The sequence below is a fragment of the Dyella sp. NPDC103356 genome (assembly GCF_055584465.1).
The window spans coordinates 1-57,671 of sequence record NZ_JBVJLZ010000007.1; the positions used below are offsets into that span (position 1 = coordinate 1).

General features: G+C 63.0%; 49 protein-coding genes and 1 tRNA gene (1 of these 50 running past the window's edge). 19 read left to right on the forward strand and 31 right to left on the reverse strand.

The annotated features are described in order from the left end of the window. Positions 1-64: 64 nt before the first annotated feature. The 5 genes from ACZ6WW_RS16530 to serS all read right to left on the reverse strand — a co-directional run bounded on the left by ACZ6WW_RS16530 (position 65) and on the right by serS (position 4,219). Complete coding sequence (locus tag ACZ6WW_RS16530; RefSeq protein WP_465275177.1) at positions 65-1,492, reverse strand: DUF6538 domain-containing protein; 1,428 nt, start codon at positions 1,490-1,492, stop codon at positions 65-67. Positions 1,493-1,580: 88 nt separating this feature from the next. Continuing rightward, positions 1,581-1,670 (reverse strand) — tRNA-Ser (locus tag ACZ6WW_RS16535). A gap of 56 nt (positions 1,671-1,726) precedes the next feature. Then, on the reverse strand, positions 1,727-2,188 hold the full coding sequence (locus ACZ6WW_RS16540) for a GNAT family N-acetyltransferase (protein WP_465275178.1): 462 nt from the start codon (positions 2,186-2,188) through the stop codon (positions 1,727-1,729). A gap of 368 nt (positions 2,189-2,556) precedes the next feature. After that, complete coding sequence (locus ACZ6WW_RS16545) at positions 2,557-2,928, reverse strand: LrgA (RefSeq protein WP_465275179.1); 372 nt, start codon at positions 2,926-2,928, stop codon at positions 2,557-2,559. 10 nt (positions 2,929-2,938) lie between these two features. After that, entirely contained in the window at positions 2,939-4,219 is a 1,281-nt protein-coding gene (gene serS / locus ACZ6WW_RS16550; protein ID WP_465275180.1) for a serine--tRNA ligase, read from the reverse strand. Between the two features lie 460 nt (positions 4,220-4,679). Between serS and ACZ6WW_RS16555 the strand changes: the two genes are divergently transcribed. After that, positions 4,680-6,179, forward strand: coding sequence for an FAD-dependent monooxygenase (locus ACZ6WW_RS16555; protein ID WP_465275181.1), 1,500 nt, complete (start codon positions 4,680-4,682; stop codon positions 6,177-6,179). Positions 6,180-6,324: 145 nt separating this feature from the next. Here the strand turns inward: ACZ6WW_RS16555 and ACZ6WW_RS16560 are convergent, their stop codons facing one another. Then, the gene (locus tag ACZ6WW_RS16560; RefSeq protein WP_465275182.1) at positions 6,325-6,891 is read right to left on the reverse strand and encodes a hypothetical protein; all 567 of its coding nucleotides are present in this window, start codon (positions 6,889-6,891) and stop codon (positions 6,325-6,327) included. A 153-nt stretch (positions 6,892-7,044) separates the two neighbouring features. Between ACZ6WW_RS16560 and bla the strand changes: the two genes are divergently transcribed. Genes bla through ACZ6WW_RS16575 form a run of 3 tightly spaced genes read left to right on the forward strand, consistent with a single transcriptional unit; the run spans position 7,045 to position 9,743 of the window. Further along, the gene (gene bla / locus ACZ6WW_RS16565; protein ID WP_465275183.1) at positions 7,045-7,959 is read left to right on the forward strand and encodes a class A beta-lactamase; all 915 of its coding nucleotides are present in this window, start codon (positions 7,045-7,047) and stop codon (positions 7,957-7,959) included. A 52-nt stretch (positions 7,960-8,011) separates the two neighbouring features. Then, a complete protein-coding gene (locus ACZ6WW_RS16570) occupies positions 8,012-8,857 on the forward strand; it encodes a PP2C family protein-serine/threonine phosphatase (RefSeq protein ID WP_465275184.1) in 846 nt (281 codons plus the stop codon). Between the two features lie 25 nt (positions 8,858-8,882). Then, positions 8,883-9,743 (forward strand): LysM peptidoglycan-binding domain-containing protein, encoded by an 861-nt coding sequence (locus ACZ6WW_RS16575; protein WP_465275185.1) that lies wholly within the window; start codon positions 8,883-8,885, stop codon positions 9,741-9,743. 167 nt (positions 9,744-9,910) lie between these two features. Here ACZ6WW_RS16575 and ACZ6WW_RS16580 read toward each other — a convergent pair whose 3' ends face one another. From ACZ6WW_RS16580 to ald, 8 genes are all read right to left on the reverse strand, one after another. After that, positions 9,911-11,599 carry a protein kinase domain-containing protein gene (locus ACZ6WW_RS16580; protein ID WP_465275186.1) on the reverse strand — a complete coding sequence of 563 codons (1,689 nt, stop codon included), beginning with the start codon at positions 11,597-11,599 and terminating at the stop codon, positions 9,911-9,913. A 7-nt stretch (positions 11,600-11,606) separates the two neighbouring features. Then, positions 11,607-12,134: an FHA domain-containing protein gene (locus ACZ6WW_RS16585; RefSeq protein WP_465275187.1), complete on the reverse strand. Its 528-nt coding sequence runs from the start codon at positions 12,132-12,134 to the stop codon at positions 11,607-11,609. A gap of 157 nt (positions 12,135-12,291) precedes the next feature. After that, a complete protein-coding gene (locus ACZ6WW_RS16590) occupies positions 12,292-13,623 on the reverse strand; it encodes a replication-associated recombination protein A (RefSeq protein ID WP_465275188.1) in 1,332 nt (443 codons plus the stop codon). 7 nt (positions 13,624-13,630) lie between these two features. Further along, on the reverse strand, positions 13,631-15,007 hold the full coding sequence (locus tag ACZ6WW_RS16595) for a DUF3999 family protein (RefSeq protein WP_465275189.1): 1,377 nt from the start codon (positions 15,005-15,007) through the stop codon (positions 13,631-13,633). Then, the gene (locus ACZ6WW_RS16600; protein WP_465275190.1) at positions 14,997-17,708 is read right to left on the reverse strand and encodes a DUF2339 domain-containing protein; all 2,712 of its coding nucleotides are present in this window, start codon (positions 17,706-17,708) and stop codon (positions 14,997-14,999) included. Before ACZ6WW_RS16600 ends, ACZ6WW_RS16595 begins: the two co-directional genes overlap by 11 nt. Positions 17,709-17,939: 231 nt before the next feature. Continuing rightward, positions 17,940-18,593 carry an outer membrane lipoprotein periplasmic chaperone LolA gene (gene lolA / locus ACZ6WW_RS16605; protein ID WP_465275191.1) on the reverse strand — a complete coding sequence of 218 codons (654 nt, stop codon included), beginning with the start codon at positions 18,591-18,593 and terminating at the stop codon, positions 17,940-17,942. Positions 18,594-18,731: 138 nt separating this feature from the next. Beyond that, on the reverse strand, positions 18,732-21,083 hold the full coding sequence (locus ACZ6WW_RS16610; RefSeq protein WP_465275192.1) for a DNA translocase FtsK: 2,352 nt from the start codon (positions 21,081-21,083) through the stop codon (positions 18,732-18,734). A gap of 204 nt (positions 21,084-21,287) precedes the next feature. Continuing rightward, positions 21,288-22,346 (reverse strand): alanine dehydrogenase, encoded by a 1,059-nt coding sequence (gene ald / locus ACZ6WW_RS16615; RefSeq protein WP_281849369.1) that lies wholly within the window; start codon positions 22,344-22,346, stop codon positions 21,288-21,290. A gap of 218 nt (positions 22,347-22,564) precedes the next feature. Here ald and trxB point away from each other — a divergent pair, with 218 nt between their 5' ends. From trxB to aat, 4 genes are all read left to right on the forward strand, one after another. After that, the gene (gene trxB, locus ACZ6WW_RS16620) at positions 22,565-23,527 is read left to right on the forward strand and encodes a thioredoxin-disulfide reductase (protein ID WP_465275193.1); all 963 of its coding nucleotides are present in this window, start codon (positions 22,565-22,567) and stop codon (positions 23,525-23,527) included. Positions 23,528-23,688: 161 nt separating this feature from the next. Further along, complete coding sequence (locus ACZ6WW_RS16625) at positions 23,689-24,822, forward strand: GNAT family N-acetyltransferase (protein WP_465275194.1); 1,134 nt, start codon at positions 23,689-23,691, stop codon at positions 24,820-24,822. 9 nt (positions 24,823-24,831) lie between these two features. Beyond that, entirely contained in the window at positions 24,832-25,890 is a 1,059-nt protein-coding gene (locus ACZ6WW_RS16630; protein ID WP_465275195.1) for an alpha/beta hydrolase, read from the forward strand. Positions 25,891-25,900: 10 nt separating this feature from the next. Further along, entirely contained in the window at positions 25,901-26,662 is a 762-nt protein-coding gene (gene aat, locus ACZ6WW_RS16635) for a leucyl/phenylalanyl-tRNA--protein transferase (protein ID WP_465275196.1), read from the forward strand. Here aat and ACZ6WW_RS16640 read toward each other — a convergent pair whose 3' ends face one another. From ACZ6WW_RS16640 to ACZ6WW_RS16655, 4 genes are all read right to left on the reverse strand, one after another. Further along, positions 26,663-27,493, reverse strand: a complete 831-nt coding sequence (locus ACZ6WW_RS16640; RefSeq protein WP_465275197.1) for an HD-GYP domain-containing protein — start codon at positions 27,491-27,493, stop codon at positions 26,663-26,665. Positions 27,494-27,626: 133 nt separating this feature from the next. Then, a complete protein-coding gene (locus tag ACZ6WW_RS16645; RefSeq protein WP_465275198.1) occupies positions 27,627-28,316 on the reverse strand; it encodes a class I SAM-dependent methyltransferase in 690 nt (229 codons plus the stop codon). Then, positions 28,317-29,585, reverse strand: a complete 1,269-nt coding sequence (ispG, locus tag ACZ6WW_RS16650) for a flavodoxin-dependent (E)-4-hydroxy-3-methylbut-2-enyl-diphosphate synthase (RefSeq protein ID WP_465275199.1) — start codon at positions 29,583-29,585, stop codon at positions 28,317-28,319. Positions 29,586-29,831: 246 nt separating this feature from the next. Then, positions 29,832-31,838, reverse strand: a complete 2,007-nt coding sequence (locus tag ACZ6WW_RS16655) for an acetyl-CoA hydrolase/transferase C-terminal domain-containing protein (RefSeq protein WP_465275200.1) — start codon at positions 31,836-31,838, stop codon at positions 29,832-29,834. A gap of 63 nt (positions 31,839-31,901) precedes the next feature. Here ACZ6WW_RS16655 and ACZ6WW_RS16660 point away from each other — a divergent pair, with 63 nt between their 5' ends. The 4 genes from ACZ6WW_RS16660 to ACZ6WW_RS16675 all read left to right on the forward strand — a co-directional run bounded on the left by ACZ6WW_RS16660 (position 31,902) and on the right by ACZ6WW_RS16675 (position 38,013). After that, positions 31,902-33,383 (forward strand): phospholipase D-like domain-containing protein, encoded by a 1,482-nt coding sequence (locus ACZ6WW_RS16660; protein ID WP_465275348.1) that lies wholly within the window; start codon positions 31,902-31,904, stop codon positions 33,381-33,383. Between the two features lie 93 nt (positions 33,384-33,476). Continuing rightward, on the forward strand, positions 33,477-34,862 hold the full coding sequence (gene xseA / locus ACZ6WW_RS16665) for an exodeoxyribonuclease VII large subunit (protein WP_465275201.1): 1,386 nt from the start codon (positions 33,477-33,479) through the stop codon (positions 34,860-34,862). A 63-nt stretch (positions 34,863-34,925) separates the two neighbouring features. Next, a complete protein-coding gene (locus tag ACZ6WW_RS16670) occupies positions 34,926-36,569 on the forward strand; it encodes an acetolactate synthase large subunit (RefSeq protein WP_465275202.1) in 1,644 nt (547 codons plus the stop codon). Positions 36,570-36,582: 13 nt separating this feature from the next. Continuing rightward, on the forward strand, positions 36,583-38,013 hold the full coding sequence (locus ACZ6WW_RS16675; RefSeq protein ID WP_465275203.1) for an aldehyde dehydrogenase family protein: 1,431 nt from the start codon (positions 36,583-36,585) through the stop codon (positions 38,011-38,013). Between the two features lie 660 nt (positions 38,014-38,673). Here the strand turns inward: ACZ6WW_RS16675 and ACZ6WW_RS16680 are convergent. Beyond that, the gene (locus tag ACZ6WW_RS16680) at positions 38,674-39,420 is read right to left on the reverse strand and encodes a YdcF family protein (RefSeq protein ID WP_465275204.1); all 747 of its coding nucleotides are present in this window, start codon (positions 39,418-39,420) and stop codon (positions 38,674-38,676) included. A gap of 106 nt (positions 39,421-39,526) precedes the next feature. Between ACZ6WW_RS16680 and ACZ6WW_RS16685 the strand changes: the two genes are divergently transcribed. The 6 genes from ACZ6WW_RS16685 to ACZ6WW_RS16710 all read left to right on the forward strand — a co-directional run bounded on the left by ACZ6WW_RS16685 (position 39,527) and on the right by ACZ6WW_RS16710 (position 46,182). Then, a complete protein-coding gene (locus ACZ6WW_RS16685) occupies positions 39,527-40,951 on the forward strand; it encodes a lipase family protein (protein WP_465275205.1) in 1,425 nt (474 codons plus the stop codon). A 51-nt stretch (positions 40,952-41,002) separates the two neighbouring features. Beyond that, positions 41,003-41,557, forward strand: a complete 555-nt coding sequence (locus ACZ6WW_RS16690; RefSeq protein ID WP_465275206.1) for an RNA polymerase sigma factor — start codon at positions 41,003-41,005, stop codon at positions 41,555-41,557. Next, positions 41,554-42,492, forward strand: coding sequence for a hypothetical protein (locus tag ACZ6WW_RS16695; RefSeq protein ID WP_465275207.1), 939 nt, complete (start codon positions 41,554-41,556; stop codon positions 42,490-42,492). The genes ACZ6WW_RS16690 and ACZ6WW_RS16695 overlap by 4 nt, the downstream gene beginning before the upstream one ends. After that, positions 42,489-43,085: an IMPACT family protein gene (locus ACZ6WW_RS16700; protein ID WP_465275208.1), complete on the forward strand. Its 597-nt coding sequence runs from the start codon at positions 42,489-42,491 to the stop codon at positions 43,083-43,085. The genes ACZ6WW_RS16695 and ACZ6WW_RS16700 overlap by 4 nt, the downstream gene beginning before the upstream one ends. A gap of 101 nt (positions 43,086-43,186) precedes the next feature. Beyond that, the gene (locus ACZ6WW_RS16705; RefSeq protein WP_465275209.1) at positions 43,187-44,335 is read left to right on the forward strand and encodes an acyltransferase family protein; all 1,149 of its coding nucleotides are present in this window, start codon (positions 43,187-43,189) and stop codon (positions 44,333-44,335) included. A 74-nt stretch (positions 44,336-44,409) separates the two neighbouring features. Beyond that, positions 44,410-46,182 (forward strand): ABC transporter transmembrane domain-containing protein, encoded by a 1,773-nt coding sequence (locus ACZ6WW_RS16710; RefSeq protein WP_465275210.1) that lies wholly within the window; start codon positions 44,410-44,412, stop codon positions 46,180-46,182. 138 nt (positions 46,183-46,320) lie between these two features. Here the strand turns inward: ACZ6WW_RS16710 and ACZ6WW_RS16715 are convergent, their stop codons facing one another. The 10 genes from ACZ6WW_RS16715 to ACZ6WW_RS16760 all read right to left on the reverse strand — a co-directional run bounded on the left by ACZ6WW_RS16715 (position 46,321) and on the right by ACZ6WW_RS16760 (position 55,521). Then, positions 46,321-47,070 carry a copper homeostasis protein CutC gene (locus ACZ6WW_RS16715; RefSeq protein ID WP_465275211.1) on the reverse strand — a complete coding sequence of 250 codons (750 nt, stop codon included), beginning with the start codon at positions 47,068-47,070 and terminating at the stop codon, positions 46,321-46,323. Then, positions 47,067-48,107 (reverse strand): N(4)-(beta-N-acetylglucosaminyl)-L-asparaginase, encoded by a 1,041-nt coding sequence (locus ACZ6WW_RS16720; protein WP_465275212.1) that lies wholly within the window; start codon positions 48,105-48,107, stop codon positions 47,067-47,069. The genes ACZ6WW_RS16715 and ACZ6WW_RS16720 overlap by 4 nt, the downstream gene beginning before the upstream one ends. A gap of 100 nt (positions 48,108-48,207) precedes the next feature. Further along, on the reverse strand, positions 48,208-48,414 hold the full coding sequence (locus ACZ6WW_RS16725) for a cold-shock protein (protein ID WP_281849389.1): 207 nt from the start codon (positions 48,412-48,414) through the stop codon (positions 48,208-48,210). A 173-nt stretch (positions 48,415-48,587) separates the two neighbouring features. Then, entirely contained in the window at positions 48,588-49,337 is a 750-nt protein-coding gene (locus ACZ6WW_RS16730; protein WP_465275213.1) for an S-methyl-5'-thioinosine phosphorylase, read from the reverse strand. Positions 49,338-49,384: 47 nt separating this feature from the next. Continuing rightward, positions 49,385-49,936, reverse strand: coding sequence for a hypoxanthine-guanine phosphoribosyltransferase (locus ACZ6WW_RS16735; protein WP_465275214.1), 552 nt, complete (start codon positions 49,934-49,936; stop codon positions 49,385-49,387). Continuing rightward, the gene (gene nagZ, locus ACZ6WW_RS16740; protein WP_465275215.1) at positions 49,933-50,949 is read right to left on the reverse strand and encodes a beta-N-acetylhexosaminidase; all 1,017 of its coding nucleotides are present in this window, start codon (positions 50,947-50,949) and stop codon (positions 49,933-49,935) included. The genes ACZ6WW_RS16735 and nagZ overlap by 4 nt, the downstream gene beginning before the upstream one ends. Continuing rightward, positions 50,943-51,464, reverse strand: a complete 522-nt coding sequence (locus tag ACZ6WW_RS16745; protein ID WP_465275216.1) for a CYTH domain-containing protein — start codon at positions 51,462-51,464, stop codon at positions 50,943-50,945. Before ACZ6WW_RS16745 ends, nagZ begins: the two co-directional genes overlap by 7 nt. Then, positions 51,464-52,780, reverse strand: a complete 1,317-nt coding sequence (gene rlmD / locus ACZ6WW_RS16750) for a 23S rRNA (uracil(1939)-C(5))-methyltransferase RlmD (RefSeq protein ID WP_465275217.1) — start codon at positions 52,778-52,780, stop codon at positions 51,464-51,466. Before rlmD ends, ACZ6WW_RS16745 begins: the two co-directional genes overlap by 1 nt. A 78-nt stretch (positions 52,781-52,858) precedes the next feature. Next, the gene (locus ACZ6WW_RS16755; RefSeq protein ID WP_465275218.1) at positions 52,859-53,464 is read right to left on the reverse strand and encodes a YdbL family probable chaperone protein; all 606 of its coding nucleotides are present in this window, start codon (positions 53,462-53,464) and stop codon (positions 52,859-52,861) included. A gap of 32 nt (positions 53,465-53,496) precedes the next feature. After that, entirely contained in the window at positions 53,497-55,521 is a 2,025-nt protein-coding gene (locus ACZ6WW_RS16760; protein WP_465275219.1) for a hypothetical protein, read from the reverse strand. 44 nt (positions 55,522-55,565) lie between these two features. Between ACZ6WW_RS16760 and ACZ6WW_RS16765 the strand changes: the two genes are divergently transcribed. Next, complete coding sequence (locus tag ACZ6WW_RS16765) at positions 55,566-56,297, forward strand: response regulator (RefSeq protein WP_465275220.1); 732 nt, start codon at positions 55,566-55,568, stop codon at positions 56,295-56,297. A gap of 7 nt (positions 56,298-56,304) precedes the next feature. On the opposite strand, the gene recO is transcribed toward ACZ6WW_RS16765, so the two are convergent. After that, positions 56,305-57,030 (reverse strand): DNA repair protein RecO, encoded by a 726-nt coding sequence (gene recO, locus ACZ6WW_RS16770; RefSeq protein ID WP_281849398.1) that lies wholly within the window; start codon positions 57,028-57,030, stop codon positions 56,305-56,307. Between the two features lie 208 nt (positions 57,031-57,238). After that, positions 57,239-57,671, reverse strand: partial view of a GTPase Era gene (gene era / locus ACZ6WW_RS16775; protein ID WP_281849399.1) — the end only. It continues 509 nt past the right edge of the window; only the last 433 of its 942 coding nucleotides appear in the window; its start codon lies off the right edge, out of view; it ends in the stop codon at positions 57,239-57,241.

Here is a 57,671-nt window from a genome sequence, read left to right on the forward strand (position 1 = left end):
GCTTGCACAGCAGTCTTGACTATCAATCGCCGGACAGTTTTGAGCGTATGCTCACGGTGACGATTTAAACCGTCCGAGAAATCGGGGGTAGTCCATTCCGACCCCTTTTATGCAACAGCTCCTTCATGGTTGGAGCCCTGCTGTAGGCAGCATGGTGTTCATCATCAAGTTCGTGTCCGACATACGCAGCTCGGATCTCAGAAGGCACGCCCAAAGTCTGTAGCCCCTGAATGAAAGACTTTCGAAGGGAGTGGAAACCGAACTTCCCCTTCTCGGGCTTCCCGGATATTGCCAAGACATGACGACTGAAAGCCTTCGATAGCCAATTTCCCATCCCGTTGACGCCATCGGTCTTCACACTCGGAAACAGACGTGTTTCTCCTGCTTTCCGCAGTGACTCGACACGCTTAAGAAGGCCAAGCTTGATGAGCTTTGGATGGATGGGAACCGTTCGGATGCTGATGTCCGATTTGACGGACTGACCTTCCGATTCATCACAGATACGGATGCATGGAATGCCCTCGACTTCGACAAAGTCAGCCAAGGTCAGCTGGCCAACTTCCGCAACCCGAGCACCCGTATAGAGTCCAATCCATGCCCCCCAACGGGCAGACTCATTCAGACCTTGTTCCATCGCCTTGGCGTCATACAAGGCTTGGATTTGCTCCTTGGAAAAAGGCTTAAAACCCAACACGCGGCGTTGCCTCTTTTCCCGCACACCGTAGATAACTTGACCCGCTGCGGGGTTCTCATCGCGAGAAAATGATGGGTAATACCCGCGAGCCTTCGACCAATCGAAGAAGCCCCTGAGATAGCTGAGTTTGTTGACGATGGTTGGGGTTTCGAGCTTGCTTGCCCGAAGTGCCATGACCCAGTTGCCCACATCGATGCGACCCGCATCGTTCAAAGGATTCTTCTCGCCATAGTGTTTGGCGAACCCCTCGACGGCGGTGGTTTTTATTTTAAAGGTCTTGGTTTTGGTCGAAGGCTTGATCTCGGTCAGCCATTGAGTAACCAATTTTCCAATCGGTACGGCGGGAATCTTCGATGCTGGGTCGGATGCTAGAGACCGTTGAGACTCAGCGGCCCGAGCGGCTCGCATGAGTTCCTGATAGTAGGGCTCCTGGTCTAATGGACCGATGCGCTCTAGCGCATCCATGGCAAAGGCATGGTCTGCCTTACCGTTGGCTTCAATTTCTACCGTGCCATCTGGGTGACGGATGACCTTATAACGCTCAGGCGTCTTCCCTTGAGCGACCTCAGAAACCGTTGGAATGCCATCCTTAGCCACACTCAGCCCCCTGAACGTGAAGGGTTGAGCATACCCCTCAACGAGACTCAGCGCACGTTTCTGCGCTGTCAGAAGGTCACGGGTACCAAGGCTTTTGGTGAGTTCAGTCTTGCCCGTGAGACGGGCCTGGTTAGAGGACAATCTTTGGCGAAAATGCCAGATGCCTGAGGGCGCCAACCTGAGATAGTTGGGAATACGCATATCGGCTCACTTGTGGAGCGATATGTGGAGTGACGGACCTTTTCTCAGTCCACAAAAAAGCCCACAAAAATGGGCTTATCTGCAAAACTGGCGGAGAGAGTGGGATTCGAACCCACGGTAGGCTTACACCTACGGCAGTTTTCAAGACTGCTGCCTTAAACCGCTCGGCCATCTCTCCATGGAACTGTTCGCTTTGCGCGAGGGCGGGATTCTAACAGGAATAGATGGCTTGCCCTACCCATGGGGAGGCTTGTTGTGGGCTATGAGCTTGCGGTGGGTGGCTGTTGTTGATTCTGGTGTGGGGGCGTAGCCGAGGGCTAGGTAGAACTGGGAGGCGGCTTCGGAGTCGGTGCGTAGGACCAGTGAGGTGAATGTCCTGGCTGCCTGCTGTTGGATGGCTTTGACTAGTTGGGTGCCTATGCCGTGGCCGCGGTTGCTGGGGTGGATGTAGAGGTGCCGGATGCGGCCGATTTGAGGGTCGTTGCTGTAGGGGTCTTGGGTTAGGCCGCAGATGCCTACGAGGTCGCCTTGTTCGTAGGCGCCTAGCAATGTTTCGCCTGGGGCGTTGAAGCATTTTTGGGCGGTGAGGTATTCCTCTCTCAGTCGCATGAGGAATCGGAATCCCTCCGCTGTACTGGCTTCGATAAGTGGGGTCAGTTGCTGCCAGGGTGGTGGGAGGAGGGTTTGGATTTCCATGTGTGGGGCTTGGAGCTCTGGACTCTCTCCGAAGGGTTATTCCGAAGGATGACGGGGATCATGAGTTGCGCCTTGTCGTGTAGAGGCGCTGGGCCCCGGCGTTCGCCGGGGCGACGGTGAGGTGGTGATGGAGGGTAGGTTATCCGAGGGAGTGAACTGTCAGCGGTGGACTCCCAGAGGCTCCCGGATCAGGAGTGGCCGGTGGTTGGCTTTGCCGGTCCCGTTTTTGGCAGGAGGAGCTTTTTCAGTGCTCGCCTGTCAGGGCGGCATGTGGAACACATCCACCTTGAGGAATGGATTCCGGCCTTCGCCGGAATGACGAGTAGGAAGGGTTTCTAGGGGTTTCCTGATTCGCCCGCTTTTCGCGGTCAGGAATGGCCGGTCGAGGCCCTTGCCTGGCCCTTTTTCGACAGCGCAATCAACGCCCATACGATGATTCCCACCGGAATCGCCGCGCCCACGATCGGCAACAGAAGTACCGGCTCGCGGATGACCATGGGAATCAGTTGGGTAGCGGCACCGTAACCGATGACCCATAGCCGCACCGGCCGGCTTTTGCGGCCAAACCAGAACGCCGCCGTTACCGCGACGAAGGCGATCCAGCTGAGCACCAGATCAAGCGTGGGCAGAACCCAGACGCTGGCGAAGCCCAGCCGGATGATAAGCACGGTAAAGAGAACCGCCAGCAAGAAGTAGCTGGCGGTCCATTCGACTTTGTTCCAGTTGCCCTGCCCGCTCATTCGTTTGCCTTCAGGCGATGGTGTCGAGGTTGCGCATGTAGGGGCGCAGCGCTTCGGGGACGGTGATGGAGCCGTCGGCGTTCTGGTAGTTCTCCATGACCGCGATTAGCGTGCGGCCCACCGCGAGACCCGAGCCGTTCAAGGTGTGGACGAGTTCGGGCTTGTTGGTTTCCGGGTTGCGGACGCGTGCCTGCATGCGCCGCGCCTGGAAGTCTTCGCAGTTGGAGCAGCTGGAGATTTCGCGATAGGTGTTCTGGCTGGGTAGCCATACTTCCAGGTCGTAGGTCTTGGCGGCGGAGAAGCCCATGTCGCCGGTGCACAACAGCTGCTTGCGGTACGGCAGGCCGAGGGCTTGCAGCACTTTTTCGGCGTGGCCGACCATTTCTTCGAGCTGTGCGTAGGAGTCGCCTGCACGGGCGATCTGCACCATTTCGACTTTCTCGAACTGATGCTGGCGGATCATGCCGCGCACGTCACGGCCGTAGCTGCCGGCTTCGGCGCGGAAGCACAACGAGTACGCCGTCATGCGCAGCGGCAGCGTGTCGGCGTCGACGATGCTGTCGGCGACCAGGTTGGTCAACGAGACTTCGGCGGTGGGAATCAGGTAACGCTTCGATTCGCCGACCTGGGTGGAGAACAGGTCTTCTTCGAACTTCGGCAGCTGGCCGGTGCCGTGCAGCGCGTGCTCGTTGACGATCACCGGCACGTTGCATTCGAGGTAGCCGTGCTCGCCGGTGTGCAGGTCGATCATGAACTGGGCGAGTGCACGATGCAGGTGTGCGAGCTGGCCGCGCAGCACGGTGAAGCGTGCGCCGGAAAGCTTGGCGCCGGCTTCGCCGTCGAGCCAGCCGTGGCGTTCGCCGAGCACGACATGGTCTTTCACGTCGAAGTCGAAGTTGCGCGGCGTGCCCCAGCGGGTGACTTCAAAGTTGTCGTTTTCGTCTTTGCCGACCGGAACGGATTCATGCGGGATGTTGGGTACGCCCAGCGTGATGGCGGCGAGCTTGGCCTGCACGTCGGCCAGCGCGGTTTCGTTGGCCTTGAGCTTGTCGCCGATGCCGGCGACCTCGGCCATCAGCGGCGCGACGTCTTCGCCCTTGCCCTTGGCCTGGCCGATCGCCTTGGAACGGGTGTTGCGCAGGTTCTGCAGCTCCTGCGTTTCGGTGGACAAGTGCTTGCGCTCGCTCTCCAGCGCTTCGATGGCGGAGACGTCCAGGGCGTAACCGCGGGTGTCCTTGAGGCGCGCGGCGGTTTCGGCCAGGCGCGTACGCAGTAGAGCGGGGTCCAGCATGATCTCGTCCCGTGATGGCTTGAACGGGGAATTATCGCTGGGGGGTGGGGATGCCGCAAATGGCGGCGAGATAGCACGGGAAACGGCTACCTCCCGTTTCAATATCTTAAAGCATGGGGGGCTTGCGGCAAGTCCCCTGGGGTGGTGCTCAATCGCCGGCCTCAATGGGCCTCGAAAACCTCTCCTTGATCGTCATCCCGGCGAAGGCCGGGATCCAGCGCCTTGGGTTGTGGCGTGAAGGCGCTGGGTCCCGGCGTTCGCCGGGACGACGGTGAGGGGAATGGGGTTGTTCAAGGCTCCTTGGGGTGACCCTTCGTAATGGGAGTGGCGATATGAGCTTGCTGTTATCGGTGTACAGGCCGCGGTGGAGTCTTGAGTCTTTGGTCGTGTTTGCGGCTTGGTTGTGTGTGTTCAGCTCCAAGGAGTCCGCCGTGTGGGTGCTGGCGGCGGGGGCGTGGCTATGAGGGCGCATGCCGTGGTGATCGCGGGTGGCGGGCCGGCAGGGCTGATGTTGGCTGGGGAGCTGGCCTTGGCGGGGGTCGATGTCGCGATTGTGGAGCGGCGCGCCAGCCAGGCCCTGCCCGGCTCTCGGGCGGGTGGCTTTCACGCGCGCACCATCGAGGTTTTCGATCAGCGGGGTATCGCGGACCGGTTTCTGTCGGAGGGACAGATGGTGCAGATCGTGGGGTTTGCCCGGGTCACCCTGGACATCAGCGACTTTCCCACGCGACACAACTACAGCCTTGGGCTGTGGCAGAACCATATCGAGCGGATTCTGGCCGGCTGGGTCCATGAGCTGGGGGTGCCGATTTACTACGGTAGCGAGGTGGCTGGTTTCGCGCAGGATGCGTCCGGCGTCGACGTCGCGCTGGCCGATGGCCAGTCGCTGCGGGCGGAATATCTCGTTGGGTGCGATGGCGGGCGCAGCTTGATTCGCAAAATGGCCGGTATCGAATTCCCTGGATGGGATCCGACCATCAGCAGCCTGATCGCCGATGTCGAGATGACCGAGCTGCCGCCCATGGGCATTCATCGCACGGCGCTTGGTGTCCACTCTTTTGGCCGGGTGGAGTACGAGATTCGCGATGGCGAGGTGATCTTCAAGGACGAAGGGCCGGTGCGAGTCATGCTGACCGAGGCGCAGGTCGGTGCCACTACCGAACCTGGCTTGGACGATCTGCGCGAGGCGCTTATCGCTGCCTGCGGGACCGACTATGGGGTGCACAGCGCTACCTGGATATCACGGTTTACCGATGTGACGCGGCAAGCTGCGACCTACCGCAATGGGCGGGTTCTGTTGGCCGGCGATGCTGCGCATATACATGCGCCGGATGGTGGGCAGGGTTTGCAGACCGGTGTGCAGGATGCAGTGAATCTGGGGTGGAAACTGGCGCAGGTGGTCAAGCGGATCTCGCCGGAAAGCTTGCTCGATACCTATCACACCGAGCGTCATCCGGTGGCTGCGCGCGTACTGCAACTTACGATGGCGGCGATTGGGCTTCGTCGTCCGGATGAACGTACGACTGCGGCGCGCGACATGATGGCGGAGCTGCTTGGTATGGACGCGCCGCGTAAGCACTTCGCCGGGATGCTGACCGGGTTGGATATCCACTACGACCTTGGCGATGGGCATCCGTTGCTTGGGCGGCGGATGCCTGATCTCGATGTCGTTACGGCCGATGGAGCGATGCGTGTTTTTACGCTGCTGCATGGTGCGCAGGCGGTGTTGCTTAACTTGGGTGCGCCGGGTGGTTTTGATATGGCGCCGTGGGCGGATCGGGTTCGGTGGGTCGATGCGCGTTATGACGGGGTGTGGGAGCTGCCAGTGCTTGGTGTCGTTGCGGCGCCTGTTGCGGTGTTGATTCGGCCGGATGGGTATGTGGCTTGGGTTGGTGAGGGATCCACGCAAGGACTCGTTGAGGCGCTGACGATGTGGTTTGGGGCGCCTGCTGCCGGGTAGCGCTCACCTACAGTCGTCGTCCCGGCGAACGCCGGGACCCAGTGCCTTACGCTTCGTTGGATGAAAGACGCTGGGTCCCGGCCTTCGCCGGGACGACGTTGAGGGGAAGTGGTGTGCTCCCTCTCAACATTCACAAGAGTTTTTTTTAGCGTGCTCGCCGGCCTAGCCACCAGGCCATGGCCGCACCCGCCAGGATCCATCCCACCAACTGCTCGACCAAGGCGGCCAAGGTGAAGTCGAGTGGGAAGCGATACCAGTTCCAGTACGGCACCATCGTGCACAGCCAGCTGAAGATCGCCGCTGCGATGGCGATGCTTATGCGTCGGCCGAAGGTGAAAGCGGCCAGCCCCATCACGAAGGCCAACGCCAAGGCCGCCAGCGTGTCCGATGCCCATTGACGCCCTAACTGCGGGCCCATCTGGGTCATGTTGTCGGCTTGGGGCATATACACGATGAAGGCATAGGGCGCGTTCTGCACTTTTTGCGTGTAGAGCTGCAACGCTCCCTTGTCGGACATTTTGTCCGGAGCGAGCGACGGCACCATGTAGATACCCGCTTGCTGGCCCAGGCCGGGGCGCAGGCCGTTCAGTGTCGCGTCTTCGTTGATGGGCTGATGGATGCCGACCATGCCCAGCCCCAGTATCGTGTGCGCCAGCGCGCCCCAGATGAAAATCACGATACCGCCAATAATCCCTGCAACAAGTACGCGCATGATCAGCCCTCCCCGGTTCTCATCGATGGTGGCTGCAATCTAGAAGCGACATGCCATCAACGCAACCGGACAGAAGGTCGATTGCCTCAAGGCTGCCTTCCCGGTGCCCTTTTTGTCCGCGACAGTGCATCGGCTCTAGCTGCGGAGAACACGATGAAACCTTTGACGCGCTGCACTATCGCCTTCGCCCTGGCTGTTCTTGCATGGCCCGTTTTCGCCACCGATGCCATGCAGGCGCGACTCGATGCGATCGCGCAACGAGCACGCCCCGCCGCTTTCGGTATCGCCGTGCTCGATGTGCAAAGCGGCAAGACGTGGCAGGTCCATGCCGAGCGCGGCTATCCGATGATGAGTGTGTTCAAGGCACCGCTGGGTGCGGCGGTGCTGGCGAAGGTCGAGCGCGGCGAGCTTTCGCTGGCGCAAAAGATCACGCTGACACGCGCCGATCTGCGTCACGGGCGTAGCCCCATCGCGGATCACTTTCAGGGCGACAGCACGACGATGACGTTGCGCGATTTGTTGGCGGCTGCCGTCAATGAAAGCGACAACACCGCGGCGGATGCCTTGCTGCGCCTGATTGGCGGCCCGGCCAAGCTGACGGCGTTTCTGCGCGCGCATGGTATCGAGGGTATTCGTAGCGATCGCGGCGAAGGCGAGATCTACAACGATGTGATGACGCCGGATGTGCAACGCGGCGTAGCCACCTATATGACCGACCCACGCGATACCAGCACGCCCATCGGCGCGGTCGATTTTCTACATAAGCTTTGGCTCAACCAGCTGCTGTCGAAAGAGTCGACGCAGTACTTGTTGTCTTTGATGACGCACGCGCGACCGCAGCGCCTTGAAACCGGTTTGCCCAAGGGCGTGACGTTTGCGCACAAGGGCGGCACCTCCGATACGTTCGACGGCATGACGCCGGCCTTCAACGACATCGGCATCGCACGCTGGCCGGACGGCCATGTGGTGATCGTGGCGGGGTTTCTGACCGGGTCCCGGGCACCGGAAACCGAGCGTGCGGCGCTATTCGACGCCTTGGGTAAGGCGGTAGGCGAACTGGGGCACTAAAGCGCCCTCGCCCATCGCTATACTCGCGACGGGTGCATCGGGGGGCTGCCGAATGCTGGATGAGCAAGTCGATCTTTGCGTGTCGCCACTGGTGGTTGCCGGGCGGGTGCGCGGTGGGCGTGCGACACAACAGGACGAACTGGTCTGCCTGCATGCACCCGATGCGGATGCGCGCCTGCTGGTGCTGGCCGATGGCATGGGCGGCGACGGTGCCGGCGAGCTGGCGGCGCAGACCGTGGTCGGCGTGGCGCGGCAGATGTGGGAACAAGGCAGCTGGCGCGAACAGCCCGGCCCGTTGTTTCTGGAGACACTGTGCCAGGAAGCACATACCCAATTACGCCGCCTGCGCGACACGCTTGCCAGCGGCGAGCCCCATTCGACCGCGGTGGCGTTATTGATCCAGGGCAACCGTGCCTGCTGGGCGCATGTCGGCGACAGCCGGCTCTATCGCTTTCAGGGGCGGCGTTGCCTGGAACAGACCCAGGACCACAGCGTGGCGCAGCTGAAACGGCAGCGCGGCGATATCTCCGAAGCCGACCTTGCCAGCGACCCCGATCAGCACAAGCTGTTGCGCGGTCTCGGGGGCGCGGATGCACCCGTCGTCGACCATGGCCTGGCCACGCTGCGCCCGGGCCAGGCGTTCGTGCTGTGCAGCGACGGGGTGTGGGAGCATCTTTCCACGCGTGAGTTGGCGGAGCTGGGTTTCGCTCGAGACCAACCGGCGGCGCTACAGCACGCGCTGGCCCTGGTAGTCCGCCGTGGCGGCGAACATGCCGACAATGCGTCTCTAGTTGTTGCCCGTGTTGCCGATACCGGTTGGATACGGCGGTTGATGGTGTGGATGGGATCGACGTTGACGGGTGCCGCATCCGCGCGTCGCGACGATGTAGCGGCTTAGATTCATTTTGGAAAACATATTGCGCATGGCATCGACACAGGGACTATCGAAACACGTTCTGGCAGCGGGATGGCTGGCGACCGCGCTGGTCATCTCCGGCTGCTCGCAGATGCACACCAAGCCCAAGGTGGTAAGCACACCGCCTCACCAGGAAGCCCCTATCGCACCGCCGGCGCCGCCGCCGGTCGAGACGGACGATGCTCCGGACATGCCGATCAGCGCGATCATCAAAAGTCAGTTGCAAGTGGGGCGCTACGAGGATGGCGAGAAATCGCTGAAGCATTATCTGAAACAGCACCCGGACGATCGGCTTGCGCAGAATCTGCTGCGTCAATTAACGGTCGACCCGCAGCAGGCGCTCGGGGCATCTTCACGCAACTACACCGTGCAATCGGGCGACTCGTACAGCACGCTGGCGGCGCGCTTTCTCGGTGACGGCACTCAGTTTCTGATCCTGGCGCGTTACAACAATGCCGCCAATCCGTCGATGCTGCGTGCGGGACAAGTACTGCATGTGCCCGCGTCGGCCAAGAATGCGCCTGATAAAGCCTTGAGCCATGTGTCGCCGGCTGTACAGGCCAAACGTTTGCAGGACGAAAGCCTTGCGCTGCTCGGCCAGGGGCATCGCGACGATGCGGTGTCGCGTTATGACCAGGCATTGTCGCTCGACCCGACGTTGAAGCCCACCAATGGTGATGCGGCGGGGTTGCGTACCCAGGTACTGAACAACTATCACCAGCGCGCCATTGTGTTGTATCGCGATCAGAAGCTGGATCAGGCGATTGCGTTATGGGATCACGTGCTGGCGATCGATCCGGGGTATGAGGCGGCTACGGTTTATCGGACGCGGGCGTTGGAGTTGAAGCATCGGCTTAAGCAGCTTTGATGGGGTGAGGGCTTAGAGCCCCCCTCACCCTAACCCTCTCCCCCGGCATAGCCAGGGGAGAGGGGACCGACTGAGGCAAGCCTTCAAAGTCTCGCGCTTTTGCTCCCTCTCCCCTGGCTACGCCGGGGGAGAGGGTTGGGGTGAGGGGGCTGGGTGCTCGCGGGATGCTAACCCGCGTCGTCTTTCTCAGACACAGGCAAAATACGCGTCGGCTGCGTCGCACTTTCCGCAGGCACGCGCCGCGCGGGTCGAATACCCAGGCGCCGGCGATTCTGCAGCGACGTATTCATCAGGTTGAACGACACAAACAACCGCCCCAGCTCATCACCGCGAACCAGACGAATGCGATAACCAAAATCGCCACGCGCCACGCGCAGCAACGCATCGCTCACCAGGCCAAGCAGAATCAACGGCCGACGGAACAGCCAATACGCCGCGCCCATGACCACCGTCAAGGTCACCAACAACACGGTAAGAATCACACCAAGCGTGGTCTTTTGCGCAGCGTGTAACGGCGCGTTGCTGACGCCCAGACGTAGCTGACCGACGGTTTTCACCTGATAGAGCACAGGTACGTCGAACAGCAGCACATCGTCCTGCCCTGCTCCCTTATCGGGACTCAGATAGCTCTGAATATCGCTGGCCTGCGATTCGTACTTCTTGCCGTTGATCGGCGGCAACGGATGGTCGATTTCGTCCTCGCGCGTGCTGGCTACGACGTTGCCGTCGTGGTCGGCGATGGCGAGGTAATGAATCTGCTGATTGCGTGCCACGTCCTCGACCAGTGCACGTGTGGCCGCGCGATCGCCGAGCAACAGATTCTCCGCCGATTCGCTGGCGATCATATGCGCCATCGAACCGCCGAAGTCGAATGCAAGGCCGGTGACGGCGCGATTCTGCTTGCCATAGATCAGCGCCAAACCAAGGATCAGCACCATGGTCAGGATCGCACCGAGCACGCCGGCCCAACGCAGACGCAACGACACGAAATGATTGACCAGCGGCTGCTCCTGCAGGCGGTCGTATTCGCGTTGTGCAACGCGCAGGTCGTCGACGACTTCGGCGCCGCGTTGGTAGCGCGCCTCGATCGTCGACGCCAGCAAGGTGCCGACGATATGCACCAGCATCGACGGCGCAGCCGGGTCGCGCGGCTCTACCGGCGGCAATGACTGCTGTCGTTCGGCGATGGTCTGCCTGATATCTTCGTGATCGGGCCAGGGCAGCTTGCCGGTCACCAGCCAGTGCAGCACGACGCCCAGCGAGAACAGGTCGCTGCGCGCACCGCTTTTTTCGCCGCGCAAGCGCTCGGGCGCCATATAGGCCGGCGTGCCACCGATACGTTTGCTAGCACGCCCGTCTTGCTTGCCGCGCCGTTCGGCAATGCCGAAGTCGCTGATCTTGGCGTGATGCCAACCGTCGACCAGCACAATGTTGTCGGGCTTGATGTCGTGATGAATCACACCCTGGGTGTGTGCATAGTCGAGCGCGGCAGCCACCTGGGTGATCAGCTCGATGATCGTCGGCAGCGGGGGCAGGCCATGCGTGGCGACGCGGCTGGCGAGGGTTTCGCCGGTGAGGCGTTCCATCGCGATGTACGGGCGACCATCGTCGGTTTCACCCGCGTCGAAGACGGTGACGATGTGCGGATGGGTCAGATGGCCGGCGGCGCGCGCCTCGACCAGAAAGCGGCGGCGATAATCGGGGTCGTCGGCCACTTCGCGGTGCAGGCACTTGATCGCCACGCGGCGTTCGATGTCCGGATCGAAACCGGCATACACCACCGCCATGGCACCCTCGCCGAGGATACCTTCGATACGGTATCGGCCAATGGTTTGCGGAATGGACGCGACGCTCACGGCAGGCTTATCGAACCAGCCACCAAGCCGCCGCGGCCACCGCCGCGACCACGACGATACCGGCCACGATGCGCAGCGCGAGCCGCGCCGCCGAGCCTTCGTCCGGTTCACGGGTCAGAAAGACGAACTCGACCTGCCCCAGTCGCAGGCGGTCGCCATGTTTAAGCACGGCTTCGTGGATACGCTGCTCGTTGACGAAGGTGCCGTTGGTCGACAGCGTGTTCATGACCACATAGTGGCCGTGCTGGTTGATGATCCAGGCATGCGAAGCCGAGACGCTGAGGTCGTCGAGAATGATGTTGCTGTCGCTGCGCCGGCCGATCGTCTGTCGCCCCGAGCGCAGCACGAAACGCCGCCCTTCGATCCCCTGGCTGACACCCTCCAGCACCGGCTGGTGGGTACTGGCCCGCTCGTCGAACGATGGCACCGCCTCGGCATACTCCCGCAGTTCCTGCACGGATAGCAGCTGGGTACCCTGCGGCCCGGCAGAGCGGACTCGGGGTATACCGGCAGGTAGCGGATCGGGTCGATTCATAACGTATCTGAAGGGTGGCGATTGTTAGCCACTATAACCAAACCGATTGACCTGCTGACCTAGGGCCAGTTGGCGTTTTGGAATACGGCCCTTCACAATTTCGTCATCCCGGCGCAGGCCGGAACGACGACTTGCGGGAAGCTTTCGTCCCCGCGGGCTACTTCTTCCTCGCCTGCGCGCGCGACTCGCGCAAGGCCGCCAGCTTCTCGCGCAGCTTGATTTCCAGCCCCCGTTCCACCGGTTCGTAGAACACCATGCCTTCGAGCGCATCGGGAAGGCATTGCTGGTCGAGGGCGATGCCGCCTTCGGCGTCGTGGTCGTATTGGTAGCCCTTGCCGTAGCCCAGGCCTTTCATCAGCTTGGTTGGGGCGTTGCGCAGGTGCATGGGGACGTCCAGAGTGCCGGTCTGGCCGATGACGGCGCGGGCCTGGTTGTAGGCCATGTAGGCGGCATTGCTCTTGGGGGCGATGGCCAGCCAGATCGCCAGCTGCGCCAAGCCAAGCTCGCCTTCGGGACTGCCCAAACGCTCGTAGGTGTCCCAGGCGTCCAGCGCCATGCGCCAGGCACGCGGTTCGGCCAGGCCGATATCTTCGACGGCCATACGCGTCATGCGACGCGCGAGGTAAAGCGGATCGACGCCACCATCCAACATGCGCGTCAGCCAGTACACGGCGGCATCGGGATCGGACGAGCGTACGGATTTATGCAACGCGGAAATCTGGTCGTAGAACTGTTCGCCACCCTTGTCGAAACGACGTGTGCGATCGGCCAGCACCTGGGTCAGCGTGGCGTCGTCGATGGTGTTGTCGTTGGCTAGCTCCGAGGCGATTTCCAGCAGCGTGAGTGCACGGCGCACATCGCCATCGGCGGCATGCGCGATCAAGCGCAACGAATCCTCGGCGACCTGCAAGCCGAGCTCGCCCAAACCGCGTTCCGTGTCGGCAAGCGCACGCTTGAGCGCGGCAACGATGTCGTCGATGGAGACAGATTCCAGCACATGCACGCGGCAACGCGAGAGCAGCGCCGAGTTCAACTCGAACGACGGGTTTTCGGTGGTGGCGCCGATAAAGATGATCACGCCACGTTCGATATGCGGCAGGAAGGCGTCCTGCTGCGCCTTGTTGAAGCGATGCACCTCGTCGACGAACAACACGGTGCGCCGGCCCTGCGCGAAATTGGCCTCCGCTTCGGCCAGCGCCTTGCGCACTTCGGGCAACCCGGAAAGCACGGCCGAGATGGCACGGAAATCCGCATCGGCATAACGCGCCACCAACAAGGCGAGCGTGGTCTTGCCGCAACCGGGTGGCCCCCACAGCACCATCGAATGCACGCGGCCGGCTTCCAGCGCACGGCGCAGGGCCTTGCCGGGTGCAAGCACACGTTGCTGGCCGACGATCTCGTCCAGGTTGCGCGGACGCATACGCTCGGCCAGCGGCTTTAACGCATCGGACTCAGGGAAGAGTCCGGTATTCGATGGTAAGAGGGACATGTCGAACTTAGGGTTTGGGGGCCGGTTGATCGCCACGCGATTGCTTCAGCAGACTCCATGCCATACCCGCGATCAACAAAGCGCCAAGGATGAGTACAAGCCACAGCACGGGACGCGTCCAATCATAGGGCAGCTTGGGCGCCAGCAGCGCATTCGGGCCGCCGGCGTCGGCACGAGCACCAAGCCCGGCCTCCGGCGGCAGCCAGTCGCTGGGCTTCACATCGCGCAGCTTTTCCAGCGAGGCGGTCATCGGATAGTCGCCGCGCCGTGCGGCGTAGCTGCCTGCCAGCAGTCGGTACGGCGCGTGCCCTTCGGCCATGAACATGAATTGATCCGGCTCCCAGCCCACGACCAGCGTCGGTGGTGCCGCGAGCGCGGTATCCACATGCACGCGCAGGTGCTGGATCGGTTGGCTGGTCCAGCGCAAGGTGACCTCGGCGGCGCCGCTACCGACACGCACGATGTCTGCCGAGCCCAGCGGCGACCATTGCATCTTGCCGTTGTCGTCCTCGCCGGCCAACAGCGTGACATGCGCGGCGACGTTGCTGCTGGGCAAGGCCAGCTTGGCGGCCTGCAGCGGCAACGCGGCGATCAGGCGATAGTCGAAATCCGTGCCGTTTTGCTTGGTGTCTTCCAGTGCGCGCTGCCAACTCAGTGTGGCCAACGTATCGGCGGGCGCCGGTACGTAACTGCCCTGCAGGGTGACGTTGGGCGTGTGGCCATTGCTCCAGTCCACGTCGCCGTCGATCAGGCGGATGCGGTAATAGCGTGCCGGTGTGCCGCCAACATCGAGCGACAACTGCTCCACGCCGCCGTCGTCACCCTGGCCGCTGACGCGCGTCAGGCTGCCGGTATCGCCGCGCTGGCTCCAGTTCTTCAGGTCGTCGCTGGCATCGACTTCGACATGCAGCTGGATATCCTGCGTCACCGACGTCGGATCGAGCTCGATGTGCTCGACACTGGCGCTGCTGCCGGCATCGATCAGCCACTGCGTCGGCTTGGCCGATCCAGTCGCTGCGCCCTGGTTGATCACGATATCGCCGTTGGTATTGCGCTCCACGCGCACGGCGCCAGCGGCATCGCGCGATACCGGTACCGGCAGCATCCGCGTGTGCGCGGTGAAATCGCGCGTCTGCGGCGGCTCGACCGGCATCGGTCCGAACGGCACCGGCTGGCCATCGCTATTGACCACCACGATGTCCTGCAGATTGGCATTGCGGTTGATCGCCGCGTAGACCTCGGGCGTCAAGGCAACGCGATAGGCCTCGCTCGGCGTTTTCGTGTCGAGCGCAAACGCGTAGGCGTAATCGGTCTGCGCGCTGGCTTGCGCCGCGGCTACGGGCAACAGCAAGGCCAACCCGAACAAACGAAGATCAAGGCGCATGAGTGCCCTCCTCCCTGGAAGATGAAAGCGGCGGCGCCTGTTTCGGCGGCGCCGGTGCGAGATAACCGATGACGGTACAAAGCAGACCGTAGGCGATAAACGAACCGATACCGAAAAGGTTGCCCAACTGAGCACGGTCGATCAGCAGCAGCTTGGCCAGTACCACGCCCATCATGATGGCGCCGGCCAGCCACAGCATGCGATGCCCGCGGCGCGAGCCCCACACCCAGGCCACCAGGCCGAGCACGCTCCACACGACGGTAAGCGACATCTGCGCGAGGCTGGACTGGGCAAGCGCATCGCTCCAGCCGACGCCACCGAGCTGATGCACCGCGCGCAAGGTCGCATCGGTTACGAAGATCAGCACGATCGCACCGGCCACCAACGCGCGTTGCTGTTTCAACACAACCGGCGTCTGCGCATCGGCCAGCCAGCGTGCGAAGAAGAACACGATCGCCAGCAACATCAGCTCGAGCGGGTTGATCAACGGGATATACGGCAACGGCGTGGCATCGCCATCGCTACCCAGGGCCAGCAGCGCAAGCACGCCGAGCAAGGCGAACAGCGAATACAGCAGCGGCGTGCGCCATTGCGGCAGATGCAAGGCCAGCGGTGCCGCGATCCAGCGCGGACGCCACAGTGCGAGTGCGGTGAGCAGGAACGCCGGGGTAAAGCTCAGTACGAAGACCCAACTGGTCGATATCCAGCGTGCACCATCGAAGGCCACCCAGATCGCCAGTACCAGGATCGCGCACCAGCGCCACAGCCATGCCAGCTGCGCCAGGCTGGCGCTGAGTGCAAAGGCGCGCAGGCAAATCAAGGTACGCCAGCCGAACGCCGCTGCTGCGACGATCGCCGCCAGCGTCCAGCCGGCCAAGGGTTGCTCGCGCAATTCGACCAGCCGCAACAACACCAGCAGCATCACGAACAGGAAGGCCGGTGGGCTGTAGCGCAATACGGCACCCAGCTCGAATCGTGTCTCGCGCTGCGCTACTTCGGCGATCAGCCACGCGGTGAACGCGAGCAGGGTGAACCATGCGGCCGGCCAGAATCGGACATCGACGAAGCGACCGATTTCCGTACCAGACGCCGCCACCCACCACAATAAGCTCCACGCATAGAGCGCAACGGCAAGCAGGCGGTGGGTCGAGCGCTCGCCGTCGTTGCGCACGTAGAGCACGCAACTGGCGATACCCGCGACGATCAGCAGCAAGGCACCGATGAAATCGCGATTGAGCACCGGCCATTCGTTCGTCAGGTACCAGTGGCGGCCGAGCAGCAAGGCGCACGCTGCCAGCAGTTGCAGCGACAGGCCGCTCCAGCGTGCCAAGGCGCGCTGCTGGCGCAGACCCAGCCAGATCAGGCCCGCGCCTTCGAGCGCGAAGATGCTGCCGGTGACATTCGCATTGAGTGCCAGCGGCACCGCGAGCGTGGCGAAGGCTACCGCCAGTACCGCCCAGGTCTCACGCAGCAAACGCATCGCCGGATGGTTGCGCACGACGTAGGCAAACACGATGTAGACCACGCCCGCGGCGAGCGCGGAGAACGCCATCGCACGCGGATCCCATTGCAGCAAGGCGCCCTGCAGCAACAAGCTGATCAAGGGATTGCCGAACATCAGGCTGCCGTCGATGATCAAGCGTCGATCGGCCGGTGCGCGCAACACATGCAGCCAGGGGATGATGAGGTAGAACAGGAAGTTCAGCACCAGGAACGGCTCAGTGCTGTTGAAAAGATGCGGCTCGTATTTCAGCACGCCCCACGCTGTGCCGATGCCGAAGGTGGCAATGAAACCGAGCAGGTTGAGCACGCGCCAGGAGCGTTTCCAGGCGATGCCGAGAATGGCCAGATTGAGGATCGCGTAGTAGCTGAAAAGCGCCACGTGACTGCCCTGCCCGGTCGAGACCAGGATCGGCGCGGCAAAGCCCGCGACCAAGCCGAGCATGGCGAGCGCCAATGCATCTTGCAGCACGGCGAGCATGCCGATGCCGGCGACCAGCACCAACAGCAAGGCGAATGCCGCGCTTGACGGAATCAGGTTGTACAAGCGGAACGCAGCAAAGATCACGATGATAAGGACGCCGATCGCACCACCCTGCAGCGACAGCCCAAACACGCGTCGTTGCGAACGCTGTCGCCAGCCAAAGGCAAGACCACCGATGGCCGCCAGCGCGACGACGCTCAGGCGCAAGCCAATCGGCAGGCGCAACATGCCGCTATCGGAGGCGTACTTGAGCAGCGCGGCGACACCGGCGAACAACACCAGGATGCCGACTTTCACCGGGACGTTGCCTTCGGTAAACCAGCCCCAGGCCCGTTCGATCAACGACGGGCCGCTGGGTACGGAGGGCGGCATCGCCGGCGTGTGCGGACGCTGTATGTCGTCGGCCCAGGCGTCGGGCGCTGAGGCGGCGGGCAGAGGCGGTGCGACCGGCGGGGGTGGAGGTACGTATGCCGGTGGTGGTTGTGTCTGTGCGATATCCGCTGCGCGATGCACGATCGCATCGGCTTCTGCTCTCGACTGCGCTGCCGGCGGCAAGGCCAGCTCATTCAAGCGCGCACGCGTTGCGGACAGCTCGCGCGACAGGCGCGATTGGCGCGCCCAGAGCAAGCCGATCGCAGCGCCGACCAATGCGCCGAAATACCCCTGATCGGCCAGTGCCCCCAGCACTGCGCCGACGATCATCCACACTATGAACATCTGTTCGTCCTTGTGTTTGGAGCGGTGTTTACAGGCTCGCTTCGCCTCGCCTCTTGCGCCCCCTCACCCCAACCCTCTCCCCCGGCGGAGCCAGGGGAGAGGGAGCTAAAAAGCGCGCAAAGTTCAAACTTGCCTCAGTGCGCCCCCTCTCCCCTGGCTTCGCCGGGGGAGAGGGCTGGGGTGAGGGGGTGCCTTTGATCGCGACTTTAATCGCGACCCGTTCGTCCGACGTTAATTTTTAATCGGCTGCGTGGTAAGCACCGGCGCATCGCCGATTACGTCCGCGCCCTTGGGCGGCACGAAGTTGAAGGTCTGCGGCGCAATCGATGCGTTGCGCTGCCAGCCGGAGAAATGGATGTCCGTGGTAGCGCCGAGCTGGTCGCGGAAGGTCATGCGTGCCAGGCCGTTGGCGTCGAAGCCTAAGTCGGCATAGTCGAACTGCGGGTCTTTCGCGGTCGAGGTCAGGCGCACCCAGCTCAGGCCGTCGCGTTCGCCCTGCTCGGTCACTTTGAAATCGCGGTCCATCTGCTTCAGATCGGTCAGCACCGTGAGCGGGCTATGTGCTTCTTCGCCACTTTGGATGCGCACGGTGACCTGCTCCAGGTCCGGGTCGTACAGCCACACGCGGCTGCCGTCGGCAACGATGGTCTGCTTGTACGGCGCGATGGTTTCCCAGCGGAACTGGCGCGGCGCTTCCAACGCCAGCGTGCCCGAGCTGGATTTGCCGGGCTGACCGTTGGCGTCGGTCAAGGTCTGGCTGAAGTTGCCGGTGAGCGAGTGCAGGCCGGTGGCGAACGCATCGAGCTTGGCGCGCGCGTTGCCGGTGGCGGCATGCGCGGTGAAGGCGAGCGCGAAGGTGGCGATAGTGACGATAAGACGATTCATTGGAGATCCCGATGATCTTTGCTTTTAGCTCGTCATTCCGGCGCAGGCCGGAACCCAGTAGCGATGCGTATCGATTTTCGCGACAACCTGAAACCGAGGGCACTGGGCTCCGGCCTGCGCCGGAATGACGAAGTAGGTTTAGTTCTTGGGCGGCGGCGGCGCCAGCACTTCGCGATTGCCGTTGTGCTGCGGTGCGCTGACCACGCCCTCCTGCTCCATCTGTTCGATCAGGCGCGCCGCGCGGTTGTAGCCGATACGCAGATGCCGCTGGACGCCGGAGATCGATGCGCGACGGCTTTCGGTCACGATGCGCACCGCCTTGTCATAGAGCTGCGCTTCCGCGTCGCCGCCGGCCTCTTCTTCCAACGGCAGACCGGAGTCGCTGATGAACTTGCCGTCGCCGGTGGGTTGCGATTCTTCCAGCACACCTTCGATGTATTGCGGCGAACCCTGCGACTTGAGCCAGTCGACCACGTGATGCACTTCATGGTCATCGACGAAGGCGCCATGTACACGCTCGGGCGTAGCGGTGCCGGGCGGCAGGTAAAGCATGTCGCCATGGCCTAGCAGCGTTTCAGCGCCCGATTGATCGAGGATGGTGCGCGAATCGATCTTCGACGACACCTGGAACGCGATGCGCGTGGGGATGTTTGCCTTGATCAAACCGGTGATCACGTCCACCGACGGACGCTGCGTGGCGAGAATCAGATGCACGCCAGCGGCACGCGCCTTTTGCGCAAGACGCGCGATCAGTTCTTCGACCTTCTTGCCGACGATCATCATCATGTCGGCAAATTCGTCGATGATCACCACGATGTACGGTAGCGGCTCCAGCGGCTCGGCGGCCAGGTTGGGCATGTCCGGATTCGGACGGAACAGCGGGTCGAGCATGGGCTGACCGGCATTCTCGGCGTCCTTCACCTTCTTGTTGAAACCAGCGAGGTTGCGCACGCCGACTGCGGCCATCAGCTTGTAGCGACGCTCCATTTCGCCCACGCACCAGCGCAGCGCGTTGGCGGCTTCTTTCATGTCGGTGACGACCGGCGCGAGCAGATGCGGAATCTTGTCGTAGACCGACAGCTCCAGCATCTTCGGGTCGATCATGATCATGCGCACGTCTTTGGGGCTGGACTTGTACAACAAGCTCAACACCATCGCGTTCACCGCCACGGACTTGCCCGAACCGGTGGTACCGGCCACCAGCAAGTGCGGCATCTTGGCCAGGTCGACCACGGTCGGCTTGCCGGCGATGTCCTTGCCCAGCGCCAGCGCCAAGGGCGACTTGAGCTGGTCGTATTTGTCCGAGCGCAGAATCTCCGACAGGTAGACGATCTGCTTCTTGGTATTGGGGATTTCCAGGCCGATCACGTTCTTGCCCGGAATCACGTCGACCACGCGCACGCTGACCACGGACAGCCCGCGCGCAATGTCCTTGTCCAGGCTCGACACCTGCGAACCGCGCACGCCGGCGGCAGGTTCCAGTTCGAAGCGCGTGATCACCGGGCCCGGATAGACGCCCACGACCTTCGCCTCGATACGGAAGTCCTTGAGCTTCAGTTCGACCTGGCGCGACAGCACTTCGAGGGTTTCTTCCGAATAGCCCGGGCCTTGCGGCGGTGCTTCGTCCAGCAGGGACAACGGCGGCAGTTCGCCCGGTGCGGCAGCGCCGGTGAACAAGGGAATCTGCGTTTCCTGGCGGGCGCGTTCGCTCTTGATCACCGGCGTCGGCGCCGATTCGATACGCACCGGTTCGCGCTTGGCCTGCTTGACCGCCTCGACCTTCTTGACCACTTCGCGCTCGGCGCGTGCCTGACGCGCGGCCAGGGCTTCGGGGGCTTCCTTGAGCTTGCCGCCGAACCAGCTACCGAGCTTGACCACGCCGGCACCGAGCAGGTCCATCACCTTGAACCAGGACAGGCCGGTGGCGAGCGTGACTGCTATCAGGAACAAGGCGAGCAACAGCAACGGCGCACCTTTGTCGCCAAAGGCACGCAACAAACCGTGGCCAACCCAGCGACCGACAATGCCGCCTGCGCCTTCCGGCAGAATCTGCGCGTCGTGCAGGTTCAACCACGCCAGGGCCGGCGTGGTGATGAAAAACAGTACAAAGCCGATCAACCGCAGCGACGGCTCCCACGGCTGCACATTGCGCTCGCCGCGATGACGCAGCACCTGCACGCCGAGGATCAGCAGCAACAACGGGAAACAATAAGCGACGAGGCCGAAGATGTAGCGCAGCAGGTTGGCGATGTTCGCGCCCACTTCGCCGCCCAGATTGTGGGCGTGCTCGGCCGTGCTGGCATGGCCCCAGCTAGGGTCCTGGTCGTTGTAACTGAACAGGCAAACCAGCAGATACAAAGCGAGCGGCAGCAGCAACAAGGCGCCTGCCTCGCGCAGACGACGCTTGAGCTCTTCGCTGAGCCCCTCGCGCGGCTTTTCCTTTTTGGATGTTGCTTTTGCGCTACGCGCCACCGGTTTGGGATTCCTCATAAACTGCAATCAATAAAGGACCGTGGGTAGGTTATTGCCGACATAGCGTAATGCTCCCCTGTAAGCATCCCTGCCCCTCTTAGGCGCAAGAGCATACCCTGTCGTAGGTCTTACCTTGGCTTAATGCTGTAATTAATTGAAAAAGCTAAAAAAGAAAAGGGGAACGGAAGCCCGAGGCCTCCGTTCCCCATCGGGCGGAGCCTATCAGCCCAGCAGGGCCGGATGCACCAGCTTGCCGCCGTCCACATTGATACCGGCCTTGAGCGGAGCGAAGTCGCGCCACTCGTTGCCGCCGGCCAGACGCTGCACGTACGGCAGGATTGCCGCCGAGATGGCCACCGACGAGGTCTGCGGCACGGCGCCCGGCATGTTGGTCACGCAGAAATGCGTCACGCCGTGCACGTCGTAGGTCGGTTCCTTCCAGGTGGTCGGACGCGAGGTTTCGAAGCAGCCGCCCTGGTCGATCGAAATGTCGACCAGCACCGAGCCCGGCTCCATCGTCTTGACCATTTCTTCGGTGACCACGCGCGGCGCCTTGGCGCTGGGGATCAGCACGGCACCGACGACGATGTCGGCATCGCGCACTTCTTCGGCCACCGAGGACTCGTAGGCGTACAGAGCGGTGACGTTCGGGCCCATTGCCATCATTTCGGCCAGGCGGTCCTGGCGCTTGTCGAACACCACTACGTTGGCGCCGGCAGCAGCGGCAAGCGCAGCGGCGTTGCCGCCGGCAGCGCCCGCGCCGAGCACAACGACCTTGCCGCGCGGGGTCGAGGCCATGCCGCCCAGCAGCTTGCCCTTACCGCCCTGCGGACGATGCAGCAGCGTGGTGCCGATCTGGGTGGCGATGCGGCCGGCGATCACCGACATCGGCAGCAGCAGCGGCAGGCCGCCGTCTTCCTCGACCGACTCGAAGGCGACGCCGGTCAGGCCGATGTCCAGCAGGCTCTTGGTCAGCGCCGGCTCGGCGGCCAGATGCAGGTAGCAGAACAGCAGGTGGTGCTTCTTGAGCAGGGCCAGGTCGCCGGCGACCGGCTCCTTCACCTTGACGATCAGCTCGCCAGCCTCGTACAGGGCGGCGGCGTCAGCGGCGAGTTTCACGCCGACCTTGGTGTATGACTCGTCGGAAAAGCCGCTCTTCAGGCCGGCGCCGGCCTGGATGAATACTTCGTGGCCGCGGCGAACCAGGTCGGCGGCGGCAGCGGGGACCAGGGCAACGCGACCCTCTAGGGTCTTGGTTTCAGAAGGAATGCCGATACGCATGGGGAGTGGAAGATCCTGTCAGTGCACAAAAAACCGCGATGTCAGCCATCGCGGATAGCGTTACAGTCGCCTGCGCCTTGAATCGGCTGCATGTCTTCCCCATCCTTGCGGGTTCAAAACTCGTTCTCTGATGCCTGAAGGCGGTCTTAGGTGAAACCGCCGCAGGATGTGGAGCGAATAGTGATTCAAGCTGCCTGCAAACTTTAAGGATTATATCAATGACGACCCCTAAGCACAGCCGCCTGCTGATCCTGGGCTCCGGCCCCGCCGGCTATACGGCTGCCGTGTACGCTGCCCGCGCCAATCTGAAGCCGACCATGATCACCGGCCTGCAGCAGGGCGGGCAGCTGATGACCACCACCGACGTCGACAACTGGCCGGGTGACGTGGAGGGGTTGCAGGGGCCCGCCTTGATGCAGCGCATGGCCGAGCACGCCGAGCGCTTCAAGACCGAGATGGTGTTCGACCATATCCATACGGTGGACCTGAAGCAGCGCCCGTTCCGCCTCAAGGGCGATTCGGGCGAGTACACCGCCGACGCGCTGATCATTACCACCGGTGCGACCGCCAAGTACCTGGGCCTGGCCAGTGAAGAGCATTTCAAGGGCAAGGGCGTATCGGCCTGCGCCACCTGCGACGGCTTCTTCTTCCGCGAGCAGGACGTGGTGGTGGTCGGCGGCGGCAATACGGCGGTCGAAGAGGCGCTGTATCTGTCCAACATCGCCCGCAAGGTGTACCTGGTGCACCGCCGCGACAAGCTGCGCGCGGAAAAGATCATGCAGGACAAGCTGTTCGAGAAGGCAGCGGCCGGCAAGATCGAGCTGATCTGGAACCACGCGGTGGATGAGGTACTGGGCGATGACAGCGGTGTGAACGGCGTGCGCGTGAAAGACGTGAACACCGGTGCCACGCGCGATCTGGATGTCACCGGCTTCTTCGTGGCGATCGGCCACACGCCCAACACCGGCATCTTCGACGGCCAGTTGGACATGCGCGATGGCTATATCAAGATCCGTTCGGGCCTGGACGGCATGGCGACGATGACCAATATCCCCGGCGTGTTCGCCGCGGGCGATGTCGCCGATCATGTGTATCGCCAGGCCGTGACCTCGGCCGGCTTTGGCTGCATGGCCGCGCTGGATGCGGAGCGTTGGCTGGATCAGCAGACGCCGGTGGTTTGATCTGCGTTATGGCCTCACCCAGTTCGTCGTCCCGGCGTAGGCCGGGACCCAGTGACCTTGCGGTTCGGTTTTCGCGACAACCGAATACTGAAGCCTCTGGATCCCGGCCTACGCCGGGATGACGACCAAGGGAACACTTTCTCGCCCTTAAAGTCTCCCGAGTGATCGAAGCCCGCTTCCACGAAAGCATCGCCGACTTGCCCGCTGCCGCCTGGGATGCCCTACTCCCGGACGACAATCCTTTTCTATCGCATGCGTTTCTGTCGGCGCTGGAAACTACCGGCTGCATCCGGGACGATTTTGGTTGGCGCGCGCATCACCTCGTGCTGCACGAAGGCAACCAGTTGGTCGCCGCGGCGCCGCTTTACCTCAAGGGCAATTCGCACGGCGAGTTCGTGTTCGACTGGAGCTGGGCGGGCGCCTGGGAGCGCGCCGGTGGCGACTACTATCCGAAGCTGCTCAACGCGGTGCCGTACTCGCCGGTGACCGGCGCGCGTCTATTGGTCGGCAACACGGCCGAAAGCGATCTGCGACGCCAGGCGCTGGTTGCGGCCATGCGCGCCCAGGTCGATCGCTACGGCCTGTCATCGGCGCACGCGAACTTTCTTACCGATGACGACCTGCCCGCGTTCGACGAACACTGGCTGGCGCGTTCGGATGTGCAGTTTCACTGGCCCAACCGCGGCTATAGCGATTTCGGCGATTTTCTCGCGGCGCTCAATCACAAGAAGCGCAAGAACATCCGCCATGAACGTGGCCAGGTCATGCAGAGCGGCATGCGCATCGAGATGCGCGGTGGCGATTCGCTCGATGCGGAGCAGTGGCATCAGATCCATGCGTTGTACGAATCGACGTTCGACGCCAAGGGCAATCATGCCGCGTTGACCGAAGCTTTTTTCGTCGACCTGGGCCAACGCCTGGGCGACCGCGTCCAGGTGGCGATCGCACGCAGCGGCTCGACCATCTTTGCGATGGCGATGTTCCTGCGCAGCAGTCACACCTTGTACGGACGGTACTGGGGCGCCACGGTCGACCTGCCCGGCCTGCACTTCGAGCTGTGCTACTACCAGGGCATCGCGTATGCGATCGAACATGGTCTGCAACGCTTCGAACCGGGTGCGCAGGGTGAACACAAGCTCGCACGCGGGTTTCTGCCGGTGCGCACGCATTCACGCCACTATCTTGCCGACGAAGGTTTTCGCGACGCAGTACGCCAGGCCTTGAAACGCGAGGCCTTGCATATGGACGGGTATGCGCAGGATCTGATGGAGCATAGTCCGTATGCGCAGCGGTGAAGGGGCGCCTTGATCAAGATCGGCTCGCTCGCCCTCTACATAGGCACGCTATGTGCCGCACACGCAGCCACCCTCCCGGCCGTGCCATCGCGCGAATACACCCACGCCCACACCCTGGTCGACATCGATCACGGCCGACGACTGAATCTCTTCTGCCTGGGCCAAGGCACACCGACGGTCATTTTCGAAGCCGGGCTGGGCGAAGACTCGATAGCGTTTCGCAAAGTCCAACTGGCCGTAGCGGGCTTTACACGCGCCTGTGCCTATGACCGTGCGGGCTTCGGTTTCAGCGACGCCGCGCAACGACCCTCCGATGCATTGCATATCGTCGACGACCTGCATCGGCTGATTCATCGTGCCCCGCTGACAACACCGGTTGTACTCGTCGGTCACTCGAGCGGCGGCCTCTACGAAAGTCTTTACGCCGCAAGCTTTCCCAACGATGTCGCGGGCCTGCTGTTTGTCGACCCGGCGTTTGTCGGGCAGGACGAAGTCATTACCGCGAACTGGACCGCTACGGAAAAGCAGGCATGGAAGGCAGAGGACACCAACGATATGGATCAGGCCAGGCAATGTCTTGCGTGGGCGACGCAAGGCAAACTGCAGCGGCCGCAGCACGCCGCCTGCATGGACGACCCACCCAATCCGGACCGGCTCATTCACCACGTGCTCGATCGCGAAAGCAGTCAGGCTAAACAACAGGCTGCGTATGTATCGGAAATGGAACAAGGTATCGCTCCGCCCGGCGGCGGCCTTTCGCCCACCGAACTCGAAGTTCGCCATGCGGACCCGAATTTCGGTGATATGCCGTTGGTGGTGCTGACGGCCGGAAATCAATTTCACGACTACCCGCTGGCCCAAGCCAGCGCTGCCCGGGCTGCCTGGATGTCCGGTCACGACCGCATCGCAAACCTGTCCACCCAGGGTCGCAATATTTTGATTCCGCACAGCGGGCATGACATCCAGGGAGATCGCCCCGATGCGGTCGTGAAATACATCAGGCAGATTGTGATGCGGATAAGAAAGGCCGCACCCACACCTGAGAAAAAAGCCGCCGCCGTAGGTTAGGCTAAGCCCCATGTCAGCAACGCTCACCCTGCCCCTACTCGACAGCACGCGGCCGGAGCGCTTTCCCAACCCGCGCAATGCGCTGCGCGAGCCTAATGGGCTATTGGCGTTTGGCGGCGACCTGTCACCGCGCCGGTTGTTGGCCGCGTATTCGCAGGGCATCTTTCCGTGGTTCAACGACGACGAACCGATTCTGTGGTGGTCGCCCGATCCGCGCTGCGTTTTTCATACCGCCGAACTGCACGCCAACCGCAGCCTGCGACGGCTGCTGGGGCGCCAACGCTGGCGCGTCACCATCGACCATGCGTTCCGTGAGGTGGTCGAAGCCTGCGCCTCGCCGCGGCCCGGGCAGATCGGGACCTGGATCATTCCGGCCATGGTCCAGGCCTATGCGGCGCTGCATAAGACCGGCCATGCGCATAGCGTGGAAGTGTGGGATGGCGAGCGGCTGGTCGGCGGTGTCTACGGTGTCGCGGTGGGGCGGCTGTTCTGTGGCGAATCGATGTTCAGCCGCGAGAGCGGTGGCTCCAAGCTGGCCTTGATCGCCCTGGCGCGGCTGCTGCGGGGCTGGGATTTTCCACTGATCGATGCCCAGGTCACCAACCCGCATCTGCTGAGCATGGGTGCCGTGGAATACCCGCGTGCGCAGTTCCTGCGCGTGGTGGCGCAGCTCAATCACCTGCCTGGCCAGCCGGGTAACTGGTCGGAATTCACGCCGCAGTTGGTGGCTCGCCTGTGCGACGAAGGCCTGGTCGCTGGCGACGCCATCTGATCACTGGACCGAGAGCGATTCGGGAACCTCATTAGTACCCAGCAGGACCAGCTCGTCATAGTGCGCAAGGAAAAGTTTCACCAGGTGCGGATCGAGCTGGCTGCCGGCGGCATTACGCAAATAGTCGATGACCTGGTCTTCCGGCCACGCGGGCTTGTACACGCGCGGATGGCTGAGTGCGTCCCATACATCCACCACACTGAAGACCCGCGCCGCCAGTGGAATCATTTCCCCGCTCAAGCCTTGCGGATAACCGGCACCGTCCCAGCGTTCATGATGCGCGAACGGGATATCGGTGGCGTCACGCAGAAACTCGATCTGCCGCAACATCTCATGACCGATGCGCGTGTGGGTGCGCATCACCGCCATTTCGTCCGGGGTGAGCGGGCCAGCCTTGACCAATACGCTATCGGGCAAGGCCAGCTTGCCGATGTCGTGCAACAAGGCACCGAAACGAAGATTGCGCAGCGCCTGTCCGCGTATGCCGGCAAGCCTCGCCAGCCCGGTGGCCATGCGCATGACACGCTCGGAGTGGTCGCTGGTTTCCTTGTGCCGGATGTCCATGGCCGAGACCAGCACCCGCAGTGACTGCAGATGGCCATCGCGCAGCCGCTGGTTGACCCGATCCATGCGGCGCATATCGCGCGAAACCAGCCAGTAGATCAGTACGCCGGTGCATACGACAAAGATCGAGCCCTTGAGAACCATGACCCGATAAAACAGGTACCGGTCGTGCAAGACGGCCACCAGCAACCGATCGGATAGCCAGATCCACAGCACCGATACGATGACGTAAATCAACGCAATACGCAGTTGCGGCTTGATCGTCACTCCGGATGTCCTCCGCGGCGTCAGCCCCCTGTCGAACCGCCGCTTGTCACGGCGAGCCCGAGCCACCCTCTGCGCCCCAAGGTAGCCCTACGGCTTATTACCTCATCTGAGCGCGTTGTGCGAGTCCGGCAGGTCACGCCGAAACTTGAGTGGTGGCCTTGAGCATGAACACGATCGAGGCAGGACGACCCGTATGAGGGTGCAGTGGCTCATCCAGTGCTGAGATATACAAGCCCGCCGCGGCGAAACTGGCCTGCCACCCCGCCAGCGTCCGGAAGTACCACGGAGCAGCCTGACCGAAGCCATCGCCACAACCTGCCCAGGAGCCGTCGCGCCAACCATCCAGGTAGAGGGCGCTGCTGTCGGCCAAGGGATGCAGGGTCTGGATCAGCAAGACGCCACCCGGCTGCAGCATGGCCGGCATGGCCTTGAGCAAGTCCTCGACTGACGCCTTGCCCAGCAAGGAAAAATTGCAGATCACTGCGTCGAAGCGTTCGGGCAACACACCGGCGGCAAGATCCGCATAGGAAAGCTCGCGAAAATCGCCGCCCTGTGTGCGTGCCGCGGCGAGCAGCTCGGGCACGGTATCCACACCGGTCACCTGCAATCCGGCCTTGCTCAGGCGATGCGCCAGCCAGCCTTCGCCGCAACCGACGTCGAGTACACGACGTGGTGCCTGGGCAAGCACCGCGCGCACGATGGCTTCGTCGGTTACCAGCCTGCGACTTTCGATGGTTTGTTCGCGAACGGCACGCGTCCAGGGCACGGCATTGCCGTGCCAGACGTCGACGATGGCTTGCTCTTTATCGTCGACGCGAGTCACTCAGGCACCGCGTGCGACGTATTTGCTGGCAACGTAGTTGTCGAGGATGCCGACGAATTCCGCGGCGATGTTATCGCCACGCAAGGTCATCGCCTTCTCGCCATCGATAAACACCGGCGCCGAGGGAGCCTCGCCATTACCCGGCAAGGAGATGCCGATATTGGCGTGCTTGGATTCGCCCGGGCCGTTGACCACGCAACCCATCACTGCGAGGGTGAGGTTTTCCACACCGTCGTATTTGACGCGCCACTCGGGCATTTTCTCGCGCACGTGCTCCTGCACCGTCTTGGCCAGCTCCTGGAAAAATTCGCTGGTGGTACGGCCGCAGCCCGGGCACGCGGTAACCAAGGGTGTGAATGCACGCAGGCCCATCGTCTGCAGTAGTTCCTGAGCGACGATGACTTCGCCCGTGCGTGCCCCGCCCGGTTCGGGCGTCAACGAAATACGAATGGTGTCGCCAATGCCTTCCTGCATCAGCACGGCAAGTGCGGCGCTGGAGGCAGTAATGCCTTTCGAGCCCATGCCCGCTTCGGTCAGACCCAGGTGCAAGGCGTAGTTGCAACGCGCGGCCAGGTCGCGATACACCGCGATCAGTTCCTGCACGCCCGAGACCTTGCACGACAGGATGATGCGGTCGCGCGCCAACCCGATTTCTTCGGCACGCGCCGCCGAGTCGAGCGCCGAACGGATCAGGGCTTCGCGTGCGACATGCGCCGCGTCCCAGGGCTGTGCGCGTAGTGCATTCTCGTCCATCAAGGTTGCGACCATGCTCTGGTCGAGCGAACCCCAGTTGGCACCGATGCGCACGGGCTTGCCGTACTGGATCGCCTTTTCGATGATCGCGGCGAACTGGCTGTCTTTCTTCTTGCCGAAGCCGACGTTGCCCGGGTTGATGCGGTACTTCGCCAATGCTTCGGCACAGGCCGGCTCGGCTTCGAGCAGTTGGTGGCCGTTGTAGTGGAAGTCGCCGATGATCGGCACGTTCACACCCATCATTTCCAGGCGTTCGCGAATGCGCGGCACGGCAGCGGCGGCGGCCGGCGTATTGACCGTGATGCGCACCAGTTCGGAACCTGCGCGCGCCAGCTCGGCAATCTGCTTGGCGGTGCTGGCCGGGTCCTCGGTGTCGGTATTGGTCATCGACTGGACCACGATGGGTGCACCGCCACCGACGATGACCTTGCCGATCTGCACGCCGACACTGGGACGGCGCGGCTCGGGTTCGGCCGTGGCGGCCAAGAGGGTGGAACGCTGGTCGATCACGCTCATGTACGAAATAACCGGAGGCTGGAGCTGCCAACAGGGCGGCGGCTGGGGTGTCAAGGATACTTCATGGCGGCGGGGGCTTCATGACAAAGCGCCTTCACTGGGAGCGGCTTTGGGAAGTTTCCCAAAAGCCCTTCCTACTCGTCATCCCGGCGAAGGCCGGGATCCAGTGCCTTACGGTTCAACGCATGAAAGTCGCTGGGCCCCGGCCTTCGCCGGGGCGACGATGAAAAACTGAGGAAAACCCGGCTATTTCGGGGGGCCAGCGGCAGAGCTCGCCTGTTGCGTTGAGGCGGTTGCCTGCCTGGACGCATTGCGGCGCAAAGCGGCCACCAGCAGCCTCCGCTCGATACGACCCTTGATACCCAACCCATGCGGATCGGCCAGATCCATCCGCTGCAGCGCCTCGTCTTCGCCCGGCATGAACTCGCCCGGCCGTAACGCGGCACGCACCAATCCCCACTTGCCGCGCAAACTATCGCTGGAGGATTTCAACCAGGACAAGGCAGGAAGCAATTGCCGCTCGACTTCAGTGAAATCGGAACCGAACGGAAACTCCGGTAACAGGCCCTTACGCCGCAAAGGATCCAACGCCTCGCGCAGATTTTCCGGCGTGTTGCGACGCCATTTTTCCGGAATCTGAAAGTCGGCCGCGAGCTTGCCGTTGGATTTGGCCTCCGCACAAAGCGCATCGAGAAAACGCGCGTCGGTGATCGCAAGCATCGCCTCGATGCATTCGCTGTCGGTCTTGCCGCGCAAGTCGGCCACGCCGTATTCGGTGACGAAGATATCGCGCAGATGACGCGGGATCGTCGTGTGGCCGTAGTTCCAGCGGATATTGGACTGCACCGTGCCGCGCACGCGACGGGTCGAACGCAGCAACAGGATCGAACGCCCCTCCGGCAACTCGTGCGCCATCGCGACAAAGTTGTACTGCCCGCCGACGCCGCTGACGACATGGCCGTCGTCGAGTCCGTCCGACACCGCCGAACCGAGCAAGGTGGCCATCATGCAGGTATTGAAGAAACGTGCGCCGCGCCGCTGCAGCGTGGCCAGTGCCTGATGATCGCCATACAACTGGTTGACGTTGGAGACGCGGCACATGTCGATCGCATCCGGATCGCCTTGCTCGGTCGCATGCAGCCACTCGTACAGTTCGCGCGAACCGAGAAAAAAAGCGCCGCGCAGGTAATGCCCGCCCGGCGTGTGCGAATCCAGGCGCCCTTCGGCCGAGGCGCGTTCCAGTGCCAGCGTGTCCCAGGAGCGACGCTTGAGAATGCCCACGCGCGCCAGCTGCATGAAGCCATCCATCACCATCTCGCTCGCGCCGTACAGGCCCCGCACGAAAGGCGCCAGGCCACCGCCGCGCGCGGCCAGCTTGTGCGTGACGCGTGATGTATCCAGCGCAACCAGCGCGCGGCGCCAGTGCACATTTTCTTGCTGGCGCAACATCAGCGCCTTGACCAGCGCATCGGACAAGGTGCCGATACCGATCTGCAGGCAGCCGTCGTCCTTGATCAAGGCACTGGCATGTATGCCAAGCGCATATTCGGCGACATCCACCTGCGCGCGCGGCAGCGCGAACAATCGCGGCGAGTGCGACGGCGTCAGTTCGATATCGAAGAACTCCGCAGGCACCTCGGCATCGCCACCCATATAAGGCAACTGCGGATGCACCACCGCGACACACAAGGGCCGGGGCTTGCCGCTGGCCTTGATGCGGGCGAGAAAATCCAGCGTCAGGTCCGGGTTGCACGAGAGGCTGTAGCGCGGCCCCTCGGGCGTATCGCGGCGGGCAACCAATTGCACCAGCAGGTTGATCTCCTGCTCCACCAGGTCGCGTGCAACATGGGTGTAGTTCTGGCTGATGTAGTCGCGCTGCGCACTGTTGGAATGCAACAACGCACCGGACTGCATATAGAACTCGTGCACGGCGACATTGCCGGGCAAGGCGTTGCGCGCCTGGTCGACCGCATAGGCCGGATCTTCGAAATCCTCGCCGAAATGGCGATCGAGAAACGGTTGCAGGAAGCGTGCTTCCAGACCCGGCGCGGGTCGGGGGCGGGTCAGTGAAAGTGCCGTGTACAGGCGCATCGAGCAGGACGCGTCGTTGGCGGTCAGTCGATACAGCGCATTCAACAGCCCATGCGGCTTGCCCAGTCCCAGGGGCGCGGCGATACGCAGCGTCGAGCCCAGTCGCGCCATGATGTCCAGCGCACAGAGTTCCGTATCCGTGTGACGATGGGTGATCGACATGGCGCGATCATGACAGAAGCCAGCGACATTGCGCATACCCACCGGTCCCCTACACTCAGCTTCATGTCAGCTCAGATTCCCGCGTCACCAAACCAATCTCTTTCAAGCCAACGCCTGCTGGCCGAGCAGGCCCTCAGCCGGGCGGCCGGTGCGCCATTGCTGGGCGGCAACGCGATCGAGCTGTTGATCGACGGCGCGGCGCATTACGAGGCATGGCTGGCGGCCATCCGCGGTGCACGCGAACGGGTGCTGCTGGAGAACTACATCATTCGTGACGACGAGGTCGGCCGCGCCTTCCTCGACGCCCTGGTCGAACGCGCACGGCAAGGCGTGCTGGTGGCGGTGGTATGCGACTGGATGGGCTGCCTGGGTCAGTCGCGTGCCCGGTTCTGGGAACCGTTGCGCGCAGCGGGCGGCCAGGTCCGTGTGTTCAACCCGCCGAAGCTCGGCGAACCGCTCGGCTGGATCAGCCGCGACCACCGCAAGTTATTGGTGGTCGACGGGCGTATCGGCTCGCTGTCGGGCGTGTGCATCAGCGCCAAATGGTTGGGCGATGCCAAGCGCGGCATCGAACCCTGGCGCGACACCGGCGTGATGTTGCGCGGGCCGGCGGTGGCCGAGCTGGAGCAGGCGTTTGCGCAAAGCTGGAGCAGCATGGGCTCACCGCTGCCAAGCTTCCTGCCCAGCCAGATTGAAGAAGCAGGCAACGTCGAACTGCGTGTCATCGCCACGCAACCGGCCACCGCCGGCATGTATCGCCTGGACCAGCAGATAGCGGCCATGGCGCGCAAGTCGTTATGGCTGACCGACGCGTATTTCGTCGGCGTCGCACCGTATGTGCAAGCCCTGGCCGCGGCGGCGCAGGACGGCGTGGACGTCCGCCTGCTGGTACCGGGCAGCAGCGATATTCCGTTGGTGGCCGGCATGTCGCGTTCCGGTTACCGCCCCTTGTTGAAAGCCGGCATCCGCGTCTTCGAATGGAACGGCTCGATGCTGCATGCCAAGACCGCGGTGGCCGATGCCCGTTGGGGACGCGTCGGCTCGTCCAATCTCAACGTCGCCAGCTGGTTGAACAATCGCGAGATCGATGTCGCGGTGGAAGACGCCGGCTTTGCCACGCAACTGGCCGAGCAATACGAACGGGATCTGGGCAACGCCACCGAGATCGTGCTCTTGCCACGGCGTCGGCGTACGGCCGCCGAAAGCATCCGTCGCAGTCAACCGCGCCCACGGCGACGGCCCGGTGAACGTAGTGGCAGTTCGAGTCGCGCGGCGGCCGGTGCATTGCGGCTGGCCAACAGTGTCGGTGCGGCCTTGAGCAACCGCAGGGTATTGGGCGATACGGAGACCGGCCCCTTGTTATTGGGCACCCTGGTGCTGGCGGTCGTCGCGGTTGTGGCGATCCTTTGGCCGGCCGTGATCGGCTGGCCGGTCGGCCTCTTCGCTGCCTGGTTCGCGCTCAACCTGGGCATCCGTACCTGGCGGATGCGCCGGCGACACCGGCGGCGCCTGCAGGAAGCCGAAGATCATCCCGACGCCTCCTGAATCAATGCTTTAACTAAGCCATGTAAGTCGCTGTTCAATAACACTACGGTGAGCATCGGCTCGGCCGCGCAATCGTGCTAGTCTCGCGCTTTCATGCACAGCCCCGACGACTTCAACGACCAAGGCGGCGCCCCGCCACGGCAGATTCTCACCCCCAGCTCGCTGAACCGGCTGGTGCGCGGCCTGCTGGAAGACGCGCTGCCGCTGGTGTGGATCGAGGGCGAGCTGTCGAATGTGGCGCGCCCGGCTTCCGGGCATCTCTATTTCACGCTCAAGGACAGCGACGCCCAGGTGCGTTGCGCGATGTTCCGTCCCAAGACCACGCGGCTCACCTTCAAGCCGGTCGACGGCATGCATGTGCTGTTGTGCGCACGTGTCGGCCTTTACGAGCCCCGCGGCGAATTTCAGCTGGTCGCCGAACAGATGGAGCCGGCCGGCGAAGGTGCATTGCGCCGGGAATTCGAACGGCTGAAGACGCAGCTCGGCGCCGAAGGACTGTTCGACCAGGAACACAAGCGCCCCCTGCCCCACTACGCACGTCGCATCGGCGTGATTACCTCGGCGACCGGCGCGGCGATTCGCGATGTGCTGAGTGTGCTGTCGCGTCGCTGGCCGCTGGTCGACGTGGAGGTGTTGCCCGTACCTGTACAGGGACGTGAAGCACCGTCGGCAATTACCGCGATGTTGCGCAAAGCCTCCCGCAGTGGCCGTTACGACGTACTGCTGTTGACCCGCGGCGGCGGATCGCTCGAAGACCTCTGGGCCTTCAACGACGAGAACGTCGCGCGGGCGATTTACGCCAGTGACGTACCCGTGGTTTCGGCCGTCGGGCATGAAGTGGATTTCTCGATCGCCGATTTCGTCGCCGACCTGCGCGCGCCGACACCTTCGGCAGCCGCCGAATTGCTGGTACCCGATCGCGCTGCCAGCCTGCGTCATCTTCGCCAACTGCAGCAGCGCTTAGGTTCGCTGCAACAGCGCCGGCTGCATACGCTGAGTCAGCGCAGCGATCATCTGTATGCGCGTCTGCAGGCACAGCGTCCGCAGGCGCGCCTGGCACGTGACCGCGAACGGCTGACGCATCTCTTGCGCCGCCTGCATGCGGTGCAACGCGAGCGCGGCCAGCAGCGGCAGCGTCGGCTGGAACGCCTGCATGCCCGGTTGCTGGCTCGCCATCCACGCCAGCAATTGCCCCTGTTGCAGCGGCGGCTAGCTGAGCAGGACTTGCGCCTGCGTCGCGCGATCGTGCGCATCCTGGAACGCCGTCGCCAGGCACTCGACCAGGCCGGCCGGACGATGCATGCGGTCAGCCCCCTGGCAACACTCGATCGTGGTTATTCGATCCTGTTTGACGCGCAAGGACATGTATTGCGTTCGGTGGCGGGAGTCGAACCCGCGGCCGAGGTACGTGCACGGCTGGCCGACGGTGAACTGAATCTACGCGTGGTGGACGATCTCACATCGACTGAACGCGACTGATTGCATTCTTGGCCGTTGCTTGAACGCTGTTTAAGAGAACGCTGTTTAAGAATGGAGTGACGAATGAAAGCGGCTGCGTTGTTCGTAAAGGCTCTCGAGGCCGAAGGTGTCCACAGCATCTTCGGCGTTCCCGGCGAAGAAAACCTCGATTTTGTCGAAGCACTGCGCGAATCATCGATTCGCCTGATCGTTACCCGCCACGAACAGGCCGCCGGCTTCATGGCAGCGACCTGGGGCCGGCTGACCGGCGAAGCGGGTGTTGCGTTATCCACGCTCGGACCCGGCGCCACCAATCTGGTGACGGCCGCGGCCTATGCCCAGCTCGGCGCCATGCCGATGCTGATGATTACCGGTCAGAAGCCGATCCGCACGCATAAACAGGGCCTGTTTCAGCTGGTCGACGTGGTCGACATGATGCAGCCGCTGACCAAGTACACCCGCCAACTGGTCTCCGCACCGACCATTCCGGCACGCGTGCGCGAAGCGTTTCGCCGCGCCGAAGAAGAACGCCCCGGCGCCGTGCACCTGGAGCTGCCCGAAGACATCGCACGCGACGAAGTGGACGAAGTCATCCTGCTGCCGACCGAATACGCTCGCCGCCCGTCGCCCGATGATGCGGCACTGGTGCAGGCGGCCGAAGCGATCAACAGCGCCCGGCATCCGATCCTGATGATCGGTGCCGCAGCCAACCGTCAACGCACTACTGTCGCCCTGCGCGCTTTCATCGACAAGCTCGGTATTCCGTTCTTTACCACCCAGATGGGCAAGGGCGTGATCGACGAGGCGCATCCACTTTGGCTTGGCAACGCTGCGCTGTCCGATGGCGATTTCGTGCATCGCGCCATCGACGCCGCCGATGTGGTGATCAATGTCGGCCATGACGTGGTCGAGAAACCGCCGTTCTTCATGCACAAGGGACGGCGCACGGTTATCCATATCAACTTCTCGTCCGCGGAAGTCGACACCGTGTACTTCCCGCAGATCGAGGTGGTCGGCGACATCGCCCATACCGTCGAGCGGCTGACCGATGCGCTGAGCAAGCAGGAGCACTGGGACTTCACCTATTTCGACAAGGTGCGCAAGGCGTTTCATCTGCAGCTCAAGCAGTACAGCGACGACGATCGTTTCCCGATGCATCCGGTACGCATCGTCGACATCACGCGCCAGTTCATGCCTGACGACGGCGTGCTGTGCCTGGACAACGGCATGTACAAGATCTGGTATGCGCGCTATTACCGCGCACGCCAGCCCAATACCGTGCTGCTCGACAACGCACTGGCCACGATGGGCGCCGGCCTGCCCTCGGCGATGGCGGCCAAGATGGTCTATCCGCATCGCAAGGTCATGGCGATCTGCGGCGACGGCGGTTTCATGATGAACGCACAGGAGCTGGAGACAGCGATTCGCCTCAAGCTCGATCTGGTCATCCTGCTGCTGCGCGACGATGCCTACGGCATGATCCGCTGGAAGCAGGCCGAAATGGGTTACGCCGACTACGGCATGCAACTGGGCAACCCCGATTTCGTTGCCTTTGCCCAAGCGCATGGTGCACATGGCCATCGCCCGCAGAGTGCCGCCGAGTTTCTGCCGATCTTGCAACGCGCCTTCGACCAGGGTGGCGTGCATCTGATCGACCTGATGATCGATTACTCGGAAAACCATCGCATCCTCAACGAAGAGATCCGCGAGCTCAGCGCCGCGGTCTGATCCGGAGTCTTCCATGCTTGAGAAAAGCTACCCCTACTACCTGGCCAACAAGGCACAGACGTCCAAGGAAATGATGGACGTAACGGACAAGTACACCGGCAAGCGCGCCACCCGCGTCGCCGTGCCCGATGCGGCGGCGGTGGAAAAAGCCATTGCCGCGGCGGTGAAAGCAACCGTACCGATGCGCGAGTTCAAGCCGTGGGCACGCCAGGCCGTGTTGCAGCATTGCGCCGATCGTTTCGAAGCGCGCCGCGAGGAGCTGGCCTATGCGCTTTGCGTCGAAGCCGGCAAGCCGATCAAGGATTCCGACGGTGAAGTCACCCGCCTGATCGAAACCTTCCGCATCGCCGCCGAAGAGGCCGTGCGCATCAACGGCGAAACCATCAACCTGGAAATCGCCAAGCGTCTTGACGGCTATCACGGCTATACCAAGCGTGTGCCGCTGGGGCCGGTGTCGTTCATCACGCCGTTCAATTTCCCGTTGAACCTGGTCGCGCACAAGGTCGCCCCAGCGATCGCCGCGGGTTGTCCGTTCGTGCTCAAACCGGCCGAACGCACGCCGATCGGCTCGCTGATCATCGGTGAAATCCTGGCCGAAACCGACCTGCCCAAGGGCGCCTTTTCGATCCTCAACCTGGACGGCAAACATGCCTCGCCGCTGGTCGAAGATCCACGCTTCAAGCTGCTGTCCTTTACCGGCAGCCAGATCGGCTGGGACCTGAAAGCCAAGGCCGGCCACAAGAAAGTCACGCTCGAGCTGGGCGGCAATGCGGCCTGCATCGTCGATGCCGACCAGGCCTCGAAACTCGACAAGGTCGTCGAACGCATCATCTTCGGTGCGTTTTACCAGTCCGGGCAAAGCTGCATCAGCGTGCAGCGCATCTACGTGCACGAATCGATCTACGACGAACTCAAGCGCAAGCTGGTGAACGCCACCAAGAAACTGAAATCCGGCGACCCGAAAAAGAAAGACACCTTTATCGGCCCGATGATCGATGAAGTCGCGGCGACACGCCTGCACGACTGGATCGAAGAAGCACGCAAGGCCGGCGCCAAACTGCTATGCGGCGGCAAGCGCACCGGCGCGATGCTGGAAGCGACGTTGATGGAGAACGTACCCGAAAGCGCCAAGGTCAATCGCATGGAAGTCTTCGGCCCCTTCGCCCTGCTCGCACCATTCAAGACATTCGACGATGTGGTGGCGATGGTCAACGACTCGGACTATGGCCTGCAGGCCGGCATCTTCACCGACAGCCTCAATCATGCGATGCGCGCGTGGAACGAACTCGATCAGGGTGGCGTGATCGTCAATGACATCCCGAGCTTCCGCGTCGACAACATGCCCTATGGCGGTGCGAAGTATTCGGGCATTGGACGCGAAGGCGTGAAGTACGCGATCGATGATATGAGCGAGTTGCGGTTGATGGTGATTCGGGATTTGTGATGGTAGGAGCGAGTGGAGAGGAGTGAGGAGTAAGTAAGAGCGCCACCCCACTCCTTGCCCCAAACCTCCCTACTTCGTCATTCCGGCGCAGGCCGGAACCTATTCCTCAAGGTTTCCGCTAGCAAAACGTTATCTGACGAGCGAGAGCCTGAAGAATAGATTCCGGCCTGCGCCGGAATGACGAGAGGGGTAGGCGAGAGTGAGGGAACACCTTAAGTCCTCAGCATCACGACGCCTCGCGCACAGATTCGGCGTACCTCAGAAGCGCCAGAAGCGTCCCCTGTCGGTTCGAGTAGGCGGTACGAACGGTTTTATCTCTCAATGCTGCTCAGAGCTCTGGCTCCAAAGGCCATTTCTCTTGGGTTACTTTCTCTTTACTCCGGACCTAAAGGTCCTCCGCCCTCCGGGCCGGCTTCGCCGTTCGCATGCGCTACGCGCAAGCGTGGGCCAGCAAAGAGAAAGTGACTCGCTCGCCGGCAGGCGAGTGAAACGCCCGCTGCGTAAGCGGCCAGGTCGCCGAAGCATCCAGGCAAGAACCAAACACTGACGCCACTGGGTTCCGGCCTACGCCGGAATGACGAAGTAGAAGAGTCACGTCAAGCATGACAGTCACTGGGTCCCGGCCTCCGCCGGGACGACGAGCTGAGGGGCAATCGCACCCTACTTCACCTTCGGCGCATTCCACCCCATAAACTCATAAACGTCATACCGCCAAGCCCCAACATACTCATGCAACGCCGCATCCGTCAGCGCCAGATTCCAGGCAGACGGCCACACACTCAACGTAGCCCCCATAAAATCCCCACGCACCGGCTCCGGCCGTATCCCGAAATGTGCGAAATAAACCAGGCTACGACGAAGATGCAAACCTGAACTCACCAGCCAGGTACGTTCGGGTTGATAACCGTCCAGCAGCGGCCGACTGAACTGCGCGTTCTGCCAGGTGCTCGCACTTCGCGGCTCGATGATCTGATCGCTCGCCGGCACACCCAGTCGCTCCAGCACCTTGCCATACACCACCGCCTCGGCCACACCGTGATGCTGCGGATCCCCACCGCTGACCAGCACTTTGCAATCGCGATCGGCCAGGTGGCAGGAACGATAGAGCTCGGCGGCGGTATCGATGCGGCCATAGGCAAACAGGGTCGGTTCGATGTCGTCGCCGCTCACTCGCTCCGTACCCGCCCCGAGCAAGACAATGGCATTGCGCTGAGCCCAATCGGCATCGGTACGCAGGGCGTAAGGTGACTGCAGCCCGCTCATCAACCAGCGCGGAAGCGGCCCGCAACCGGCCAGCACCACCAGCAACACGGACAGCCATAGCGCGGCCGTGCCCGTGCGAGACCAACGCCAACGGCGCAGCAACAGACCGACGATCAGCAAGCAGGCGCAGATGCCAAGAATCATGGATATTCCCTCGTTGTTGCTATCAGCTTAGCCGCCTGATGCGACATACGTCGAACAGGCTGTCATCCGATCGCGCGATACTTCGGCCCAGGCAAGGAGTCGAATCATGACCACGCTGGTTTTCGTGCACGGCTGGAGCGTTACCAATACATCCACCTATGGCGAGCTTCCCACGCGGGTGCAGCAGCGAGCCGCGGCTGCCGGCCTGGGGTTGACGATTGCCGACCTGTGGCTTTCCGAATATGTGAGCTTTGATGACACCGTCACCATGGGCGATCTGGTGCGTGGCTTCGATCACGCACTACGCGACCTGCATCTGCTCGACAGCCGCTTTGCCTGCGTCGCCCACTCCACCGGCGGCCCGGTGGTGCGCGAATGGCTGCGCGCTCAACGCGAGCGGCCGGGTGCGCACAGCACGATCCGGCTCAGTCATCTGGTCATGCTGGCACCGGCGAATTTCGGTTCGGCGCTGGCGCAATTGGGCAAGGGCAGCCTGGGCAAATTGAAGTCATGGTCGAATCACGTCGAACCGGGCCAGCGGATACTCGACTGGCTGGAACTGGGCAGCGCCGAGTCGCTGTCGTTGAACCTCGACCACATCCATGGCGACGATCCGGCAGCACGTGGGCAGTTCCAGTTCGTGCTGACCGGCGACCGCCCCGATCGCACGCTCTACGATCACATCAACAGCTATACCGGCGAGGATGGTTCCGATGGCGTGATACGCGTCGCTGCCGCCAACCTCAATGCGCAGCACGCGGTGCTGACGCGCAACAGCGCGGACACGTTGGCGCTCAACGTCACCCAGGCACCACGCAGTGCATTCAAGCTGATTCCCGATGCATCGCACTCGGGCGATACGTCCGGCATCATGACCGCGGCCGGGGATCACACGGTCGATAGCATCGTGCGCTGCCTGCGTATCTCCGACGCAACCGGTTACGCCGCGCTGTGCAACGACTTCGACAAGGAAAACGCCACGCGCAACCAGGAGCCGGTCGAGCTGGAACCGGTCGGCCCGTTTTCGCCGCGTGTACATATCCACGATCCGCGCAGCCTGTTGATCGTGCGCCTGACGGACGAAGCCGATGAGCCTCTGGTGGACAGTCGTTTCCTGTTGGAAGCGGGTACGCCGCCGAACCCGGACTGGATGCCGCAGGGCTTCATGCTGGACAGACAGGCCAATTCGCGTGCGCGGCATGTGATCTCGATGTTCTTGAACCATGCGCTGCTCGCCGGCAGCGAACGCATCGCCGATCCCCGCGACGGCCGTAAGACGCTGCGCACCGCCGTCCAGGCGCATCGGCCGTACAGCGTCAACATGCAACCGGCCGACCTCACCGGTCTGGTACACCACGCGGCGGCCAGCATGCAGCAAGGCGACGACCTGATGGACGTGCTGGGGCCTCATCAGACCACGGTGCTGGATGTGGTGATGCCGCGCAAGGTGCGCGAAGGCATTTTTCGGCTGACGCAAGTGCTGACGCCACGGGACTTCAGGGAGCCGACGCCGGGGAGCGTGATTCCGTAAACGGCGGTGCCATCTGGCACCTTCCCTACACTTTCCCTTAACCTCTATGCCATGGATGTCGCCGTGGACGAGGATGCAACGCTGATGCTGGCCTATGCGCAAGGCGACGTAGCCGCCTTCGAGGCTTTGTATGCGCGTCATCGTGCCAAGCTTTTCGGCTTCCTGTTGCGGGCCGCTCGCGACCGCAGTACTGCGGAGGAGCTGTTCCAGGACACCTGGAGCCGGGTGATCGCCGCCCGGGTGCGTTACCAGGCACAGGCCAAATTCAGCACCTGGTTGCTGCAGATCGCCCACAATCTGCTGATCGACAGCTACCGCCGCAAGCGCCCACTGGCCGAGGGCGAAGAAGCCGAGCTGGCGCTGGCCCGGTATGAGATCCCGGAACACGAACAGCCCGAACACGCTCTATCCGATTTCGAGCACCGCCGACGCCTGCAACTGGCAATCGAACAACTGCCCGATGAGCAACGTACTGCCGTGCTGCTGCGGCTGGAAAACGACTTGAGCCTGGAGGAAATCGCCCAGATCACCGGTGCCGGCCGCGAAACGGTTAAATCGCGACTGCGCTATGCCATGAACCGACTGCGCGAACAGCTGGCCGAATGACGACGCCACACGCCCCCGACGACGAACGCCTGCCCGGCGAAGACGAACTGTCTTCGCTGTACCGCAAGCTGCCGACCATCGAGCCGCCCGCCGCGCTCGATGCCGCCGTGCGTCGGGCAGCGGCCGAAGCGGTGAAGCCGGCGGTCGCCGTACACCGACGTGCACGTTGGCCTGTCGCGCTGAGTAGTGCCGCGGCATTGGTTGTCGCCGCTGGCCTGGCTTGGCGTATGGGGCAATTGCCGAGCAAACAGGACGAACTTCGTGAGGCCGCAGCGCAGCACGAGGCACAGACGGTGGCGACGCAAGCACTACCTTCGGTGGATCACGAGCGAACGGCGTTACGGTCAAGTCCATCGTTGCAGGCACCGCCGAAAATCATCGCGCCGCCCGAGCCAGCCAAGATCCCATCTCCGAAGGCTCTGGCGCAGCACAAACAAATGGTACGACCGCAGCCCCCATTGGTAGAGGAGGCAAGCAGCAACCCGGTACCGGCGCCTCCTCCTGCCCCACCCGCACCGCCCGCACCACCTTCGGAAATCGTGGATCGACAGGCCGACGCGGCAATGAAAGCAGCGCCCGAGGCGGCACCGGCCGTCGCGGATCGGGCCGCGCAGGTCGAACGTGCCTTCCAGCAAGCTGGAGCCAGCTCGCAGTCCGCACCTGCACGCAAATCCGCTGCGCCGATGCCTACGCAGGCGATGCCCGCTCCGATGGCTCCGCCACCCATGGCGGAGCAAGCTATGCCCGCTCCTGCGCCGGTTAACGACATGAGCTTCGACAAGGCCGCTACGCCCGAGCAGGAGTTGCAGAAAATCCGCAGCCTTTTCGCCAGCAACCAGCGCGACGATGCGCGCAAGCGGCTGGCCGACTTCCACCGCGATCACCCCGACTACGAGTTGCCCGCCGACCTGCGCGACCAACTGCTGCAACCATGAGCGACACGCTGTACACGCTCGACGCTATTTGCCAGCACGCCGAAGAGATCAAGAAAAGCCGCTTCCTCGCCCAGGCCGCACCGGTAACCAAGGCCGATGACGCACTCGCCTTCGTGCGCCAGGTGAGCGACCCGGCCGCCACGCACAACTGCTGGGCCTACCGTATCGGTCAGGACTATCGCTTCAATGACGACGGCGAGCCCGGCGGTACCGCGGGGCGTCCGATCCTGCAGGCGATCGAAGGACAAGGTATCGACCGCGCGGTGGTGGTCGTGACGCGCTGGTATGGCGGCATCAAGCTTGGCGCGGGCGGCTTGGTACGCGCGTACGGCGGCAGTGCGGCCGAATGCCTGCGCCGTGCACCGCGTACGCCGATCGTGGCGATGGCGCAGCTCGCGCTGCATTGCGAGTTCGGCGAACTGGCCCTGCTCAAGGCACGGCTCAAGGATTGGATGGCACAGATCGAGCACGAGGCGTTCGATGCTACCGGCGTGTCGCTGGTACTGGGCCTGCCCGAAAGTCTGGTCGACGAAGCGCAGGCACGGATCACCGATATGAGCCGCGGGCGCATCCAACCACGGCGTCTGCCATAAAAAAGCCAGCCGGCCGCCCCGCACCGCGCAGCACGCACGCCTAGACTCGGGCGCCTGCATCGCCGGCGTGGCGATGATGGAAGGGAAACCCAAGGATTCGCGTGAACCGTCTACCCGGTCTGGACCTGCTGCGTGCGATTGCCATCGTCTGGGTGATGACGTTTCACGCGTACATCGTCTGGGACATCACCGACGACATCCGCCCTTACTGGCAATTCGGCTGGATGGGTGTGGACCTGTTCTTCGTGCTCAGCGGATACCTGATCGGCACGCAGGTATTGAAGCCATTGGCGCGCGGCGAATCGCTCGACTTCGGCGACTTTTATCTGCGTCGTGCATTTCGCATCTTCCCCGCGTTCCTTGTCGTGCTGGCGCTGTATGCGCTATGGCCTGACTTTCGCGAACAGCCGGGCATGCAGCCGGTGTGGCAGTTCCTCACCTATACGGTGAATCTGCTGATCGATACGACGAAGAACCTGGCCTTCTCGCATGTCTGGTCGCTGTGCGTGGAAGAACATTTCTACCTGCTGTTTCCCGTGCTGGCCTGGCTGCTGACGCGGCGCGCGTCACTGCGCAAGACGGTCACGGTCTACCTGCTCATCCTGCTTGGCGGCATCGCGTTGCGCAGTTTTATCTGGCTGCACTGGATGCAACCCGTGCAGAACGCCGATGACAACCGCTACGGCACGATCTTTCTCGAACATATCTACTACGCCAGCTACTCGCGTCTGGACGGCCTGCTGGCCGGCGTGGTGCTGGCAACGATCCAGGTATGGCGGCCGCTGTGGTGGGCACACCTGCAGGCGAAAGCCAACCGGGTCATGCTTGCCGGCCTGGCCGTGGTCGCCGCCGCCATGTGGATCTTTACCGACCGTACGGGTTTTGTAGCGACGTCGATCGGTTATCCCCTGCTTTCCCTGGGCCTCGCGCTGCTGGTTTGCGCGGCAAGCAGCACGCAAAGCTGGTTGGGACGTTGGCGCGTTCCGGGTGCGGGATGGCTGGCGCTGGCCTCCTACAGCCTCTACCTGAGTCACAAGGCGGTGTTTCATCTGGTCCAGAAGGCGTTGGCGGCGTATCCGCAGGTCCACGGCCTGGTGGCATTCGCCTGCTACGCGCTGGCAACCTTGCTCGCTGGTGCCCTGCTTCACTACGCGGTCGAGCGGCCTTTTCTGCGATGGCGCGATGCCTGGCTGCGACGCCCTGCGCAAAAACAGCTATCCATCGGCGTTACCGACTCCGCCGGCGCTTGAGCTCGACGCGCTCAAATTGTTGAATGAGCGGGTAAAGCCCCCATGTGTGAGGCTTCCGAACCACGGCGATAGCGATGAGCGTACCCCCGGCGACCGACCCCAAGCCCCAACGCCGCCTTGGCGCGCTGGTTCAACTCTGGCCTTTCCTGAGACCACACCGTGCGTTGGCGATCGGCTGGCTGGTGTTTCTCGCTATCTCATCCAGCGCCACGCTGGTCCTGCCGGCTGCCGTGCGCAAGATCGTCGACCAGGGCTTCAGCGCTGCCAACGCCGAGGCGATCAACCAGACCTTTCTCGGCCTGTTCTGTGTGGCGGTCGTGCTGGCCTTTGCCACCGCCGCTCGCTACTTCTGCATCACCCTGCTCGGCGAGCGTGCCCTGGCGGCGATGCGCAGCCAGCTCTATGCCCATGTGATCCGGCTCGACGTCGGCTTTTTCGAGCGCAGCCGCGTCGGCGAACTGACGTCGCGACTGGGTACCGACACCGAAGTGGTGCAGGCCCTGATCGGCTCGGGCATTTCCATTGCGGTGCGCAGCGTGGTGATGCTGATCGGCGCCACGGCAGCCATGATCTGGACCAGCCCGCGCCTGGCCGGCCTGACCGGTCTGGTGATCCCTGTGGTGCTGTTGCCGATCCTGATCTTCGGTCGGCGGGTGCAGAAGCTGTCGCGCGCCAGCCAGGATCGCCTGGCCGATGCCGCGGCGATCGCCAACGAAACGCTCAACGCGGCGCCCGCGGTAAAGGCGTATGCACGCGAGGGCGTCGAAAGCGAGCGTTACGGCAGTGCCATTGCGCTCGCCCTGGCCACCGCACGTCGCCGCATCAGCGTGCGCGCGATACTTACCGCCGCCATCATCGTGTTGTTCTTCGGTGCCATCACCCTGGTGCTGTGGGCCGGTGCGCACGACGTGCTCGACGGCACGATGCAAGCCGGCGTGCTCAGCCAGTTCGTGTTGTATGCGCTGTTTTCCGCCGGCGCACTGATGAGCCTTTCCGAAGTCTGGGGCGACGTGCTGCGTGCCGCCGGCGCCACCGAGCGCATCAGCGAACTGTTCGCGGAAACGCCGGAGATCGTCACGCGCGAGCCGGCCATCGCACTGCCGAAACCGACACGGGCCGCGCTGCGTTTCGAGCATGTTGAGTTTCATTATCCGAGCCGCCCGGATGCACCGGCCTTGCACGACTTCACGCTGGACGTACGCCCTGGCGAAACGGTCGCCCTGGTCGGCCCTTCCGGTGCAGGCAAGAGCACGGTGCTTGCGTTGCTGCTGCGTTTCTACGATCCGCAGCGGGGTCGCATCAGCTTCGATGGGATCGACCTGAAGGCGTTGGCGTTGCCCGAGCTGCGCGGAGCGATTGCGCTGGTGCCGCAAGAGACGGTGATCTTCAGCGGTACGGCTGCGGACAATATTCGCTTCGGTCGTCAGGACGCCGGCGATGATGAAGTGCGTGAGGCGGCTGCCTCGGCTGAAGCGCATGAATTCATCAGTGCATTGAGTGGCGGCTATGCATCGGAGCTGGGCGAACGTGGTGTGCGCCTGTCCGGCGGTCAGCGCCAGCGTGTTGCCATTGCTCGTGCGATTCTGCGCGATGCGCCGTTGCTGCTGCTCGATGAGGCGACGTCGGCGCTGGATGCACAGTCCGAAGCGGCGATTCAGAAGGCATTGGAGCGACTGGAACGTGGCCGCACCACGCTGGTGATCGCGCATCGTCTGGCAACGGTGAAGCGTGCCGACCGCATCGTGGTGATGGATGGCGGGCGCATCGTGGCGCAGGGCACGCATGAGAGTCTGCTGGCCGAAGATGGGCTTTATGCGGAGTTGGCTCGATTGCAGTTTGTGGCTTGATGTAAGGGCAAGAGCCCCCCTCACCCCAGCCCTCTCCCCCGGCAAAGCCAGGGGAGAGGGAGCCAAGTTGCGCAAGTGCGAAACAATGAGGCTTCCCTCAGTCGGCCCCCTATCCCCTGGCTTTGCCGGGGGATAGGGTTAGAGCCTGCCCCGGACTTGATCCGGGGGTGAGGGGGCAAGCGCCGCAACCAACGCACGCACCTGCTCAACCTCCGAACGCCACTCCCCGCCCTGCATATCCCGCAGGCCATCAGGTTGCCAATGCATCCCGGAAGGCAACGCCTTCTTCGCCGAAGCATGAAACTCCTCAGCCCCCGTTGCAGCCTTCAACGCCGCAACGTTCTGCGCCGACACCCCCGCCCCAGGCATGATCGCGATGCGCCCTGCAGCCTGCTGTACCCATTGGCGAATCGATGCGGAACCTTCCAGCGCCGTTGCGTGACCACCTGAGGTCAACAGCCGCTCACACCCGAGCGCAATGACGTCTTCCAGGGCTTGCCCGGGCACATGCGCCAGATCGAACGCACGATGGAACGTCACACCCAGCTTCCCTGCCGCATCGACAAGCGGCCGGCAACGCGCCTTATCGACATGGCCATCGGCATCCAGCACGCCAATGACCACACCATCGCAACCCTGCGCGGCGCAGTGCTCGATGTCGCGCTGCATCGCCTCACATTCCAGGTCGTTGTAAAGAAAATCGCCCGCACGCGGGCGTATCAGCACATAGACGGGAATACGCAGGCGCTCGCGCACCATCGCGATGGTCGCCGGCGACGGCGTCAAACCACCCAGTTCGAGCGCACTGCATAGCTCCACGCGCGATGCGCCACCCTCTTGCGCAGCCAGCGCAGAGGCAACCGAATTGACGGCAATTTCCAAGGTCATGTGAAGCTCGTCGTGTAGACGCTTTGCGAAGGAACCAGGCCATCCTGTTTCTTTGCATCGCAGATGGCATAAGAGAAACCGTGCTGGATCGCATACGCGCCGACTTCGCCGTGACGGTTCATGGCAAGAAAGCCCACCTGCAAGGTCTTGGATGCTTCGCGCCGACGCTTGACGATACGCATCACCGCTTCCTGGCAGGCCTCCTGCGGCGAGCGTCCCTGACGCATCAGCTCGACGACCAGAAAACTACCGGCATTGCGGATCACTTCTTCGCCCACGCCGGTCGACGTCGCACCGCCGACCTCGCCGTCCACATAAAGACCGGCGCCGATGATCGGACTGTCACCGACGCGACCGCGCATCTTCCACGCCATGCCGCTGGTGGTGCAGGCACCGGCCAGGCGACCCTGGTCGTCGATCGCCAACATGCCGATGGTGTCGTGGTTGTGGGCGCCACCGGGCAAGCCGGTCTTGCCGTAGTCATGTACTTCGCTATTGATCGAAGGCTCGTAGTGAGCGGTCTTCAACCATTCTTTCCAGGCCTGCTCCGATTCGGGCGTCAGCAGGTTTTCCTTCTTGAAGCCCTGCTCGATCGCGAACTGCAAGGCACCTTCGCCGACCAGCAAGACATGCGGCGTGCGCTCCATGACGCGGCGCGCCACGCTGATGGGATGGGCGATGTGCTCCAACGCCGCCACGGCACCGCAGTTGCCATCGGCATCCATGATGCTGGCGTCCAGACTGACGTGACCGTCGCGGTCGGGATAACCGGCGCGGCCCACGCTGTGGTTCTTCAGGTCCGACTCCGGCACCTGCACGCCCTGCTCCACGGCATCGAGTGCATGGCCGCCCTTGGACAGCACCGCCCAGGCTGCCTGGTTGGCGGCGACACCAAAGTCCCAGGTGGAAATGACCCGCGCGGCACCTGCGGCCTTTGTCCTGGACGCCGACGCGCCCTGCGCCGGCAAGGTACCGCTCAGCGCGAAGGCCGAGGCCCCCAGCAAGGAGGCTTTAAGAAAATCGCGGCGATCGCTCATGTTTTTAATCTCCGGGTTATTACTCATAAAAAAACCCCGCGCTATAAAGGCGCGGGGTTTTTCTTAAACACTGATCGGCAAGACGCCGGATCGAGATGACTTAGACAGCCACTTCGACGCCGGAAGCCTGGGCGCCCTTGGGGCCCGTGGTGACCTCGAACTTCACGCGGTCGCCTTCCTTGAGGCTACGGAAGCCCTTCGAATTAATTGCCGAGAAGTGAACGAACACATCTTCCCCACCGTCCTCAGGCGCGATGAAACCGAAACCCTTGGCGTCGTTGAACCACTTGACCGTACCGAAACGCATTGCGTGAACCTCTAAAATCATGGATTGGATACACCAAGGCCATGCGCCGAACCACAATCAACCCCTTGGTCCCCCGCCCCTGGCAAAGTGAAGTATCAACATGTTTGAGGGCAAAGCGCAATATCCGGAGGGGTACGGTCGACTTAAATCGATACTCAGAGCATCCCTAAAGGTCAGCTTTTGAGCAAAGCCGCAAGGATATTCGGCACTTCGGCGGTGGCTGCCGCCAGGTGGGCGAATATTTCCTCGATGCTGATTTCTTCTTCATCGCCGCAGCCGGCAGCGAAGTTGGCCACCAGCGCCAGGCAGGCGTAATCGATTTCAAGTTCGCGCGCCAAGGCCGCCTCGGGCATACCGGTCATGCCGACCAGATCGCAGCCGTCGCGTTTCAGACGAGCGATCTCGGCACGGGTTTCCAGCCGCGGTCCCTGGGTCGCGCCATAGCAACCGCCGTCGATCACCGCAATGCCCGCATCGGCTGCCGCTGCCACCAATGACTGACGCAAGGCACGCGTGTACGGCTCGCTGAAATCGATATGTTTGACCTCGGCGCCCTCGACATCGCAATAGCTTGTGTAACGGCCGTGGGTGTAGTCGATGATCTGATCCGGCACCACGATGACACGCGGTCCCATATCGGCACGGATGCCGCCGACGGCATTGACGCCGATCACCCGGCGCGCGCCCAGACTGTGCAAGGCCCAGAGATTGGCGCGGTAATTGACGCGGTGCGGCGGAAGGCTGTGACTCTCACCGTGGCGCGCCATGAAGGCCACGCGCTTGCCGGCAAAATCGCCCAGCACTACGTCGCCCGACGCCGCGCCATAAGGCGTGTTCACGGCATGGCGCTCGGTGTTTTCCAGGCCGGGGAATTTATACAGGCCGCTGCCGCCGATGACGGCCAGGTCGATGGATGTGGACATAGTCAGGTGCCGGGTAACAGGAATGATTTGAAAAGAAAAACGAACGCCTAGTCCTTCAGCGCGTAGATCGCCGGAAGGTTACGACCCTGCTCGTAATAATCCATGCCATAACCGAACACATAGCGATCCGGCAGCTCGACGCCGTTGAAGTCGGCGGCGACGCCTTCGACCAGGCGATCATGTTGCTTGGTGCACAGGCTGACGATCAGGACCCGGCGCGCACCACGACGCAGGCAGTCGTCGCGGACGGCCTTGAGCGTGTGCCCTTCGTCGAGAATGTCGTCGACCAGCAACACCGTGCGGCCGGTCATGTCCGCCTGCGGCTCGCGCAGCCAGTGCAAGTCGCTACCGGAGGTCGCACCGCGATAACGGGTGGCATGTACGTAGTCGAATTCGAGATCGGTGCGGATGGCCAGCGCCAGCTGGCCGGCAAAGATCAGCGCGCCGTGCATGACGGTGAGAAACAACGCACGCTCGCCGTCGAGGGCAACGTCGATCTGGCGGCCCATATGCGCGATGGTCGATTCGAGTTCGTCGCGGTTGAACAGAAGATCGGCATTCGCCAGGGCGGCGTCGAGCGAAGGGACTTGCGCGGTCATGCTTTTACTTCCTCGCTATGCAAAGCGGTGATGCGCGCGACGAAACGATCGCGCTGCGGGTTGTCGGTGAGGCCTTCCCAGGTCGAGCCGATGGCGCCACGCAAGGCGGCCAGTCGCTCGGCACCGGGCGCAGTACGCCCTTTTACCGCAGCAATGGCTTCATCCACCACCTCGGGGAAACAGGCCAGCACCAGGTCGCAACCGGCATCCAGGTGACCGAGCACCCGCCCGGTCACCGTACCGGCTACCCCGGCGGCAGCCATGCTGATGTCGTCGCTGATCACCGCGCCGGTGAAACCCAGTTCGTTGCGCAGAATCGTTTCGACCCATCGGCGCGAGTAGCCGGCCGGTTGTTCGTCGACCGCCGGATAGACGACGTGGGCCATCATCACCGCCTCGACGCTGGCGTCGATGCATTCGGCGAACGGACGCAAGTCCTCACGACGGATCTGGTCCAGCGGACGCGGGTCGATCGCCTGCGCCTTGTGCGTGTCGGCAGCGACGGAGCCGTGCCCCGGAAAGTGCTTGAGCACCGCGGCCATACCGCCCAGGTGCATGCCACGCACATAAGCCTGTCCCAGTTCGGAGGCTACGGCGGGATCGGCATGAAACGCGCGCAGGCCGATGGCGGCGTTGCCACGCCCCAGATCGACCACCGGCGCAAAACTGAAATCCACGCCGATCGCGCGCATCTCGCTGGCCATCACCCAGGCGTGTTCCTCGGCAAGGCGAATGGCGTCGTCCGGATCGCGGTCGTAAACCCTGCCGATCGCGGCCAGCGGCGGCAGTCGCGTAAAGCCTTCGCGAAAGCGCTGTACCGGACCGCCTTCCTGATCCACTGCGACCAGGAAGTCTTCGCCGGCCACATCTCGGACCGATTCGATCAATGCCGTCACCTGCTCGCGCGATGCGAAGTTGCGCCCGAACAACAGGACGCCACAGACACCCGGCGCCTTCAGCCAATCGCGCTCATTGTCGGCCAGTTCAAGGCCGGCGATTCCGATCATCAGCATGCGGCATCGGCTCCTTCGCGTTCGGCATCGCCCCAGCGGGAGTACGGATGCTCGATCAGATTGACGTTGTAGTAGCGCAATTGCGCGCTGACTTCGCGGCCCAGCCAGGCTGGACGCGGAAACGGGCTGTCAACGCTGGGCAACTCGACTTCGGCAACGACCAGGCCATGGTTGTCGCCAAGAAATTCGTCGATCTCGAACAGCACGTTGTCGACCGTGACGTAGTGGCGGATTTTTTCCAGCACGCCGTCGCACAAGGTCGCCAACATCTGCGCCGCGTCATCGACCGGAATGGGATATTCGAACTCGGCACGCTCGATCCCGAGCGTGGCCGATTTGATATTGAGCCAGGCCCGCTCGCCGGCGCGGCGCACTCGCACCGAAGCCTGCGCATCGCCGCTCTGCAGTGCGCGCACACCGACCAGATACCCCTGGGCGATGCGCTCGCTACGAGCGACGCCTGCTCGCCAACTGTCGTCGGCGAGCAGAAACTTGCGCTCGATCTCCACGCCCATCAGCCGCGCTCGAACAAGGCGATCGACTCGACGTGCGCGGTGTGCGGGAACATGTCCATGACACCGGCCGACACCAGCTTGAAGCCATGCTTCTGCACCAGGATGCCGGCGTCACGCGCCAGCGAACCCGGATGACAGGACACATAGACGATACGCTGCGTTTCGCGATGCGGCAGGTATTCCAGCACCTTGTCGGCACCAGCGCGTGGCGGATCGAGCAGCAGCTTGCTCCACGGTTCGCGCGCCCAGGTGGCATGACGCTGATCTTCGAACAGGTTCGCCACATGAAATTGCGCATTGTCGATGCCGTTGCGCGCAGCGTTGGCGCCGGCGCGTTCGACCAGACCATGCTCGCCTTCCACGCCGGCGACTTGCGCGACACGACGCGCGATCGGCAAGGTGAAATTGCCCAGACCGCAGAACAGATCGAGCACGCGATCGTTCGGTTGTGGATCGAGCAAGGCCATGGCGCGCGACATCATGCGCTGATTCATGCCGGCATTGACCTGCACGAAATCGAGCGGACGAAACTCCAGCTCGACGTCATGCGCACGATCGTCGTCCGCCGCGATACGAAACGCCAGGCGCGGCGACTCGGGCCACAGCGGATACACGCTGCTGATACCGCCCGGCTGTAGATAAATGGCCAGATCGTTGGCTTGTCCGAACGCCACCAGGGTGGCCTGATCGGCATCGCTCAATGGCTTGAGGTGACGAAACACCAGGGCCATGGTGTCGTCGCCGGCCGCAAATTCGATCTGCGCGATATCGCCGGCCGCATCCATGCCGCTGATCGTTTGCGCGAGCAGGCCGATCTTCGGGCCGAGCGACGGATGCACGACTTCGCATTGCTCGATATCGGCGACGAAACGCGGATTGTCCTCTTCGCGAAAGCCGACCAGCACGCGCCCCTTCTTCGCCACATTGCGCACCGACAGACGCCCCTTGCGGCGATAGCCCCAGGGCTGATCGACCAGCGGCTCGAGCCACGTCGCGGGCTGCACCTTGCCGATGCGCTCGAAGTTCTCGGCCAGCACGTGTTGCTTGGCTTCGATCTGCGCGCCGGCATCCAGATGCTGCAGCGAGCAGCCGCTGCACTGGCCGTAGTGGCGGCACTTCGGCTCGACCCGGTGAGGTGAACGGGTCAACAGTTCGATGACTTCCGCTTCGTCGAAATTGCGGTGCCGGCGGCGGATGCGCAGACGCACGTTTTCGCCGGGCAAGGCGCCGCTGACGAAAACAGCCTTGCCGTCAACGCGGGCAACGCCGCGGCCGTCGTGGATGAGATCGGTAATCTCGGCTTCGAATTCTTTCATCACTATAAAAAATACCGCGCACCCGCATCGGCTGATCCGGGCGCGCTTGAGTTCGGTGAATGTAAGGCGCGTGAAGCGTTATTTGCGCTTCCAGGCACCCGAGGCGTCCTGATAATACCAGCCCGCCTTGGCCCGCTCGATCCAGCCCTTGGCAAAGGTGGTGCGAATCTGCCCTTCCCACTCGGGGTGGTTATTGGCGTTGGCCACTTCGCGATAGAGCGCGTTGCGGTCGCGATTCTCGTCGCCGACGGCGGCATTGACCTGCGAGCGCTGGTCCAGCGGCAGCTTGCCGGCGTCGCGTACGGCGATCAGGCCGTCCGAGGTAAAGCCGACCGCACCACTGTCGAACAGCGGACCGAGCGTGGAACGGAAACGTTCCTGCATGCGCGCCTGGATCGCCTCGGTGGTGGCGGTCTGTACGCGCAGGTTGGGCGTGTCGGCGGCATAGGCGGCCGGCACCAGCAGATCCAGCAGCATCGCCGCGGGCTGGTTGTCTTTCCTGGGTGTGGCGGCCGGCGGCGACTTGTTGCCATCGGCAGGCGGCGCATTGCTGTCGAGCACCGTGCCGATGAACTGGTCGGCAGCCTTCTGCGCCGCAGCTTCGGGGAAGTAGACGTTGATGGTCACGCAACCCACCAGCGCGACCAGCACGGTGACCAGCAAACCATAGGCGAGCTTGCGCATAAAAACGCTCCTGGCGTGTATTGAGCCCGGAATCAACGAACTTCCGGTGCAGTTCCTTCGGTGGCGGCTTTCAGTCGGCGCACCAGCGTAGGCCAGTCGACCTGGGCCTGATGACCCACCACCTGCAAGCGCGGCAAGCCGCTGCCTTCGACAATAGTGTAGCCGTCTCCGTCGCGGTCCAAGCCCCCCATATGGCAGACCGAACCCTCCAGCACACAGCTGAGGCCGATGCGTTTGTAACTGAAGGTCTTGAACAGTTTCAGTACTGCGCCCTGCAGGCCGCTGGCCAGGCCACCGCCACCGACACTGGTGAGGTTGTTGACGGCGCGCTGGCTGATCTTGCCGCCGTCGCCGGCCAGCAGGTTCGCCTTGAACGCGACAGGGTTCCAGTTGACCAGGCGCAACTGGTCGATATTGCCGTCCATGCGTCCGGTGATATTGCCGAAGTCGAATACGCTGGTGATCGCACTCAGGTCGATCCGGCTCACATGGATATTGCCGGTGAAGACCGGGGTCGGCCCGAAGGGCTGTTGCAGCGACAGCTTGGTCATATCGACGAAGCCGTCGAACACATTCACCGACAGGCCGCCCTCCAGCTCGAAGCGGTCGTCGACCCAACGCAAACCCGGAATCGCCCCGCCCAGGGTCCCTGGGAACTCCGGCCAGCCGACCGCGCGGCTGAAAGCCGCCATGTCGATACCGGTGAGCACCACCGATGTATTCAGGCGCTCACCCTTGCTGGCCGCCGGCCGCCAGCTCAACTCGCCCACATGCAGCTTGCCGTTCAGCACAGCAATATCCACGCCGCGCTGCAGAGCAAGCGCGCCACCATGGCTTTGCCAGCGCGATTGCGCCGCGCCATGCGGAATCTTGTAGACCTGCAGGTTACGCCAGCTCAGCGCCGTGGCCGGCCGATCCCCTTGCACCGCCCAGTCCAGACCACCGCGAAGACCGACCACGGCCAGACGTCCTTCCGCGTCGGCCGCATCCAGGCCGTCGGTATCGAAGCTGAAGCTCTTGAGATTGCCGTCATCAAGGTCGAGCAGCGCATTGACCTGGCCTTGAATGCGCATGTCGCGCAGACCCAGCGACGTCAGCCAGCCCTGGCCGTAACGCTGATAAGCGGCGGGGAAACGCGCTTGCAGGCGGTCCAGCTTCAAGGTGTCCAGGTCGCCCTTGGCATCGAAGCCCACCGCCCCTTCGAGCTGCAGTGCATCGGCATCGGCCACGCGCAGGCGGTCGATGGAAAAACCGCCGCGCTGGCTGCGACCGTCGATCCCCAACTGCACCGGATGATCGCCGGGCAGGCGCGCATAGATCGGCCCGAGCAACAGCTCGCCGCCACGCAGGCTGGCCTCCACCGCCAGTTTGGCGGGGCCATTGGTGGTATCCAGGGTGAGCCGCCCACCACCACCCAGCCCCTGCCCGGCCAGGCGTCCGCCCGGCGTGTCGAACCCCACACCGTCCAGGGTGAACTGGCCCGAGGTCTGGACGCCACTGTCGTAGGTGTCGAGCGCAAGATCGGCGTCGATGCGCCCGCCGGTCGCACGGCCGGACCATACGGTGCTGAGCAGGCCCTGTAGCCAGCCGGCCGGCATCGCGCTCAGGTTGATCTGCGCATGGCTAGGCTGATCCAGCGGCAAGGCGCCACTGACCTGGGCCTTGCCCTGGGTTAGGTCGATCTGCAGCGTGTTGGCCGCGTCGTCGATCACCATGGCGATCTTGGCGTCGTTGAGCGCACCGCCGGGAGCGTTGCCCAACTGCACGGCGCCGGAGAACAGCCAGCGCATGCTGGCATCGCGCTGCAGCGTGCCACGCAGATTCAGGCCGACACGGCGCCACCCCATCACCGGGACATCGGCCTTGCCGATCCGCATGGTCAGCTTGATTCCGCCCTGGCCGTCCTCGCCCAACTGAGCCTGCAGATCCTGTAACTTGACGCCCGCTACGACGATTTGCTTGGCCTTGAGCGTGGTATCGGCATGCGCCGACGCTGCCAGTCCGACAACGGACAGCAGAAGCAATATGAGTGCAAGGCGGTTTGGTGCGAAACTCATATCGCGCCATTCTGCCAAAACAAGCTGAACGACACGGACCTGTCATGCCGCCATCGATCGAAAATCGCCGCCAAACGCTTGCATCTGACACCGTACCTCGCGTACTGGTGGCCGACGACGACCCGTCCAGCCTGCTGTTTCTGACCGAAGCGCTGCGCGGCCTGGGACTGGACGCCACCGGTTGCACCGACGGCCCGTCGGCTATCGAATTGGCCCAACAACAACCGTTCGGGCTGCTGGTCCTGGATTGCCGCATGCCCGGCGGCGGCGCCGAGCAGGTACTGACCGCATTGCGTAGCAGCGGCTACGACAAGCTTGCGGTAGCCACCAGCGCCGAGCTCGACGAACCGACGCGGCAGCGCTTGTTCGACTGCGGCTTCAACGACCTGCTGCTGAAACCGTGTCAGCAATCGGATCTGCGCCGGATCGCCGCTCTGGTCGATCCCGCCCTGGGCGGCGAAGACCTGCTCGACGATACGCAAGCGCTGGCAAGCAGCGGCGACGAAAACGTCATGCACGCGCTGCGTGGCCTGATGCGCGATGAACTCCTGCAACTCGACCGGGAATGGGACGAGTTGGCGCAGGACAGCGTACGCCTGCGCGATCGGCTGCATCGCCTGCTTGCCTCCTGTGGCTTTTGCGGCACCGCTTCACTGGCTACGCAGACTCTGTTGCTGCAGCAACATCTGATGCGCGGGCAAACTGTCGCCAGCGGCCCGGTCGCCGGCTTTCGTTCAACCTTGCTGGCGACTATCGACGCCTTGCGTCATGGCTGATCGCTGATCAACGATCGCCACGTTCGCGCGCAGCCATGCCGCCGAACACCCGCCACGCGCGCAGTTCGCCACCGTTGAGATAGAAACGAATCACATCGCGCATCATGTTGCGCAGTGCGCTCAAACCGGCGGCGTCAGGCGATTGATCCTGCGCCAACGCGAGCAAGTCGCGCCCTCGCAGTGCCTGCGCGGTGCCGGGCAGACAGGGTACGGGGCCGAGTTCGACGTGATAGCGATAGAACCGTTCCGGCTCTACCGGTTCGCCGTTTTCGGCTTCAAATTCGAGCTGAAGCGCATAACCCAGTGCATCGAGCAGATCCCGCTCGAACCGGCGCAGACTCCAGGCAAGCGATTCTGTGGCCAGCCGCGGCAAGGTCATCGCGTACGCATCGAACAGATCCGACAACGGATCCTGGCGGCCGGTAAGCCGCACGATCAACTCGTTGAGATAAAGACCTGCCAGATTGGCATCGCCAACGAGCCGCAGCGGCATGCCGGCAGCTTCCACACCACGCAACGTTGCCAGCTCACCGCGCATGAGCAAGTCGACGGCAAGCGGCTGGAACGGTTCGAGCAAGGCCCGCTGCAGCCTCGCCTTGCCCCGCTCGCTGCGCACACCGCGCGCCACCATGCCGATGCGGCCGAAGTCGCGCGTCAGGCATTCGAGCAGCAGCGAGGTTTCCCGGTAGGGGCGCGCGTGGAGGATGTAGGTGGGTTGTTGGTCGAGATGCATCGTTGATGCAGTTTCAGGGGTTAGGCCACCAGAGGCGCCCCATCGCTACTCGCGCAACGGGCGAGCTCGGGGGTTCTCGAACTATCTCAGTTTCCATCGTCGCCCCGGCGAACGCCGGGGTCCAGCGCCTTCAATACCTTGAAGCGCAAGGCACTGGGTCCCGGCGTTCGCCGGGACGACGGATAGGAAAGGGCTTTGGAAGCTCCTCTCACTCGTAACCAAACTTTTTGAGCATCGACTCGTCATCCACCCAGCCTTCGCGCACCTTCACCCACAGCTTCAAAAATACCTTGCGCTCGAAGATACGCTCCATATTGCGGCGGGCGGAGCTGCCGATCGCCTTGAGCTGTGCACCGCCCTGCCCGATCACGATGGCTTTCTGGCCGTCGCGCTCGACCCAGACGATGGCGTGGATCTCGGCGACGCCGTCGGGGCGATCGGCGAACTGTTCGATTTCCACCGTCGTGGCGTAGGGCAGTTCCTGATCCAGGCGCAGCATGAGCTGTTCGCGCACCATTTCCGCGGCGAGGAAGCGTTCGCTGCGATCGGTGATTTCGTCTTCGCCGTAGATCGGCGCCTGCACCGGTAGACGCTTGAGAATGCCTTCCTGCAACTCCTTCAGGCCCTTTTCCTTCAAGGCG

What these genes read in the sequence shown, in the direction of transcription:
- ACZ6WW_RS16530 (WP_465275177.1), bottom strand. Translation starts at nt 1,492, where the DNA reads ATGCGTATTCCCAACTATCTCAGGTTGGCGCCCTCAGGCATCTGGCAT.
- ACZ6WW_RS16540 (WP_465275178.1), bottom strand. Translation starts at nt 2,188, where the DNA reads ATGGAAATCCAAACCCTCCTCCCACCACCCTGGCAGCAACTGACCCCA.
- ACZ6WW_RS16545 (WP_465275179.1), bottom strand. Translation starts at nt 2,928, where the DNA reads ATGAGCGGGCAGGGCAACTGGAACAAAGTCGAATGGACCGCCAGCTAC.
- serS (WP_465275180.1), bottom strand. Translation starts at nt 4,219, where the DNA reads ATGCTGGACCCCGCTCTACTGCGTACGCGCCTGGCCGAAACCGCCGCG.
- ACZ6WW_RS16555 (WP_465275181.1), top strand. Translation starts at nt 4,680, where the DNA reads ATGAGGGCGCATGCCGTGGTGATCGCGGGTGGCGGGCCGGCAGGGCTG.
- ACZ6WW_RS16560 (WP_465275182.1), bottom strand. Translation starts at nt 6,891, where the DNA reads ATGCGCGTACTTGTTGCAGGGATTATTGGCGGTATCGTGATTTTCATC.
- bla (WP_465275183.1), top strand. Translation starts at nt 7,045, where the DNA reads ATGAAACCTTTGACGCGCTGCACTATCGCCTTCGCCCTGGCTGTTCTT.
- ACZ6WW_RS16570 (WP_465275184.1), top strand. Translation starts at nt 8,012, where the DNA reads ATGCTGGATGAGCAAGTCGATCTTTGCGTGTCGCCACTGGTGGTTGCC.
- ACZ6WW_RS16575 (WP_465275185.1), top strand. Translation starts at nt 8,883, where the DNA reads ATGGCATCGACACAGGGACTATCGAAACACGTTCTGGCAGCGGGATGG.
- ACZ6WW_RS16585 (WP_465275187.1), bottom strand. Translation starts at nt 12,134, where the DNA reads ATGAATCGACCCGATCCGCTACCTGCCGGTATACCCCGAGTCCGCTCT.
- ACZ6WW_RS16590 (WP_465275188.1), bottom strand. Translation starts at nt 13,623, where the DNA reads ATGTCCCTCTTACCATCGAATACCGGACTCTTCCCTGAGTCCGATGCG.
- ACZ6WW_RS16595 (WP_465275189.1), bottom strand. Translation starts at nt 15,007, where the DNA reads ATGCGCCTTGATCTTCGTTTGTTCGGGTTGGCCTTGCTGTTGCCCGTA.
- ACZ6WW_RS16600 (WP_465275190.1), bottom strand. Translation starts at nt 17,708, where the DNA reads ATGTTCATAGTGTGGATGATCGTCGGCGCAGTGCTGGGGGCACTGGCC.
- lolA (WP_465275191.1), bottom strand. Translation starts at nt 18,593, where the DNA reads ATGAATCGTCTTATCGTCACTATCGCCACCTTCGCGCTCGCCTTCACC.
- ACZ6WW_RS16610 (WP_465275192.1), bottom strand. Translation starts at nt 21,083, where the DNA reads ATGAGGAATCCCAAACCGGTGGCGCGTAGCGCAAAAGCAACATCCAAA.
- ald (WP_281849369.1), bottom strand. Translation starts at nt 22,346, where the DNA reads ATGCGTATCGGCATTCCTTCTGAAACCAAGACCCTAGAGGGTCGCGTT.
- trxB (WP_465275193.1), top strand. Translation starts at nt 22,565, where the DNA reads ATGACGACCCCTAAGCACAGCCGCCTGCTGATCCTGGGCTCCGGCCCC.
- aat (WP_465275196.1), top strand. Translation starts at nt 25,901, where the DNA reads ATGTCAGCAACGCTCACCCTGCCCCTACTCGACAGCACGCGGCCGGAG.
- ispG (WP_465275199.1), bottom strand. Translation starts at nt 29,585, where the DNA reads ATGAGCGTGATCGACCAGCGTTCCACCCTCTTGGCCGCCACGGCCGAA.
- ACZ6WW_RS16655 (WP_465275200.1), bottom strand. Translation starts at nt 31,838, where the DNA reads ATGTCGATCACCCATCGTCACACGGATACGGAACTCTGTGCGCTGGAC.
- ACZ6WW_RS16660 (WP_465275348.1), top strand. Translation starts at nt 31,902, where the DNA reads ATGTCAGCTCAGATTCCCGCGTCACCAAACCAATCTCTTTCAAGCCAA.
- xseA (WP_465275201.1), top strand. Translation starts at nt 33,477, where the DNA reads ATGCACAGCCCCGACGACTTCAACGACCAAGGCGGCGCCCCGCCACGG.
- ACZ6WW_RS16670 (WP_465275202.1), top strand. Translation starts at nt 34,926, where the DNA reads ATGAAAGCGGCTGCGTTGTTCGTAAAGGCTCTCGAGGCCGAAGGTGTC.
- ACZ6WW_RS16675 (WP_465275203.1), top strand. Translation starts at nt 36,583, where the DNA reads ATGCTTGAGAAAAGCTACCCCTACTACCTGGCCAACAAGGCACAGACG.
- ACZ6WW_RS16680 (WP_465275204.1), bottom strand. Translation starts at nt 39,420, where the DNA reads ATGATTCTTGGCATCTGCGCCTGCTTGCTGATCGTCGGTCTGTTGCTG.
- ACZ6WW_RS16685 (WP_465275205.1), top strand. Translation starts at nt 39,527, where the DNA reads ATGACCACGCTGGTTTTCGTGCACGGCTGGAGCGTTACCAATACATCC.
- ACZ6WW_RS16690 (WP_465275206.1), top strand. Translation starts at nt 41,003, where the DNA reads ATGGATGTCGCCGTGGACGAGGATGCAACGCTGATGCTGGCCTATGCG.
- ACZ6WW_RS16695 (WP_465275207.1), top strand. Translation starts at nt 41,554, where the DNA reads ATGACGACGCCACACGCCCCCGACGACGAACGCCTGCCCGGCGAAGAC.
- ACZ6WW_RS16700 (WP_465275208.1), top strand. Translation starts at nt 42,489, where the DNA reads ATGAGCGACACGCTGTACACGCTCGACGCTATTTGCCAGCACGCCGAA.
- ACZ6WW_RS16710 (WP_465275210.1), top strand. Translation starts at nt 44,410, where the DNA reads ATGAGCGTACCCCCGGCGACCGACCCCAAGCCCCAACGCCGCCTTGGC.
- ACZ6WW_RS16715 (WP_465275211.1), bottom strand. Translation starts at nt 47,070, where the DNA reads ATGACCTTGGAAATTGCCGTCAATTCGGTTGCCTCTGCGCTGGCTGCG.
- ACZ6WW_RS16720 (WP_465275212.1), bottom strand. Translation starts at nt 48,107, where the DNA reads ATGAGCGATCGCCGCGATTTTCTTAAAGCCTCCTTGCTGGGGGCCTCG.
- ACZ6WW_RS16725 (WP_281849389.1), bottom strand. Translation starts at nt 48,414, where the DNA reads ATGCGTTTCGGTACGGTCAAGTGGTTCAACGACGCCAAGGGTTTCGGT.
- ACZ6WW_RS16730 (WP_465275213.1), bottom strand. Translation starts at nt 49,337, where the DNA reads ATGTCCACATCCATCGACCTGGCCGTCATCGGCGGCAGCGGCCTGTAT.
- ACZ6WW_RS16735 (WP_465275214.1), bottom strand. Translation starts at nt 49,936, where the DNA reads ATGACCGCGCAAGTCCCTTCGCTCGACGCCGCCCTGGCGAATGCCGAT.
- nagZ (WP_465275215.1), bottom strand. Translation starts at nt 50,949, where the DNA reads ATGCTGATGATCGGAATCGCCGGCCTTGAACTGGCCGACAATGAGCGC.
- ACZ6WW_RS16745 (WP_465275216.1), bottom strand. Translation starts at nt 51,464, where the DNA reads ATGGGCGTGGAGATCGAGCGCAAGTTTCTGCTCGCCGACGACAGTTGG.
- rlmD (WP_465275217.1), bottom strand. Translation starts at nt 52,780, where the DNA reads ATGAAAGAATTCGAAGCCGAGATTACCGATCTCATCCACGACGGCCGC.
- ACZ6WW_RS16755 (WP_465275218.1), bottom strand. Translation starts at nt 53,464, where the DNA reads ATGCGCAAGCTCGCCTATGGTTTGCTGGTCACCGTGCTGGTCGCGCTG.
- ACZ6WW_RS16760 (WP_465275219.1), bottom strand. Translation starts at nt 55,521, where the DNA reads ATGAGTTTCGCACCAAACCGCCTTGCACTCATATTGCTTCTGCTGTCC.
- ACZ6WW_RS16765 (WP_465275220.1), top strand. Translation starts at nt 55,566, where the DNA reads ATGCCGCCATCGATCGAAAATCGCCGCCAAACGCTTGCATCTGACACC.
- recO (WP_281849398.1), bottom strand. Translation starts at nt 57,030, where the DNA reads ATGCATCTCGACCAACAACCCACCTACATCCTCCACGCGCGCCCCTAC.